Origin of the sequence: Planococcus wigleyi, from assembly GCF_014836985.1 — a bacterium.
Classification (GTDB): domain Bacteria; phylum Bacillota; class Bacilli; order Bacillales_A; family Planococcaceae; genus Planococcus; species Planococcus notacanthi.
Genome location: NZ_JACSPU010000010.1, coordinates 1 through 51,783, shown reverse-complemented (window position 1 = coordinate 51,783; position 51,783 = coordinate 1). Strand labels below are relative to the sequence as shown.

Genomic DNA, 51,783 nt, shown 5'->3' with positions numbered 1-51,783 from the left:
GGGCCGCGTTCAACGGCCGTTGCTGTATGTTGACGTTTTGCTGTTCAGTTTTCAAGGTTCAAGTTGTTTGCCGCGCTTATTGGCGACTTTTCAATATTATCAGCTTCCTAACAGGAAGTCAATAACTTTTTTACTTTATTTTCTTCCGCGTTATTTATTATGAAAAACGCGACAAGAAATAGTATAGCATCGTTTTAAAATAGAAACAAGTCTTTTTTTAAAAAAAGCCGATTTAAAGCTTTTTCACTTTAAACCGGCTATTCCTAAAGGCTTCTTATTCTTTCGGCCGCATTTGCGGGAACAATAAAACATCTCTAATAGAAGAAGAATTCGTCAACAACATGATTAAGCGGTCAATGCCTATTCCTAATCCACCCGTTGGCGGTAATCCGTATTCCAAAGCTTCTATGAAGTCCTCATCCATTTCATGGGCTTCATCATTTCCTTCAGCCTTTTCGATCAACTGCGCTTCAAAACGTTGGCGCTGATCAATCGGGTCGTTCAACTCAGTAAAGGCATTGGCATGCTCACGGCGAACGATGAACAATTCAAAACGGTCAGTAAACCGCTCATCCTCAGGATTCTTTTTAGCCAAAGGCGATATCTCAACTGGGTGTCCGTAAACGAAAGTAGGTTGAACTAATTGCTCTTCCACTTTCTGCTCAAAGAATTCATTTAAAATATGTCCCACTTCCATAGTAGGCTTCACATCGATCTGATGTTCTTTCGCCAAAGCGTGCGCTTCTTCTTTTGTCATCGGCTTCCAAAAATCAACACCTGTATATTCTTTTACGGCATCAGCCATATGTAGTCGTTTCCAACCTACAGCTAAATCAATCTCATCTTCCCCGTATTGGACAGTAGTAGTCCCCAAAACTTCCTGAGCAATATGGGCAACCAAGTTTTCAGTAAGCGCCATAATATCATTGAAGTCAGCGTATGCTTCATAAAGCTCCAGCATCGTAAATTCCGGATTGTGGCGTGTGGATATTCCCTCGTTGCGGAAGACGCGGCCAATTTCGTAAACTTTTTCAAGACCACCGACGATCAAACGCTTCAAGTGAAGTTCAATCGCAATGCGGATATATAATTCCATGTCCAACGCATTGTGGTGTGTAATGAATGGTTTGGCAGCTGCTCCCCCTGCAATTGAATGCAGCATCGGAGTTTCCACTTCCAGGAATCCTTCGTTATCCAAGTAGCGGCGCATCGATTGGATGATTCGGCTGCGCAGAATGAAAGTCTCTTTGCTGCTTTCGCTTGTCAGCAAATCCAAATAGCGCTGGCGGTAACGTTGTTCTACATCTTTTAAACCGTGGAACTTTTCCGGTAAAGGACGCAACGCTTTTGTAAGGAACGTTACTTCTTTCGCTTTTACCGATAGTTCCCCTACGTTTGTTTTAAATACAGTCCCTTTAACGCCTAAGATATCCCCCAAGTCGACTGTGTTGTAAAATTCATAAGCTTCTTCGCCAATTGCATCTTTGCGGACGTAAATTTGAATCTGTCCTTTAAGATCCTGAATATGCGCAAAGCCCGCTTTTCCTTTTCCACGTTTTGTCATAACCCGTCCAGCAATGACGACTTCGTGCGGCGTTTCTTCAAGCTCTTCTTTAGAAAGCTCTCCGTATTGTTCGATAATTTCCTGCGACAAGTGAGTCCGCTCAAAGCGGCCGCCGAAAGGATCCATTCCGTGATCACGGAATGCTTGCATTTTTTCGCGTCTCACCAATAATTGGTCATTTAATTCTTCTGACATGTCCTACACTCCTTTATCTATATAAAGCCAATCTCATTCATGTATTTCTCTATTGTACACAATTTCTTACCATACTACATAAAAAAGCTGCCACAAATTTGTGGCAGTCTCTGCATACACGCGAATCTTTGCTGCCCACATCTCCGCGCCCCACCTATTTAATACAGTTGTTAATGCACATCCTGCAGAAACGCCGCGAAGCTATTATAGGATTTCCATAAACGCACGCCACCAGTTTCTAGAGTTCCTGCCACTTCAAGACCAGGATCTATTTCCAATAAAGGGATGAGAACAAAAGCCCGCTCATTCATTCTCGGGTGCGGAACGGTAAGCCTAGCTGTTTCTATCCGGTCCTGATTGTATAGAAGAATATCAAGGTCAATTGTGCGCGGCCCCCATCTGACGAGACGCTTGCGGTTCAAGTTTTGCTCAATCATCTGGCAAACATCCAACAATGCCATCGCCGTCAATTCCGTTTCGAGCTGGACAACCATATTAAGGAACGGTTCCTGATCTGTGTAACCGACAGGATCTGTTTCATAGAGTGAAGAAATTTGGGTAACGGTAACAGCAGGCTGTTCCGCCAGCTGCGCAACAGCCTGCCTCAACATTTCAAAACGGTCGCCCATATTGGAGCCGAGTGATAAATAACTTAGGTTCATGAGAATTTCCCTCGCGTCAATTCGATGGCAACTGATTTATAATGGCCAGGAATCGGCGGATCCGGCTTGATGAGCTGGACACGGATGCCTTGCACCAATGGAAATTCCGAAAGAATACGGCTGGCAATACTTTCCGCTACAGCCTCCACTAATTTTTTCGGTTCGCCTTCTACAATTGAACGGCAAGCTTCATAAACTTCTCCATAATGCACTGTATGTTCCAATGCATCCGTTTCTCCCGCCTTCTGCAAATCTACCGCCAATGAAACCGTCAAGCGAAATCGTTGGCCGAGTTTCGTTTCTTCAGGGAACACCCCGTGGTAACCATAGAATTCCATATCATTCACGTGAATAAAATCCATCAGTCTTCCTCCTTGTACGGCCGTTTGCCGCTCAGTGCATCCATCATCTTCACCGCACGTACTGTTTCCTTCACATCATGGACTCTTACAATATGACAGCCTTGATTGACACCATAGCAAACAGTAGCCAACGATCCTTCCAATCGCTTATCAACAGGAACATCCAAAATCTTTCCAATAAACGATTTCCTTGAAGTGCCGAGAAGAATCGGATAACCCAAGTTCGCAAGCTGGCCGATCATTTGCATCGCTTCAAGATTTTGCGCCACTGATTTTACAAATCCGACGCCAGGGTCAAGCCAGATATTTTCCTGGCTCACGCCAGCCTTTAAAGAGATTTCTATACTTTCGTTCAAATCCTCCATAAAATCCTTTTGGAAATCCGTATATAACGTATCGTTACGGTTGTGCATAAGGATAATAGGCACATTCCATTTTGCCGCTATGCCTGCAATTGCAGGATCGTACTTAGCTCCCCAAATATCGTTGATGATGTGTGCACCAGCAGCAATCGCTGCATCGGCCACCTTCGATTTATAGGTATCAATGGAAATCAACACGTCAAACTGCCGGCGCAGTTCTTCGATAACAGGAACGATCCGTCCAATTTCTTCTTCATCTGAGATCCGCACATAGCCAGGACGCGTTGACTCGCCTCCCACATCAATGATGTCTGCACCATCTGCAATCATTTGCCGGGCATGCACTATCGCCTGTTCCACCCCATTGTATTTGCCTCCATCAGAAAAAGAATCCGGAGTGACATTCAGGATGCCCATAACGAGCGTTTTCTCATCGAAATTAATTTTCATGCAGATTCACCGTCCAAACTTTAAATATGTATCAATTTCCTGGGAAATAAAAGCGCGCCTTCATCTTACCTTAATTGACTGGTTTTTTTCCACAAAAAAAGAGCGGCCATTAAAGCGCACTCTTTCTGTATTTTAGTTGGATTCATCGAATTGGTAAAGCGGAGTACTTAAGTAGCGTTCTCCGTTGGATGGGATGATCGCCAACACTTTCTTGCCTTTGCCCAATCGTTTAGCCACCTGAAGAGCCGCGTAAATGGCAGCACCTGAAGATACGCCTCCAAGGATACCTTCTTCACGAGCCGCTTGGCGTGCCGTTTCATAGGACTGGTCGTTTGTGACTTGGATAATCTCGCTATAGATTTCAGTGTTCAATACAGCAGGAACAAACCCTGCTCCAATCCCCTGAATTTTATGCGGTCCCGGCTTGCCGCCAGACAATACTGGAGAATCCGTAGGTTCCACGGCCACGATTTGGATATCAGGATACTTCTCTTTCAACACTTGTCCCGCACCCGTAATCGTACCGCCCGTGCCGATCCCTGAAATAAAGGCATCCAATTGGTCGCCCATTGTTTCAACAATTTCCGGTCCTGTCGTCAAACGATGCACTTCAGGGTTTGCTTCATTGTTAAATTGCTGTGGCATGAACCAGCCGTTTTCAGCCGCTTTTTTCTCAGCAGTTTTGATGGCGCCATTCGGGCCATTCATTCCGTCTGCTCCTGGCGTCAAGATTAACTCCGCTCCGTAAGCACGCAATAGATTGCGGCGTTCCATACTCATTGTTTCGGGCATAACCAAAACAGATTTATAGCCTTTTGCCGCTGCGATCATCGCTAAGCCAATTCCTGTGTTGCCGCTAGTCGGTTCAATGATGGTATCGCCTTCTTTTAGATCTCCGGACTTTTCAGCCGCCTCAATCATGGCCAGGGCGATACGGTCTTTCACACTGCTGCCTGGGTTGAAGTATTCCAATTTCAAATAAACTTCCGCATCTTCCGGGCCTGTTAACCGGTTTAATTTCACAATCGGGGTTTGCCCAATCAATTCAGTAATTGAATTTCCTACACGCGCCATTCTTCAACACTCCTAATCCCTAGTAATTTTGTCGACTTTAATAAAGCTAATAGTATCAATAAAATAGACCGTTTGTCAAATTGTATGAATTCATAAAAAATAGACGTTTCGTTGCCGAAACGTCCAGAATTTATTCTCCGTAAAACCATTCCGCGTCAAATTCCTGCCAGAATGCTTCCGGAGTGACCGATTGCGGCAATTGTTCCAATGCCAGCTCACGATTGATGTGGCCTTCTACATCTTCAAACGAAAATGTCTGACCATCAACTTTTTCCGTTACAGAAATGATGGCGGTTTTGCCATTTTCAAGTGCCAAAGGAGATGACCAGGCGCCAACATCCACTTTCGCCACGTTCTTTGCGATATTAGCGTCTACGCCTGGCTCCCCACTTGAAATATAGCCGATGTCGCCACCTAAATTACCGGTTGCGCTGTCGACCGAACGTTCACGGGCAGTCGCTTCGAAAGAAGAGCCTTTCTCCAGCTCTGCAATGGTTTCTTCCGCCTCTGCTACTGAGTTCAACATAATCATACGCGTTCGGTAAGAGTCTTTCACATCGTAAAGCGATTGATTGTCATCGTAAAAAGCTTTGATTTCGCTGTCTTCAATGACAATATCTTTCGTCAACACTTTTTCCAGAATCAATTGGGCTGCAACTTTCTCGCGTTGGCGTGTTTCATCCGCTGCGTAAAGAGCCGTCTCTGTACCGTCCTGCGAAGAGCGGAGAAGCGCCAGTTCCAAATCAATTTCTTTATCACTTACTTTAATTCCATAATCTTTCGCTGCAGTTGCCATTACTTTTTCGTTGACCAGTTCAAGCAATGCTTCGCGGCCATGCTGCTCTTCCATAGCAGCCAGCCACTCTTCCCGTGTAATCTCATCACCGCTGACAGAAGCGACTTTTTCCGCATTGCCGGTATCGTTGGGTATCAGCCATGCAATAAACCACAGGAAGTTGGCCAGCAGCAAAATGCCGATGACCAGCAGCACCGGTTTGGTCTTCAGATGTCTTTTCGGCTTTCCCGTGCCTGCCGGTGGCACAGGTCGCCGGTTATTATGACTGGAGTTCATTGATAAACGACTCAAGTTCCTCTTTAGAATAATGATACGTTTCCAGACAGAAATGGCATTGTGCTTCTGCCATGCCGTCTTCATCGATCATGTCTTGAATTTCTTTTTTCCCAAGCCCCAGAATAGCTGTAGCAAAACGGTCTTTAGAACAATTGCAGTCAAAATGTACCGGCATTTTATCAAGAATTTGAATATTTCCTTCTCCAAGCACTGCTTCAAGAATTTCTTCAGGTGATAATCCACGCTGAATCATTTTGGAAACAGGTTCGATTGCGGCTAATTGTTCTTCTAATTTCGTAATGGTTTCATCATCTGTATTCGGCATCAATTGAATGACAAAACCGCCAGCCGCCAATACCGAGTTGTCTGTATCCACCAGAACACCAAGTCCGACCGAGGAAGGAACCTGTTCGGATGATGCGAAATAATAAGTGAAGTCTTCAGCAATTTCACCCGATACAATCGGTGTCTGCCCTGTGAAATTGTCACGCATGCCAAGATCTTTGACAACGGACATCATGCCGTTCGTCCCAACTGCACGGCTGACATCCAATTTCCCTTTTTCGTTCAAGTCAAAATGCGTTTGAGGATTAGAAACATACCCACGGACGCCGCCTTTTGCGTTGCTGTCAACCAGCAATGCACCGATGGGTCCGCCACCCTCAAATTTAATCGTTACTTTGTCGTCGCCTTTCAGCATAGCGCCAAGCATGACGCCTCCTGTCATGGCGCGCCCCAAAGCCGCTGAAGCTGTCGGCCACATCATGTGGCGGCGCTGTGCTTCTCCCACTGTTTTCGTACTGTCTACCGCAAATGCACGGACACTCCCATTAAATGCAAGGCCGCGTACTAAATAATCTGACACATTTATCGTTCCTTTCTTTACGCTTGGTTGCGTTTATAAATTAAATACAGTCCTTTTAATGTCAATAAAGGATCTACATAATCAATGATGGTCGACTCGCCGGCAATCAAAGAAGCCATTCCTCCAGTTGCAATGACAGTCGGTTTTTCCTTGCTTTGCTTTTTCATACGGGCCACAATGCCTTCTGCCTGGCCCACATAGCCAAAGACGATCCCAGCCTGCATGGCCGAAATTGTGTTTTTCCCAACGACTTGGTCAGGCGTGGAAATATCAATCCGCGGCAATTTGGAAGCACGGGCATACAGTGCTTCTGTTGAAATATTGATGCCGGGAGCGATTGCGCCTCCCATGTATTGCTGCTTTTCATCAATGTAACAGAAGGTATTGGCAGTACCAAAGTCCACAATGATCAGCGGGCTGCCGTATTCATGAATAGCTGCGACTGCATTGACGATACGGTCCGCACCCACTTCTTTAGGATTATCATACTTGATGTTCAATCCCGTTTTTACACCCGGACCCACAATAAGGGCCTTTACGTGAAAATACTTTTGGCACATGCGCTCAAGCGCCGACATGATCGGCGGCACTACAGAAGACATAATAATGCCATCAATCGATGAAAATCCGAGTCCTGCATCGTTCAAAAAAGCTTTGATCTGCATGCCGTATTCATCTTCCGTTTTGTGGCGAAGGGTTTCCATTCGCCAATGATGTATTAACTGATCCTGGCTGTAGACACCCAGGACAATATTCGTGTTTCCTGCGTCCAATACTAGAATCATGATTTGCCCTCGCTTATTGACGAATTTCCAACACATCATACCATAATTTCAGGAAAGCAAAAAGCTGGTTGCCTCTCCCCTTCAAAGGGAACGGGCAACCAGCTCATCGTTTATCTTATTTGCGTTTTTCTGGAATCGGCTCTCCTACTGAAGTTGCTTCGCCTTCTTCTGATGGCAGGTCTCCAGCTGAAGGGTCGGATGACGCTCCTACTGCATCTGGGACATCGCTATCTTTTTTCAAATCAGGCGTGCTTTCATCCCCAAAGTCACCATTAAGTGACTCATACGAGCGTTCAGGAAGCGTTCCATGATCTTTCAAGTGAAGGATCTGGGCAGCATCCAGGGTTTCAACTTCAAGCAATGTATTCGCGATCAGTTTCAGAAGATCTTCGTTTTCAGTCAGAATCTCTTTCGTGCGGATATACTGCTCTTTGATGATGCGTTGAACTTCCTGATCGATTTCAAAAGCAATCGCATCAGAATAATTTTGTTCTGAGTTAAAGTCACGGCCCAGGAAGACATTCCCGCCTTGTGCCGTACCGAATTGGACAGGTCCAATCTTGTCACTCATCCCATATTCCGTAACCATGCTGCGGGCAATAGCCGTTGCACGTTGGAAATCGTTATGGGCGCCGGTTGATACTTCGCCGAATGAAAGATCTTCAGCCACACGGCCACCAAGCAATCCGGCAATCTTATCAAGCAATTCCGGTTTCGTCATAAAGTAACGGTCTTCTCTTGGAAGCATAACAGCATAGCCGCCAGCTTGTCCGCGAGGAACGATGGTTACCTTATGGACGATATCTGCGTCATCCAATATTAAACCGATGACAGTATGTCCAGATTCGTGGAATGCCACGATATTGCGTTCTTTTTTCGAAATAACGCGATTTTTCTTAGCAGGGCCTGCAATAACGCGGTCAGATGCTTCATCAAGATCGGACATATCGATTTTAAGCTTACTGCGACGGGCTGCAACAAGTGCCGCTTCGTTCAATAAGTTCTCCAAATCGGCACCCGAGAATCCAGGTGTACGCTGAGCGATCGCTTTCAAATCAACATTTTCGTCAAGCGGTTTGTTGCGTGCGTGTACTTTAAGCACTTCTTCACGGCCTTTTACGTCTGGACGGCCTACAGTAATCTGACGGTCAAAACGTCCTGGACGCAGCAACGCCGGATCCAGAATATCTGGACGGTTAGTTGCGGCAATAATGATGACGCCTTCGTTTGCACCGAAACCATCCATCTCTACCAATAGTTGGTTCAATGTCTGCTCACGTTCATCGTGCCCACCGCCAAGACCGGCGCCACGTTGGCGTCCGACTGCATCAATTTCATCGATGAAAATGATACACGGTGCGTTTTTCTTAGCGTTTTCAAACAAATCACGAACTCGGGAAGCCCCGACACCGACAAACATCTCAACAAAATCAGAACCACTGATGGAGAAGAAAGGAACCCCAGCTTCTCCGGCAACAGCACGCGCCAATAGAGTTTTACCAGTACCCGGAGGTCCAACAAGCAAAATCCCTTTTGGAATGCGGGCACCGATGTCTGCGAATCTGCGCGGATCTTTCAGGAAATCAACAACTTCTACAAGTTCCTGTTTCTCTTCATCTGCACCAGCTACATCGTTAAAGCGAACTTTATGCTTTTGATCATCATATAGCTTCGCTTTACTTTTGCCAAAGTTCATCACACGGCCGCCTCCGCCGCCTTGTGATTGATTAAGCAAGAAGAAGAAAAGGATAAAGATGATGATGAAAGGAATGATGCCAGTGAAAAATGAAACCCAACCACTTGTTTGTGGAGCTTTCAAATATTCAATTTCAACACCATCTTGTGCTTTGGCAACTGCATCGATTTCAGCAGTCAACGCCTCGTTCTCCAAAGGAATATTGGTAACGAAAGATTGCCCTTCTTCATAACCGGTCATTTTCCCGGTTACTTCGTAAACCATAGCATCCGGCTGGATCGTCACTTCTTCAATCTGCCCATTTTCCAATGCTTCCAAAAATTCGTTATATCCTATATTTTCAGTCGGCTGGTTACTGTTGTTAAAGGTACCCAGAATCCCGATAATAACTAGGAAAATCAGTAAATAAAATATGGTGTATCGAAATATCCGATTCATCCCGCGCCTCCTCATAAAGTTTCCCTAAAACTATACTAAATACTACCATAGGAACATTTAAGCATACAACGAAAAGGCCTTATTCCCGCTGTTAAATAAACAGACTGTGAACGAACATTGTCTATCCTTCTTCTCCACTATAAACTGCAGGCTTCAAGATTCCGATATAAGGCAGATTCCGATATCTTTCTGCATAGTCCAACCCGTAACCTACAACGAATGCATCAGGCACTACAAAGCCGACATAATCCGCTTTCAAGTCTACTTTCCGTCCTGTTGGCTTGTCCAGCAAGGTAACGATCTTGATTGATTTCGCTTTCCGGTATTTGAACAGGTCAACTAGATAACTGAGTGTTAATCCACTGTCAATGATGTCTTCGATGATCAGGAGATCACGCCCTTCGACACTGGCGTTCAAGTCTTTGATGATTTTAACTTCTCCAGAAGAAACGGTAGCGTTGCCGTAGCTTGAGACATCCATGAAATCCATTTCGACGTAACCGTCAATGCGTTTCATCAAATCGCCCATGAAAGGCATTGCACCTTTTAAGACGCCGATAGCCAACGGATATTTGTCTTTGTAGTCCTCTGTCAACACCGCTCCTAATTCACGGGCTTTTTCCTGTAACCGTTCTTCACTGATCAATACTTCTTTAATGTCATTCTGCAAAATGGTGGACCTCCTAGTATTCCTTGTTTTACATTCTATTAAATTGTTCAATTAGTACCCAATTGTCTCCGTCACATCTTTGCTGGCTGACCTTGGCGGATGGGCGTATGCCTGGCACTAATAAAAGTTCGTTTTTGTCAGTCGCAATGACAGGCCAACTTTCTCTCATAGGCACAGGGATTTTTTCATCAATCATCAAGCGGGCCAATTTTTTCGGTTGATCCATTCCAGCAAGCAGAATCCGGTCTCCCGGTTTTCTGTTCCTTACAAAGAATCGCGAATCTTCCGGTGCGCAAAAATGCCAGACCGCAGCATCTTCCGCTTGTTCAAATTGGGTGAACGGCAGCACTCTGTATCGGCAGCCACAATAAACTTGCGACCAATCCCCGGTAAGGCGTACAGGGTCTGTTCCGGCCACTTTTCCCAACGATTGGCGATTGAGGAAAACCGTGTCGTATTGGCGGGTCGCTACATAATTTTGCGGCAAATGTAAAAAAACAGTGCCCGCTGAGCTCTGCATCATCTCCTGCATTTGCTCAACCAGCTGTCTTGTTACGGGAACTTGCTTCCGATTATATAGATAGTTTAATAGTAGTAGAACCATTCTTTTTTGTAAAGCATACGCTTCAAGTCTGAAACTTTTGGCAGACAAACTGATTTCATCTTCTTTGACCTGGATCAACTGCTGTAATTTCTCTTGGGCCAAATCCTGGAGAAACTGCTGATCCTGCTGCATATCTTCAGCCAACTCCACGAAATTTTGGGAGACTTGGCTGTTTTCTTCTTTAAGGAGCGGCAAAATCCGCTGGCGCAGACGATTCCGTGTATAGACTGCTTCTTGGTTGCTGGAATCTTCCCGATAAGAGACTTTATGCTGTGCAGCGTACGCGGCAACCTGTTCCTTTGTCACTGCCAATTGAGGCCGTATCAAAAAGCCCGGACCAAACGGCCGACTGGCCTGCATTCCAAATGAGCCGTCCTGAAGGCTTCCTCGCACGCCTGACATAAGAATCGTTTCGAGCTGATCGTCGGCATGGTGTGCGGTTGCAAACTTAGCGGCACCGGTCTGTTCCATGACTTCCTGAAAATAATGATATCTTTCCGAACGGCATACCTGCTGTTTGTTGCCGCCTTGTTCTTTCCATATGGCCGGAATTGGAACCGCCCGGCTAAAGCATCCGATTTCCCATTCAGTCGCTGTCGCTTCCGTGAACAACCGATCCTGATGGGATTCCTCGCCTCTCAACATATGGTCGACATGCACTGCAGCCAGCGAAATGCCAAGCTCCTCTTTTTTTGAATTCAGGAAATGGAGCAATACCATGGAATCAATCCCACCTGAACAGCCTACCAACACCAGATCGCCTGGTTCAAATAATTGGTGTTTGTGGATATGCTGCATCATCCGCTCTTGAAAACTCTTCATTTCCTCACCTCACTTGCCTAAGCCTTCTTTCTTCAAATACCGGAGAAGGTTAGGTTAAAAAAATTTCAATTTGCAATTGACATGTCCAACATTCAATAGTATGCTATTAAATGTTCGTTTAAACAAGGCGGCGTAGCTCAGCTGGCTAGAGCGTACGGTTCATACCCGTGAGGTCGGGGGTTCGATCCCCTCTGCCGCCATCATTTTTCAATTGAATACCTTAATACCAAGCAGCGCCTTTATAAAGGCGCTGCTTTTTTTCATGGAAACCTTCGCCAAACTTTCGGAATGTGCTAAAAAAAACGCTTCCCAAAGTGAGAAGCGTTTCAATATTAAATTCCAGCTGAGTTGAAGCATTTCCCTATACTATTAAAACAGCTAGCAAGTTAGCCTCTTTTTGCCCCTCTGCCGCCACGTTTTGATTCAGTAGCGCGTTTTAAGGTCGTCATGTTTTCTTCGCTGTCTTTCAAGAACTTCGCCATTTTAGTTTCAAAGTTCTCTTTTGGAGCGCGATCAAATGAACGATTGCTTGGGCGTGGTCGTTGTGGTCGTTCTGTTCCGCCTGCTGGCTGTGGCTTCGCTTTACGAATGGAAAGACCGATTTTACCGTCTGCTTCTACATTCATGACTTTCACTTCTACCATTTCGCCAACTTTAAGATGATCGTTGATATCTTTGACATAATTGTCGGCGACTTCACTTATATGCACGAGGCCTGTTGCACCAGTTGGAAGCTGAACAAATGCTCCAAAGTTTGTAATACCTGTGACTTTACCTTCTAACTTGCTGCCTACTTCAATCGACATAAAAAAAATGCTCCTCCTTAAAAATTAAGATGACTCCAAAAAGCTGGGCCACACTGTCATTTTGCGGGACTTGTCCCACTTTTTATTATAACCATCAAAAAAAGAGTGTCAACCGACTACTCTTCTTCTGATGGTTTTTCTTCATCTTTTTTTTCAGTATTAGGTGTAGTGAAAATGATTTCTCCTTCATCTGATAGGAAATAATCTTTACGCGCTAATTTCGCTAAATATTCTTCATCATTCAGTAGTAGAATTTGCTCTTCCAGTTGGCTCTGCTGTTTTTCAACCTCTTCAAGCTGCTGCAAAGCTTGTATACGAAGCTCTTCTTTTTCAGAAATCGTCTGTGTTTGTGCATAAATGGTGGAGCCTACCCAAATGGTGGCCATCAGGACCAGCAGGCCAAAGACGGTCAATCGTCTGAACAACCGGACTCGATGCGCTTTTTTGCGTTCCCCTTCCATTTCTACTGAACGGACATAGTCATTGCGAATTGAGGTGACTTCGCGCGTTTCCGCCTTTTGATCTCTCTTCAAACTCATGACCCGCTCCCCTTCCCTACTAACTTTGTCATTATTATACATGAAAACCCTTGATATTATAAGCTTTTTCTATAATTTTCCCTATTTTCACTGCATTTCTCGGCGTTATATTCTTCTCAATTTTATTTTTATTAATAAAAATACTATTGACTTAATTTTTATACAGTCTTATAATACTAATCATTATCTTTATATGAACATTCATAAGCTTTTTACACATAAAAAATAAAATCACACTAATAAATATACAAAATTAATGAATAAAATTGGAGTGAAGTGTATGACCGGATTGTTAACATTATCGAATGGACAAACATTTAAAGGCCATTGGCACGGCAAATCTTCTGCCATTCAAGGAGAAGTTGTATTTTTTACAGGCATGACCGGTTATGAAGAAGTTCTGACAGATCCCTCTTATAAAGGCCAGATCATTGTGTTTTCCTATCCGCTGATTGGTCAATATGGCATCCAATCCCTTTATGCGCAGTCTGATTCCATTCAAGTAGCCGGCATCATTGTTGCCGGCTTGTATGATGGGCCTTTGAGCAAAGATTCCATTCCACTCGCCGAATTTGCCATAAACCACGGCATTCCGATTTTGAGTGGTGTAGATACACGGTCGGTCATCCAAAATGTCCGCGAGTCTGGAACCATGCAATCCCAACTAATCCATACTTCTTTGCCGGAATTGGCCTGGGAACCCGTACAGACCTATTTTTTCCCGGCCACCACAACCACAGACAAAATCCAGACCGTCGGATCGGGTTCTGCCCACATCGGTTTGATTGATTTCCATTATAAATCCTCCATTTTAAATGAACTGCTCGAATTGGATTGCCGAGTCAGCATCATTCCATATGCAACTGCTACAGAAACGCTCGATTCGCTCCAACTGGACGGGCTGCTTTTTTCAAATGGCCCTGGAGATCCGGCAGCACTTCAGCATTTATTTCCTACATATCGAGATTGGGCTGAACGCTACCCAAGCTTTGGCATCTGCCTTGGACACCAGGTACTGGCTTCTGCCTTTGGCGCAAAAACGACAAAACTGGCATATGGACATCGGGGAGCCAATCATCCTGTGATGAACCTGCAGACTAAACGGGTCAGCATGAGTTCACAAAACCACAGTTACGTGGTCGAAAAAAACAGTTTGCAGGACACCCCGTTTTCTGTCCTTTACGAAAACGTCAACGACGGCAGTGTCGAGGGCCTAGTCCACGACACCTTGCCATTGAAGACCGTCCAATTCCATCCAGAAGCAGCGCCGGGACCAACTGACCACCTCGAATTATTCCATCAGTTTCTGGCGGCGGCACAACAGAAAGAGAGTGTGAAAATGCATGCCTAAGCAACAGCAAATCAAAAAAGTATTGGTCATCGGTTCTGGCGCCATTGTCATTGGACAAGCTGCAGAATTCGATTATTCCGGCACACAGGCATGCTTGGCTTTGAAAGAAGAAGGCATCCATGTAATCCTGATCAATAATAACCCAGCGACGATCATGACTGATAAATCCGTTTCCGATCAAGTGTATTTTGAACCGATGACCTTGGAAAGCGCTACGGCCATCATCGAGAAAGAGCGCCCAGATGGTTTACTCGCAACAGTCGGCGGACAAACTGGCCTGAACTTGGCGATGGCTTTATCCGATTCCGGCATTTTGGCGCAATACGGCGTCACCTTGCTTGGCACTGATATGAAAGCCATCAAACAAGCTGAAGACCGCGAGCAATTCCGTTCCTTGATGAATGAGTTAAGCGAGCCGGTCCCGGACAGCAACATCATCTACTCGATTGAAGGCGCTTTGGAGTTTGCTGCTTCAGCCGGCTACCCCCTCATCGTGCGCCCCGCTTATACACTCGGCGGCTTTGGCGGCGGAATTGCCGAAGATGAGGAAACTTACATCAAGCTGGTAAAACAAGGATTAAGCGCAAGCCCCATCCAACAATGCCTGGTAGAAATCAGCATCGCCGGCTACAAGGAAATCGAATATGAAGTCATGCGTGACGCAGATGGCACCTGCATCACCATTTGCAATATGGAAAACCTGGATCCTGTCGGCGTACATACCGGCGACTCGATTGTGGTGGCACCAAGCCAAACTCTGAACGACAAAGATTTCCATATGCTGCGGAGCGCTTCCATCCATATCATCGAAGCACTTGGCATCATCGGCGCATGCAATGTCCAGTTCGCACTGCATCCCGAAACTTCTGCTTATTATCTGATAGAAGTCAATCCGCGTGTCAGCCGTTCTTCGGCACTCGCTTCAAAAGCAACAGGCTATCCAATCGCTAAGATTGCCGCTAAATTGGCAATCGGCTACACATTGGCAGAATTGAAAAACCCAGTGACCGGTACAACATTCGCCAGCTTCGAACCTGCACTGGATTATGTAGCGGTAAAAATTCCGCGCTGGCCGTTTGACCAGTTTCCGCAGGCGGAACGCAGACTCGGCACACAAATGAAAGCGACCGGCGAAGTCATGGCCATCGAACGGCGCATGGAAGCTGCGCTGCAAAAAGCAATCCGCTCACTGGAACTGCCGATTGATGGCTTCCGTCTGGCGGCACTTGCTGATTTTCCTACTGATAGCTTATGCCAATTGGCGATCGAAGCCGATGACCGCCGGCTGTTTGTTCTTTTTGAACTGCTGGTGCGTGGACAGAGCATTGAATTTCTTCACAACATCACGGGGATCACCCCTTACTTCCTGTCGGTGATGGCCAATATCGTGAACGAATGGCAGGAACTGCAGCAATTGGATTGGAACAGCATGACACGTTCCCGCCTCCTGCAAGCCAAAACGCTCGGATTCAGCGATCAGCAGTTGGCTGACCTTTGGAATGTCTCTTGCCCCGAAATCTGGGGGCAGCGCCGCATTTGGCAAGTGACGCCCGCTTACCGCATGATCGATACATGCGCCGCTGAATTCCGCTCAGATACCAATTATTTTTATTCGACCTGGCAAGGTTCTTCCGATGTCGATCGCTCTCACCACAAGAAAAAAGTGGCGGTTGTTGGATCAGGGCCAATCCGCATCGGACAAGGCATCGAATTCGACTATTGCTGCGTACACAGTGTCATGGCCGCACAGAAACTTGGTTACGAAGCGATCATGATCAACAATAATCCTGAAACCGTCAGTACCGATTATGAAGTGGCAGACGCGCTGTATTTTGAACCGATGACGCCGGAAGATATTCTCAATGTCCTGGATTTTGAAGGCATCAACCAAGTCATCCTCCAGTTCGGCGGCCAAACCTCCTTGAATGTGGCAGCTGCCCTGCAGGATGCCGGCATCACCGTTCTTGGGTCTACTGTGGATCTGCTGGATCAAATGGAGGACCGTGACCGGTTCTATGCCTTTCTGGAGTCAATCGGCTTGCCGACCATTCCAGGCAAAACAGCTCTCGAAGCTACTGCTGTCATCCCGGCAGCCCGCTCACTCGGTTTCCCGGTGCTTCTTCGCCCTTCTTACGTCATCGGCGGACGCGGCATGATCGTGTTGCAGAATGAAACGGAGCTGAGCGAATGGCTTCAGCAGACAACCATGGAATTCCCTGTACTGGTCGATCATTTTGTCACCGGCAAAGAAGTCGAAGCCGATATCCTGACCGATGGCGAAAACGTCTGGGTTTCCGCTATTTTCGAACACGTTGAAGGAACCGGCGTCCATTCCGGCGACAGCATTTCCATCACGCCGCCCGTTTCCTTATCGCAACAGGCCATTGTGGAGCTTACTGAAACAGCGAAGCACATTGCCACCAACATGGATTATACTGGCTTGTTCAATATCCAGTTCGTATATGAAGGCGATCAATTATTCGTTATGGAAATCAACCCGCGCGCTTCGCGGACAGCGCCGATCAGCTCGAAAGTGACGGATGTGCCGCTCGTTCAGCACGCTACGGCTTTATTGCTGGGAGTGCCGTTTGAAGAGCTCCATATTGAAGAAAGCTATAATGGACAGCCGGAATATACCGTGAAAGCGCCGGTGTTCTCCCATATCAAACTTCCTGGATTATCGCCTGTCCTGTCTCCTGAAATGATGTCGACAGGTGAAGTAATCGGTTCAAGCCCTGACCTCGATACCGCATTGGCGAAAGCGCTGACCGGTGCCTCTGTCCAATTGGCCAATTTGGCCGACGGCGGGACAGTGTTTGCCGAGGACAGTTCAATTGACCAAGTGGACAACGCTTCATGGGAAGCACTCGGGTTCAGGATTGTCACAGAAGCGACTATGCCTTTCGAGGAATGGCTGAAAACAGAAACGAAGAAAGTTTATATCGACTTTGCCCCTGACCCGGAAAGCACCAACGCGAAGCAAGCTGCCATTCACCGTCTCCACGTATGGACACGCCCTGAAACCGCAGCAGCCTTCAACGGAACGTATTCATCCATTACCGCATTAGCGAAAGGAGTGCTTGCAAAATGACAATGGCGATCCCGTTTGCTCCATCGATTGTCCAAGAGGACTTCTTGTCCCTGAAAGATTACAGCACAGACGAAATCATGGATTTGCTGAACCTGGCAATTGAACTGAAAAAACCTGAGAACAAATACCTGCCGCTGTTGAAAGGCAAAGTGCTGGGCATGATTTTCGAAAAATCATCCACCCGCACACGTGTTTCCTTCGAAGCCGGAATGCTCCAACTGGGCGGCAACGCCATGTTCCTGAGCTCACAGGACACGCAAATCGGCCGAGGAGAAACCATTCCCGATACCGGGCGCGTACTGTCCGGTTACTTGGACGGATTAATGATCCGTACGTTCCATCAATCTGTAGTCCAGGAACTGGCAGACTTTAGTTCCATTCCCGTCATCAACGGCTTGACGGATGATTTCCATCCGTGCCAGGTGCTGGCGGACTTGATGACCGTTCTCGAACATTTCGGCACTTTGAAAGGCAAGAAAATGGCCTATATCGGAGACGGCAACAACATGGCCAACTCGTTGATGATCGGCGCTGCCAAAGTCGGCATGGACATCAGCGTCGCTTCGCCTGCCGCTTATGCACCTACTGCAAAGATGGTAGCGTTGGCTAAAGACATTGCCCAATATACCGGCTCGAAAATCGAAATTACGGAAAGCCCTGAACAAGCGGTTGCCGGAAGCGACGTGGTCTATACAGACGTCTGGGCAAGCATGGGGCAAGAGCAGGAAACCATCGAACGCCTGCAGCACTTCCAAGGCTTCCAGGTCAATGAAGAACTCGTTAAGCATGCCAATGAAGATTACATTTTCATGCACTGCCTGCCCGCACACCGTGAAGAAGAAGTGACGACAGCTATTTTGGAAGGTCCGCATTCGGTGATTTTCCAGGAAGCTGAAAACCGCCTGCATGCTCAAAAAGCGGTTCTTGTTGCCTTGATGGGCGACAAATAACCCACAGCAAACAGAAACACCTCAGGAATCCATGGATTCCTGAGGTGTTTTTTGTCTACTTGCCGTTAACTTTCAAGTACTCTTCCAGAGTCTTGCCGCTGTTCTTCACTTGCCCGGCCAATTCAGATCCCAGATAGCGGTAATGCCACGGTTCATACAGATAGCCTGTAATTTTTTCTTTGCCTTTCGGATACCGGAGAATAAAGCCATAACGATGGGCATTGGCTGCCAGCCATTTCCCTTCTTTTGTGGCGGCGAACGATTCTTTCAGCCATTGGGATTGATCGCTTCCGCCAAAGTCGAATGCCAATCCAGTCTGATGCTCGCTATAGCCGGGCTTGGCGCTGAAGCGGTTGGCTTCCGCTGCCCCATGCTTGCTGACGTAACTGTTGTACAACTCTTTTTGATACGCATAAGAACGGAAGCCACTGAACGATGTCAGCTGGATTCCTTGTTTTTTCGCCTCACCGGTCATGGCGTCCAACGCTTTTTGAGCCAGTTTGCTGACGCCCGGATTGTAGCTGGACGGCAGGCCGTATTTTTTATTGACGATCAGCACACCTGATGCATAAGTTCCCGGCGTTTCAGTGGAAGGTGCCGGATAAACTGCCGCTTTGCCTGGCGTTTCGTTGCTCAAGTAAGCTGAATTGACCCAGCCGGTTTTTTGGCCGTACTTCACTTTATACCAATTGGCGTCTTTTCCAAGATACTCGACCATTTTCCCTTTAGGTATCGAACCCACAATCGGATTGCTGGCACCCGGCTTGGAGCGCATGTTCAATTGGTCAAGGGTGACGTATGTGACGGGTTTGCCAGGCTGCGCTTTGGCGATCGGGAACAGCTCCGGAGCCAACAGCCGTGCCATGAATCCAGCAAAATGCTGGCGTTGCAAAGGCTCTGCCGGCTTGAATGCCCCTCCCGGAAAACCATTGGTGATGCCGGCCGTCGCCAACCGGCTTATGTATGCATTCGCCCAATGAGCAGAACTGACATCTGAGAAGACAACACCTTTATCGGCAGTTAAGCGATAGGCTCTCGTGAGAATTTTAGCCATCTCCGCACGGGTCAAAGCTCCTTTGGCATCAAAGTACCTGATGCCCTCCCCTGTTTCTTTGCCTCCAATAAAACCAAGTTCAACAGCCTTGGCAACTTCTTCATATCCGGCAATACCTGGTTTCAAGTCTGCAAAGCCCGGATCCGGAGCAGTGGTTTTCTTAGGTTTCATTTCACGCAGAATCATACGCACCGCATCCAGGCGGGTAATGGTGGCTGCCGGTTGGAAACTGCCGTCTGGAAAGCCGTTAATGATCCCCTGTCCTGCCAGGAAATCAACCTCCTTTTTGAACGTGGTGACGTCTTTGAAAGAACTTGCGGCGCTGGCCTGGCTCATGCCGATTTGTGAAGTTTGTTGCGGAGGAACCACCGAAACAGCAATCATCAAGGCAGCGGCCGATAATCCGATTTTTTTAGCCATCGTTTTTTTTGGCAATGCCATCATTTCCTTTCACCAGATCCCTTGCGGCGAATCTGTCTGTTTTCTATTTTCCATGGTATAGAAAATGAGAGGCCTTTTCCATGGTGCATTTTAATCAGAAAAAAAGCCTGCACTGGGCAGGCTTCGGCAAATGCTTATGCTTCGTCATCAATAAATTCAGGTTCGATCTTTTCCAACTTTTCTTCTTTAAGGATAGTGTACATATTGGCTGCTTCTTCTTTTTTCGCCACTTCTTTCAGTCCATCGATGCGCACCGTAACCACTTTTTGGCCGAAACGGATTTGCAGTTCGTCGTTTTCTTTAATGACCGAACTGGCTTTGGCTTTATTGCCATTTACCGTGATGCGGCCTTGGTCAGCCACTTGCTTTGCCAAGGTCCGGCGTTTGATCAAACGGGACACTTTCAAAAATTTATCGAGTCGCATGGTCAGTCTTCCTTTCTTGCCAACAGTTTGGCTTGGTTCCAAAATTCATCCAGCTGCTCCAATGTGTAGTCGCTGAAGTTTCCGGTTCCTTCTTCTACTTGCTGTTCCACGTAGCGGAAACGTGTTTGGAATTTACGGTTCGCCTGCATCATCGCTTCTTCCGGTGACAAATCGAAGAACCGGGCAAGGTTCACCAAGGTAAACAATAAATCGCCGAGTTCGTCCAATTGGCGGGCTTTGGAACCTTTCGCCACTTCCTGTTGGAACTCCTGCAATTCTTCATGGAATTTATCCCATGCACCTGCAGCATTCGGCCAGCTGAAACCGACTTTCGCCGCTTTTTTCTGGTAATTGAACGATGTGGTCAAGGAAGAACTGAAGCGGTCCTGCCCTGCCAATAAAGAATCTGCAGCCGGTTTTTCCTGTGCTTTGATTTCCTGCCAATTAGCGACAACCTGATCAGAGTCTTCAGCCGTCACATCACCAAAGACATGTGGATGGCGGCGGATCATTTTGGCGCTGATGGATTCGAGCACATCCTCCAATTGGAAGTAGCCGTTGTCCTGCCCGATTTGTGCGTGCAGGAACACTTGCAGCAACACATCCCCCAATTCATCGGCAATCGCATCATCGTCACCTTCCCGAATCGCCTGAAGCAACTCATGGGCTTCTTCGATCAAATATGGGCTCAGTGACTCATGCGTTTGCTCACGGTCCCACGGACAGCCTTCAGGACTTCTCAGCTTCGCAATGATGCTGCGGAAAGTCTGCCATTCTTTCAGACGCTGCGTTTGTTCCTCTGCGGGTGGCACGTAGACGGTCGTCAAGTTGTTGACTTCTGTCGAGCGGTCCAATTCATGAAGCGGTACGGTACGCAGCACTTCGTCTGCAGATCCGGCCGCTGTCACGATGGTCACCGGATAATCATCGGGGTATTTTTCCATCAACGTCAATTTGACTTCCGATGCGCTGAAGCTGTCATAAACCTGGGCAATCAGCAGATGCTGTGTCATGTTCACCTGATCGCTGGTCATCTCCGTACCGTCCATCAATTGGAAACCTTCGATCGGATCGATGCGAAGCGCACCGAATAGCGAATCCAGGAAACTGTGCCCACCTTCGATGGCTAATTGGCAACGTCCTTGCTTTTCAGCTTCGATCAAATTTTGCACTGTCTGTTCCGCCACTAATGGATGGCCCGGCACTGCATAGATCACTGCGGCCTGTTGGGACAGGCCGATCAGGGTTTCCGCAATTTCTTCATAGACCGGGCTGAAGCTATCGTGTTTTTCATAAACGGCATCAAAGCTCTGGAATGTTACGCCTTCTTCCCCAAGCTCTGTCAATACCGGGTGATCTGCGGTCCTTACGTATAAATTTTCTGCAGCTTTCAGCTTTTTATAGACACCCAGCGGCAATTGATCTAAATCTCCGGCACCGAGGCCGATTATGTGAATGGTGTTCATCGCTTCTCACCTTTTTTCTTTGAATTTATTGCTAATTGCAGTCCGGCCAGTTTGCGGCCGAACGGAATGATATACCATTCCTTTTCTGTAATGATGCGGCTTCTTGCAATTAGGGCCATGAATACCCCAGCACCTAGCGGAATGGCCGTTGCCGTAGTCAGAGCAGCGCCTAAGCGGCTTGATAAGCCATCAAACAGATAGCTGTCCGCCAAAAACGACCAGCCCAGCACGACTGCAGACATCGCCGCAGCGGCGCCAAAAAGCCAAGCATAATAGGTCCACGGTGCAAACTGCAGCGGCCAGACTTTTTTGAAATAAAACAGCAAGCCAGCGACAATCACAGCAAGGCCGATATTTCCTGCAACCGCCGCTCCAGCTACTCCCCATACTGGAAGCAGCAGCCAATTGGCGACGACTTTCACCGCTAACCCCATGATCAGCAGCAGAGCCGGAACCCTCACCTTACCGAAGCCATGCAGCATTGCCGTCATAATCAGCAGCAAGGACATCCAGACAATCTGCCAGCTGAAGATGATTAAAGCACCCGATTGTTCGCGTGTCTGGAACAGCATTTCATTAACATAAGGCATGACGAAAGTCAGCCCCACTGCAGCAGCGAATGCAAACAGGAACGATACACGGAAAGCTAACCTGGCGTACATTTCAGCTGGCCTGCCGCTGTGTTTTCGGGAAGTCCGCGCCACTAAAGGCACAATCGCCAAAGTCAGCGAAGTGGCAATCAAAATACCGAATTGCACCAATGGCTGGCCCCGGTCATAAATGCCTTTCTGCTCCATGGCTGCAAGCCGCGACATGCCGCTTGCTTCCAATAGACGGAAAACGGTAAACGAATCCACCAGCTGGAACAGCAACAGGATCAAGGAACTCATGCTGACGCTTATGCTGACGGCAGTCATTTCCTTGATGATTGGCCAAGTACGGATTGCGGAAGTATTCCTCAACATCTTTGAATGTCCGCGGAAATAGAGCAGCAGCAGAATCACGGCCCCAAGTCCTCCGGCAACCGCGCCCAGCATCGCCATCTGCCCTGCAGCATACAGTGAAAAACCGCTTGAAACAACAACCCACGTACCGAGTAAAATGACGGATACGCGCAGCCCTTGCTCCACCACTTGGGCGTAAGCAACCGGTGCCATATCATTGCGCGACTGGAAATGGCCTTTCAGCACGGCGAGCGGCGCCATCAGTAAGACTGAAAACGAACCGACTTTCAACAATTGATCCAATTGCCTGTCGCCCATCCATCCCGCCAGCAGTTCCGCACCCAAAAACAACAGCAGGAAAACGGTAAAGGAAATGATGGCTACATACATGAAAGCGACACGCAGAATGGCACCGTGGTCTTGCCTGCTGTTATCCGCCAACAATTTGGAAACTGCTACCGCAAAGCCGTAGGAAGTCCAGATGCCGAAAATAGCGACAAACGGATAGACCTGCTGGTAGATATAGAAGCCCTGGTCTCCGACGAGGTTTTGGAAAGGCACCCGGTAGACCGCGCTCAGCAGCTTCACGATAAATCCAGCAATCGTCAGCAGCACAGCGCCTTTCATAAATGATTTCATTGTGCCTTCATTGTTCACCGGATCCACTCATCTCTTACTTATAGTGACTTTATGTGTTGGGAAAAAGGATTTTACCATTATACACCCTTTAACTTAACTAACCGACTTCTCTTCACGGAGCGATTCCGGCAATAGTTTGATCATGCCTTCCAATACATCGAACGGATGCAGTTTCTTGGTTTTATTTTCATCAATAGACATGACCAGCTGCTGGCCCGCCATGCTGAACCCGACTGCGCGGCCATAGGCGGCAGATTCCTCCACCACTTTGCCGCCATTGATGCTGGCTGTGCCTTTTTCAGTCAAACGGATGGTTACGACTTTGCCATGTTGCTTGATCGATTCCACTCCTACTTGGCGCGCCCATACTTTCATGCGGGCAATGCGCAGCAAGCGGTCGGTTTCATTCGGCATATCGCCGAAACGGTCGATCAATTCATCCTGCAGCTCGATCATTTCTTCTTCCGTCTCTATGCCTTTGACACGTTTGTACATCTGAATCTTCTGGTAGCCATCGCTGATATAGGAATCCGGAATATAAGCATCGATGTCCAACGCAATTTCAATTTCCGGCACCACTTCTTTTTTGACTCCTGACTGGCGTTCCTCAATGGCTTCCTGCAGCATCTGTGAGTACAGGTCAAAGCCGACAGAATCAATAAAGCCATGCTGCTGCGAACCGAGCAGATTTCCCGCTCCACGGATTGTTAAATCACGCATAGCGATTTTGAAACCGGAGCCGAGCTCTGTGAATTCCTTGATTGCCATTAAGCGTTTTTCCGCCACATCCGTCAGCACTTTGTCGCGCTGGTACATAAAGTAAGCGTAGGCAACACGGCTCGAACGCCCGACACGTCCGCGCAATTGGTAGAGCTGCGACAAGCCCATGCGGTCGGCATTGTAGACGATCAGCGTATTGACGTTTGGAATATCAATACCGGTTTCGATAATAGTGGTCGTCACCAGGACATCATAATCGCCGTCCAGGAATCCGAGAATGACGGATTCCAGTTCGGTCTCACTCATTTGCCCATGGGCATAACCGACGCGGGCTTCCGGAACCAGTTGTTGAATTTCTTCTACTTTCCGCGTCATATCATCTACACGGTTGTACAAATAAAATACTTGTCCGCCGCGTGCCATTTCACGTTCGATGGCTTCGCGCACAAGAGCGCCGTTATGCTCCATGACGTAGCTTTGCACAGGGAACCGGTTGGCCGGCGGCGTTTCAATAACTGATAAGTCGCGCACACCGATCATCGACATATGAAGCGTCCGTGGAATCGGCGTTGCAGTCAGCGTCAGGACGTCCACATTGGTCTTCATTTGTTTGATCTTTTCCTTATGGGTGACGCCAAATCGCTGCTCTTCATCAATGATCAATAATCCTAAGTCTTTATACTGCATATCCTTCGACAAAATCCGGTGCGTACCAACAACAACATCCACCGAGCCATTCTTCAAGCCTTTAACGGTTTCGGTCTGTTGTTTTTTGGAGCGGAAACGGCTCATCAAACCAACGGTGATCGGATAATCTTTGAATCGTTCACTCATTGTTTCAAAATGCTGTTGGGCCAATATCGTTGTGGGCACCAGGAACGCCACTTGTTTGCCGTCCAATACCGCTTTGAAAGCCGCACGGATGGCCACTTCAGTTTTTCCGTAGCCCACATCCCCGCAAATCAGGCGGTCCATAGGCCGTTCATTTTCCATGTCACGTTTTACTTCATTTATGGAGCGCAATTGATCGACGGTTTCCTCGTAGGGGAATTCCGCTTCGAATTGGCGCTGCATATCCTGCTCTTCAGAAAAGGCAAACCCTCTTAACGCTTCCCGTTCTGCGTAAAGTTTGATCAGGTCATCCGCAATATCCTGTACGGCTGCTGACACTTTCGTCCGGGTCTTCTTCCATTCGGCGCCGCCCATTTTATGCAGTTTCGGTTCTTTTTCTTCAGACGCGATGTATTTTTGAATCAAATCGATTTTATCGACCGGCACAAATAATTTGTCGTCCGCTTTATAGACAATATGAAGGTAATCTTTGTGGACTCCTCCGCTTTCCAGCGTTTCGATGCCTACAAAACGGCCAATGCCGTGATGGATGTGAACGATGTAATCGCCCGGTTTGATTTCAGAATAACTCTTGATGCGTTCCGCATTCGTCAGCTTTTGCGCGCGTGTTTTCTTTTTCGGCTGCTGCTTGAACAATTCCGAATCGGTAATAACGGTCAAGCGCTGCAGCGGCATTTCAAATCCGGTCGACAATTCACCATCGACCAAATAGATTTTGCCGCCTTGGATTTCTGTTGAAGGCGAGGCAATTTCAGCTTCCATATCGTAATCCGCCAAAACGTCTCGTACTTTCTGCAGGCGATCGTCTCCCTGCGCCACGATAAAGATCTGGAACTTCCCTAAAGTCCAACGCTCCATTTCTGCTTTCAGCAAATGCATTTGGCCATGGAAGGATTGCATCGGCTTACAGGAAAAGGCAATCGACTTCTTAACCGAAACCATAGGAAATGTCCGTACGAATAAAGACAGGAACGTTACTTGCTGTTGAAGCTTCGACATGATTTCGCGGAATGTATACGTTAACGAAACGTCATGAAGAAACTTGCCTTCTTCCAGCAACGAAACGATCCAATCGCCTTCTTCACGTTCCAGCGTATCTGTCATTTCCTGAATCCGACCCAGTTCATCAAAAAAGACCAGTCCATTTCCCGGGAAATAATCACCTAGAAAGGCCGTTTGGGTATCAATCAACGAAGCATATTTGGCTAACTGCTCGGGAGTTTCACCTTGCTTCAATAAATCAATGTCATGTTGGACATGCTGAAGCATCAATGTTTTCGTATCGTCAGCTTTTATCTTCTTCAAGCTTGTTGCCAGTTTTGCTTCCAGTTTCCCTGCCAGGGTGATGCGTTGGTCTTTCGACAGCACCAATTCGCTGGCTGGCAAAATGCACAATGACTGGACTTTTTCGAGAGAACGTTGGTCTTCAGCTGAAAATAGCCGCAATGAATCCACTTCGGTATCGAATAATTCAATACGCACCGGATGTTCCAGGTTAAGCGGATAAATATCCAAAATTCCGCCTCGGAGTGCGAATTCACCAGGGGTGGTCACCATTGGCGTCCGGGAATAGCCCATCGCCACTAATTTCAACAACCATTCGTCTGTATCCAGTTCTTCACCTTCTGAAATCCGAAGTGTAGCGTAATCCCATTGTTCTTTCGTTGGCAAGAGCTTACGCATTCCCGCAACCGGTGTGATGTACACGCCTTTACCTACACTCTTCATGTGATCCAGCGTATCAATTCGGTGGGCCCGTAGTTCAGGACCCGAGAAAGACACTTCTGCGGCAATCAACTCTTCCGCTGGGTAAAGGTGAACCTGCTCCTCCCCGATCAAACGCACCAAATCATCGTATACGCGCTGCGCATGCAATAAATTAGGCGTCACAATCAATAACGGGTTTTCCGTTTCAGACCAGATGGTTTGGTAGAAAATCGGCCGTGCACTGCCCGATAAACCGGAAATCAGTTGATGGTCCTGCCCTTTTTTCAAATCGGTTATAAATTTCTGTGTATGGGTATCCTCCGAAAAGGTTTGTAAAATGTGGTTCATTCAACTTCCTCCTTCCAAAACATATAAGAAACAGAAAAAAGCTCTGAACGCCCAATGCGTCAAAGCGGTTATGCTCCATTAAATTGATTCATTACTTCTACATACGGTTTTGACAACCATGTCTCACAGGCTGCCGCGCTTTTCTTAATAGCGTCATCCACTTCCGGCCTTTCCTCTTTCGAGAATCGCTGCAGCACATAATCCGGCACTTTCATACCTGCAGGCGGACGGCTGATGCCAATGCGCAACCGGTTGAATTCTTGGCTGCCTAAATGCTGAATCAATGATTTGATGCCATTATGTCCACCAGCGCTGCCTTTTTGGCGCAAACGCAACTGCCCGGTCGGCAAATCAAGATCATCGTAAATGACAATGATGTCTTTTAGAGCGACATCGTAATATTCCATTAACGCACTGACGCTTTCCCCGGACAAATTCATATAAGTCAATGGCTTCAAGAGTATCACTTTGCCCTCAGGCCTATGGGTCACGGAATACATGCCCTTGAATTTGGATTGCGTCAATGGTGCGTTCCATTGAGCAGCCAAATAGTCAATAACTTTAAAGCCAATGTTATGGCGTGTATCTTCATATGCTTTACCTGGATTTCCCAGGCCAATAATCAGTTTCATACCCATCTTCCTTTGCTTTTTCACTGCCTTCTATTTTACTATAACCAATCTTGAAACAAAAAAATAGGGACTGTCTCTCGACAGCCCCTTATTTCTTGTTCGTATTTACGCTTCTTTGTTTTCTTCAGAATCTTCGCTGCCAACCACTTCTGGTTCTGCATCTTCGTCAGATACAGTTTCAAGCTCGTCCAATTCTTCTTGAGTACGAGGAGCTGTTACAGAAACAAGGATAAAGTCATCTTCGTCCAAGATTTCGTAAGATACAGTTCCACGGATATCGCCCACTGTGATTGTTTCGCCAATCGCCAGTTCAGTGGTATCCACTTCCACAGCATCCGGAATATCAGAAGGTTTCACACGAACATTTACTTCACGGTTCGGTTGTGTGATAAAGCCGCCTTCTTTTTCGCCTACAGATTCGCCAGTCAAGTGAACAGCTACTGCCACTTCAAGCTCATCGGACATATTGATTGCCAAAAAGTCGACATGCTTAAAGCTTCCTTTTAGGGCGTCCATTTGATAATCGCTCAAGACAACATTTATAGTCTTGCCGTCGATTTCCAGGTTGATTACGCCATTACGTCCAGATTCACGCAAAGTTTTAATTAAGTCAATTTCAGAAACAGTTACAGGTGTTGTTTCGGTTTGGAAACCGTAGACGACGCCCGGTACATTTCCTTTCGAACGAAGTTCGGTCAAAGCAGAATTCTTATTGCTGCTTTCTCTTTTTTGTGCGGTCATTTTTACAGTCATTACTTTCAGCCTCCAGTTATATTAAAAGTACATAATCACGATAGGTACATAATATGTATATACCCGTTCTTTGTATTTATGAAACATGGAGCATAGAAAGAAATTGTTGATGATCAATCAAAAAGAGTGCTGACTGATTTTTGTTCGTGTACACGGACGATTGTTTCAGCCAATAGACGTGCTACGGACAACTGTTTGATTTTAGGAGATTTCTTTTCTTCAGGCAATGCAATCGAGTTGGTGATGATCAATTCTTTGATAACTGAATCATTGATGCGTTGTACGGCAGGTCCAGAAAGTACTGGATGTGTACAGCACGCATAAACTTCTTTCGCTCCACTTTCAATTAACGCGCTGGCAGCAATTGAGATCGTACCGGCCGTGTCAATGATGTCATCGATGATGATGGCCGTTTTGCCTTCTACATTACCGACGATGTTCATGACTTCCGCAACATTCGGACGTGGGCGTCGTTTATCAATGATTGCAATTGGTGCTTTCAGACGGTCTGCCATTTTGCGTGCGCGTGTTACCCCGCCGTGATCCGGCGAAACGATGATGACATTTTCCAAATCAATGCCGCTCTCGTTAAGGAAGTAATCAGACAGCAATGGGACAGCCACCAAATGGTCAATCAAAATATCAAAGAATCCTTGAATTTGAGGAGCATGGAGGTCCAAAACAATAACGCGTGTAGCTCCAGCAGTTTCCAATAAGTTTGCTACCAATTTCGCTGTAATCGGTTCACGTGAACGGGCTTTACGATCCTGGCGTGCGTAGCCGTAGTATGGAATTACAACATTGACCGTACGGGCAGAAGCACGTTTGACGGCATCGATCATGATCAGCAGTTCCATCAAGTTCTCATTGACAGGCTGAGATGTCGATTGCACGATAAATACATCGTAACCGCGAATACTTTCTTCGATATTAATCTGGATTTCCCCATCGCTGAAATGTGTAACTGAACTTTTCCCAAGCGGAATGCCTGCGTGTTCAGAAATTTCTTCAGCCAGCTCCTGGTTCGAATTCAATGAAAAGATTTTCAATTTTGAGTTTGCATTTTGATAGCCCATTAGGTGTGAACCCTCCTATTTTTTACCGTTCAGTTTGTTTGCATAGCCTTCTTTATTTTCCTGGCGCGCGCGAGCAATCGCCAATGAATCCTCAGGTACATCTTTGGAAATGGTTGAGCCTGCAGCTACATAAGATCCTTTGCCTACAGTGACCGGTGCAATCAGATTCGAGTTGCAGCCGATAAAGGTATCATCTTCAATAACGGTCTGAAACTTATTTTTCCCGTCGTAATTCACTGTGATGGTCCCACAGCCGATATTCACGCCAGTGCCAACTTGAGCATCGCCAATATAGCTCAAGTGGGAAACTTTGCTGTCGTTCCCGACTTCTGATTTTTTGACCTCGACAAAATTGCCGATTTTCACGTCATTGCCCAAAACAGTCTGTGGACGAATGTGTGCAAATGGCCCTACAGCTGTATCCGTGCCGATGCTGCTGTCATGGATTTCAGAACTGCGGATTATTGTACGGTCGCCGATGACACTGTTGACAATATGGGTATTGGAAGAAATGATGCAGTCTTCTCCAATTTTCGAATTGCCGTCAATCGTGACATTCGGATGGATAATGGTGTCTGCTCCAATTTCAGCTTGTGCACTGATGTAAGCAGTCGCAGGATCGATAATGGACACTCCGGCTCTCATGTGCTTTTCAGCAATCCTTTTGCGCATGATGCCTTCAGCCTGGCTCAACGCTACACGGTCATTTACACCCAATGTTTCATCAAAGCTGTCTGTCGCATAAGCCGCAACGATTTCACCTTGTTTTTGAAGGATCTCAATTACGTCAGGCAAATAATATTCACCTTGAACGTTATCGTTGGAAACCAATTTCAATGCTTCAAATAATGCTTTATTGTCAAAGCAATAAGTACCCGTATTGATTTCTTTTACTTGCTGCTCTTCTGGGGATGCATCTTTCTGCTCGACAATCTTTTCAACAATGCCTGCACTGTTGCGAAGAATGCGTCCGTATCCAGTGGGATTCTCGGCAATCGCCGTCAAAATTGTTGCTTTCGCCTGCGTTTCCGCATGTTGGTCAAGCAAAGCCTGCATTGTTTCCGGACGGATCAAGGGCGTATCGCCACAAACAACCAATGTCGTTCCTTCCAGTCCTTCAATCAATGAAGCTGTCTGTTGTACGGCGTGTGCCGTACCCAATTGTTCCGCCTGTAAGGCATATTCACTTTTATCGCCCAGTTGCTGCTGCACTTTTTCAGCGCCATGTCCGACAACCGTGACAATTTTTTCAACGCCGAGCTGTTCGACGTTTCCTGTTACATGCTCGACCATCGGCATGCCGCAAACCGGATGAAGTACTTTATACAGTTTCGACTTCATTCGTGTGCCTTGGCCAGCCGCTAAAATTACTGCATATGTATTTGCCATTCCTTACCCCTCCTTTTAATCCGATAGAATTCCTTTTTCACAATCCTATCCAGTCATTTCTTCTATTGCTTGATAGATCCAGTTTTCAGCTGGCTATGTCAATTAAAAAATTCGCTTTTCCTTATTGACTATAGCGGAAAAACCTTGATTTTTCAAGGTTTCAGAGCATGACAATACCATGACAAAAAAAGTCAAACAAAAAAAGAGCCCTTATTATGAAAGAAGGCCCTTTGATTCAGCTCTATTAAACGCTGGCATTTTCCAATACCGCTTCGTTTTCACTTTGCTCATATGCAGTTAAGACAGCTTCTTGAAGCTTGGTACGCGCGCTCGAGTTGATCGGGTGTGCAATATCCCGAAATTCTCCATCCGGAGTTCTTTTGCTCGGCATTGCGACAAACAAGCCGTCATTTCCATCAATCACTCGAATGTCATGGATGACGAATTCGTTGTCTAGCGTGATAGAAGCGATTGCTCTCATTCGGCCATCGGTTTGTACACGTCGTAATCTCACATCTGTTACTTCCATTCTCTTCATCACCCCTTATCTCAGCTGCTATTTTTCATTCCTAATTATGGGTATTCGCCATAAAGGACTAATCTCCTTCATAATTTACAAAACTTATTAGAAAATTTGCTCAATGGAATAAAAAACCGGAAAGAAAGCTGAGTTCATCGGCAAAAAAAATACAGGCAAGCCCATAGTTCATGGGTTTGCCTGTATCCTTCAAAAAGAATTACTTAGCTGTTCACTTTTGCAATAACTTCGATTTCCACTTTTACGTCTTTTGGCAAACGCGCCACTTCGACAGTTGAACGCGCCGGCTTATGGTCTCCGAAATACGCGGCATAAATCTCATTCATTTCTGCAAAATCGTTCATATCTTTAATGAAGACAGTTGTCTTGATCACGTCACCAAGAGAAGAGCCCGCTTCCGCAAGAACCGCTTTCAGATTTGAAAATACCTGATGCGTCTGGTCAGCAATTGTGCCTTCAACCAATTCGCCGGATGCTGTTAATGGAATTTGACCTGAACTGTATAGAATTCCTCCTGAAACCACGCCTTGTGAATAAGGGCCAATCGCTGCTGCCGCTTTGTCTGTCGCTACGTAATTCATATTAAATTCCTCCATTTTCAAAGTAGTTTCCTTCTTCTAATGCAATGGTGCGTTCTTTTTCACTGACTTCATGCAATTTAACAAGAGACAGGTATTTTTCAACCAGCCGCTCATCCGAATGCTCCGCCTCTACAAGGACTGCAACACCCGCTAACGTGCATTCGAACTCTTCCAGCAGATTCTTCATGCCGTTCATCGTTCCGCCGACTTTCATGAAGTCATCGGTGATGAGTACACGTTGGCCGCTCTTCATGCTGCGTTTGGATAACACCATGGTCTGTATGCGGCGGGAAGATCCTGATACATAATTGATGCTGACTGTAGAGCCTTCCGTCACTTTGCTGTCTCTCCGGACAATGACTACCGGCACATTCAAATGGCGGGCAATTGCATGGGCAATCGGAATGCCCTTTGTAGCTACCGTCATGATGACGTCAATTTTTGCATCAGCAAATGCCGTCGCAAATACTTTTCCGACACGGTTCATCATTTCGGGATTGCCCAGTACATCCGTCATGTATAAATAGCCGCCCGGCAACAATCTGTCGGAATGGCTCAGCTCTTCCATCAAGTCTGCCATAACGGCTTTGATGTCTTTAGCCTGCAACCTGGGAATATACTTAACACCGCCCGCTGCCCCTGGAACCGTCATCAATAAACCCGTTCCTTTTTCTTCGAATGTTTCTTTGACAATGCCCAAATCTTCACTGATGGAAGACTTAGCGGATTGGTACAGATCCGAAAAATACGTCAGCGGAATCAATTTATGCGGGTGTTCCAATAAAAATTGTGTCATATCAACAAGCCGTTCACTGCGCTTCCACTTCAAAACTACCCTCTCCTAAACACGAATGATTTATAGAAAACTTACCATAAATGTACGTATTTAAGCAAGCAGCTCCCGTTCGCCGATCAAGCGTACTGCATATACTTCCGAACAAAAGCCCCGTAAGCCATTATAAATCCGCGGAATGCGCGCTTCTTGATGGACCAGGCCAAAAACTGTAGGCCCGCTGCCGCTCATCAAGACAGCATCTGCTCCAAATTTTTTCATCTGTTCTTTTATCTGTTCCACTTCCGGATACAATTTCAACGTAACACTTTCCAACGCATTGCCTAAATTGGCACACATCGCTTCATAATCGCCTTCATTGAGTGCCCGAATCATCCCTTCTGTATCTGGATGCTGTGCAGATTGGACATCAAATGCACCATAGACATCAGCTGTAGAAACGCCAATTGTCGGTTTTGCCAAGATAACCCAGCAATTCGGTGGAGTCGGCAATTCCTGGATGATCTCACCACGGCCTCTGGCTAATGCGGTACCGCCATAAACGCAGAAAGAAACATCCGATCCAATTTTGGCACCCAGTTCCGCCAGCTCATCAAGCGACAGGTTCAATTGCCAAAGTTTGTTCAGGCCTTTTAATGTTGCAGCTGCGTCACTGCTGCCGCCGGCTAATCCTGCTGCTACCGGGATTTTCTTATCCAGGGAAATAATGACGCCGGTCTTTATATTGAACGTATCTTTAATCAATTGTGCCGCTTGGTAGGCCAGGTTGCGGGAGTCATTCGGCACAAAACGGTCTGCAGACTGAATATGTATCCCTTTTGCTGTTCCCATCAATCCAATGCGGTCCGATAAATCCACAGTTGTCATGATCATTTCAATTTCATGGTAATTATCCGGACGTTTATGTAAAACATCAAGTGTTAGGTTAATCTTGGCAGGTGCTTTCACGTAGAGCATCTCACTGCCTCCTTTATATTCTGATGAAGACTATTTTAACATACCGCGAGGCAATGGAAAGCAAAGTGCTGGCAGAAACAAAAAAACTCGCCTTCCGCTTGATTAAGCAGTAGCAAGTTTTGAAGAATCTTATAAAATGTAGTTCAATTATTTCACGACAAGTGCATCTTCTGTTCCTTCGTACACAGTAATTTCTACCGCTTCAGTTAAGATGTCTGCGTAGCTGTAAGACACGCGTTCAAATGCATGCTCTTCTTGATCAAGCTCAATCACAAACACAGAGTGATATGTTTCGCGCAGGATTCCAGCACGTTCGACCGTTTTCTTGCGACCTCCGTTTGCCTTTAAAAGCAATCGTTTTCCTAAATGCAGATCCAACGATTTTTTAATATCCGCCAAAGTTTTGGGCATTTTGTCTACACCTCACTATAGACAAAATTCTACCATAATTTATTGAAATAGTCAAGCAAATTCCTAATTTTATCAGCGTCTATCCGTTTATGTCAATATTTTTTTATTCGAAATATCTTTATCCCGAAATAAGTTGTGCCGATATTGTAACAGAATGCTGATATTAGTGGAAATAAGCGTATAATTTGTCGGCCAATAAGCCAAATTCTTTAATGGTCAAGGTCTCTCCGCGCCGTGCCGGATCGATTTCCGCTTCTTCCAACGCTTTTAAAATCAGTTCTTTCTTTTCTTTGCCAAGCGGCATCGCAACTTGAAGGTTGTTTAAAATAGTTTTTCTTCGTTGAACAAACGACCCTCTCGTTACGCTAAAGAAGAAGTCTTCATCAATCACTTCCACTTCCGGCACTTCCCGTTTAGTCATGCTGATGACAGCGGAATCTACATTCGGCTGCGGCAGGAAAACAGATTTGGGAACAGTCAACGCCATTTCAGCCTGTGTATAGTACTGGATAGCGATAGAAAGAGATCCGTATGCCTTTGTTCCAGGTTTGGCTGTAATGCGCTCAGCCACCTCTTTTTGAAGCATAACGACCATGCCTCGGATCGGCAGCTTTTCCAGCAATAGTTTTAAGATGATGGGTGTCGTAACGTAATAAGGCAGATTGGCTACAACGACAATGTCGTCATACCCTGCCAATTCGTTGTCGATGGCTGCCTGTACATCCGTTTTTAGAATATCGGCATGAACGATAGAAATATTGTCGTAAGGAGAGAGTGTGTCGTCAAGAACCGGCAGCAGACGCTGATCGATTTCAAAAGCCAGTACTTTCCCTGCTTCTCTTGCCAAGTGCTCCGTCAAAGCACCAATACCCGGACCGATTTCAATGGCAGCAGACTGTTTTGTCAGTTTCGCCTGTCCAACGATTTTACGTAAAATATTGGGGTCGATCAGAAAGTTCTGCCCCAGACTTTTCTTCACTTTTAAATTGTATTTTGCCATAATCTGCTGTGTCCGGATGGGTGTAGCAATATCTTTAGTCATTGGTTTTCCTCCTGAATTAACGCTTGTACCGCTTTGATGAACTGGTCTTTCGAGATACCGAACATGTGAAGCCGCTTTTGGAGCTGCTTGCCGTTCGTATAGCCGATTTGCAGAGTGTTGCCGAGTTGTATACGGCGCTGCTTCGCTTTCGGATGGGCGACAAGTCCGGCATCGATCAAGTCTTCCATTGTAATCTCTACAGGACGCTCTTCCTGAAGCGGCGTATAGACGGCCTGCAAGGCTTCTCGGATGTCTTCATCGCGAGCATGCTCGATCCCTAAACCTTTGCCGTTTTTAGCAATCGTTTTTTCCTTCGCCAAAAATGCATGTTTCGCCTGAGGCACATGTTCTTCAATAATAGCACGGATCCGCCGCCCGGGATAATCAGGATCTGTAAAAACAATGACCCCTCTCTTTTGTTGGGCATGAGCAATGCGCTGCAGCGTTTCTGCTGAAATCGCCGAACCATTTGTTTCTATTGTATCTGCAATGACCGCTCGTTTGATTGCTACCGTATCGTCTTTTCCTTCAACTACTATAATTTCGTTTATTTTCATTTATTCTGTTCCTCTTTTCAAGCTTCTTGTTTTATTCTACACGTTGGCGGGTAGACATGTAAAAAGCTTTCCCGGGAAATATCCCAGGAAAGCCTGTAGTGGAATGGTTTGTAGATTAGTTAAGTACTCTCACTTTTACTTGTTTGCGCCCGAATGACAATGCATCGGATTTATTGGCCATGAACAAATCGATTTTATTGCCTTTGATTGCTCCGCCTGTATCGCCTGCGATTGCGTTGCCGTAACCTTCAACCCATACTTTAGAGCCTAGCGGAATAACGCTAGGATCTACTGCAATTACTTTAAGGCCTGGATTGGCATGCAGGTTGATGCCTGTCGCTGTAATGCCCGAGCATCCCGTGCAGCTTGCTGTATAAGCTGTAGCTGACACGTAGAATTCTTTACCGCCTGCTGGCTCTTCAGCTGGTTGGGCTTTTGCCGGTTCAGCTTTTGCTGGTGCTGGCGTTGCTGCTTTTTCAACAGAAGCCGTTTTCACTGCTGCTTTCTCCTGCTTTTTCTCTTGTGCAGGAGCTGCCTGTGTTGCAGGTGTTGCTTTTGCTGCTGGTGCCGCTTTTGTTTGAGCCCCACGTGAGACGCTGGCTACAACTGTCTTCGTACCGACTGCCGTTACTTGCTTGGTTGGTTCTTTTACAACTTTTTCGTTTTTAAGATCACGTTTTACTTCTTTACCGTTTTCTTTGATTACTTCATACGTTTTTTTAACTACACCATTTGCGCCTTTTTGAACGACTTTTTCGTTGCCTTTAAGCAATGAATCGTCTTTTTTTGTCTCTACTGCATATTTCACAGTATCTTCGACTACATCGGTGACCTTTTCAACACGAACCACTTTGACTTTTGAATTTGGAAGAACCAGTTCGTCCATTTCTTTTTCCACTCGGTCAAGTTTGCCTAAAGAAACTTTATGTTGTTTTAAAAAGTCAGCGACCGTAGTCGAAGTAGACCATACTTTCTTTTCATTAAGACCGTCTTGAATAGTAACTTCATAGGCTTTTTCAACTGAAATGGTTGTTTCTTCATCTACTTGTTCATCCAAAGCAGGTGATACCTTGTCATGTTTTGTAAGTTCAACATCCGCTTTAGCTAAAATTTCGGACACTGTATTTTCAGTTGTCCATGCAGAAGTAGCTTTTCCATCAACTGTTACGTTATATTGTTCTGCTGCATCCCACTCGAGTGCCAGATCTTCATTGATCGGCGTTTCCTTTGAATGGCTTAAGAAATCATGTTCTCCAGCTTCGATTTCCTGTTCCTCCAAAAATGCTCCAACTGTTTCTGCATGTGTTCTTACTTCTTCCTGTTCACCATTCGCTGTTACGGTAACCGTATTTTTTGTACCTTCATATATAGCAAAAGTTAAAACCGCTGCGAACAACAATACAGTTGCGATTGTGACCGTCAATGATTTACCTTTGAATATTTTTGATGAATTGGTATTATTTGCTTCATTTGACAAAAATAACTCCTCCTTCTTCACCTGAGTGATTATATGGGCTCATTTCCAATGTGTCAATCAATACGAATTTCTCAATTTCACTTTATTTGAGAAAGCTTATAAAACTTTTCTGCGTTTTGTGTTGTCGCTTTGGCGACCTCTTCTACTGAAATTCCTTTCAATCGCGCAATTTCTTCCGCAACCAATGGCACATAAGATGGTTCGTTTCTTTTTCCCCGGTAGGGATGGGGAGCTAGATATGGAGCATCTGTCTCAATCATCAAGTGATCAAGTGAAATCAACTCGGCCACTTCTTTCGGCTTTTTGGCATTTTTGAATGTTACGGGTCCGCCAAGCGAAATCATGAAGTTCATTTCTATACTTTCACGGGCCGTCTCCACACTGCCACTAAAGCAATGCATGACACCGCCGATTTCTTTTGCGTTTTCTTCTCGAAGAATTGTCAGCACATCTTCTGTAGCTTCCCGGTTATGGATGATAATCGGCAATTTGACTTTTTTCGCCAACCGGATTTGCTTCCGGAAAATTTCCTGCTGTACTTCTTTTGGTGATTTGTCCCAGTAGTAATCCAATCCGGTCTCCCCGATTCCCACTACTTTTGGATGAGCAGCAAGCTCTTCAATCCATTTCAGATCTTCTTCAGTACAATCGATTGCATCAACTGGATGCCAACCAACTACCGCGAAGATGAATTCATAAGTTTCGGCCAAATCGATGGCCCGTTCGATCGTTTTTCGGTCGAAGCCGATGACTACCATTTTCTCCACGTGATTTTCTCTTGCGCGCTCAATGACTTGTACAAGGTCCTCATCATATTGGTCTGCATTTAAATGTACATGGGTATCGATAAACATCAATCATTCTCCTCACATTAAGCTTTATTCTAATGGTTCTACCTGTATCTTTCTTCACAACAACATTACAATTAGGTAACAAAACATGTTAGTTCAATGTCAAAAGCGCTTTTTTCTCTGTAATACTGGGCATTAAAACCCACACAAACAAAAAAAGACCCACTGATAACAGTGGGTCAAAACAGGTCTTTTCCAGTAATCTTATTTAATTTTCGAGCCGTTCGGGAGCTTTTCAGCGACCGATGCCAAAGTCAGATACCCGTCTTTTTCACCAGCCAGGATCATTCCTTGCGAGAGTTCGCCCCGCAATTTCACCGGTTTCAAGTTCGCTACGACGACTACTTTTTTGCCGACCAGGTCAGCTGGTTTGTAATGTTCCGCAATACCGGACACCACTTGCCGCTGCTCGTAGCCCATGTCCAACTGAAGTTTCAGCAGTTTGGACGTTTTCGGCACAGCTTCACAATCTGTCACTGTCGCTACACGCAAATCCACTTTCGCAAAATCCTCAATCGCAATTTCCGGTACGTCCGGAACTTCCACGACCGCCGGTTCTTCTGCAGCAGGCGATTCAGTACCGCGCATTTGATCACGGATATATGCTACTTCCGGTTCCAGCTCAAGGCGCGGGAAGATTGGCGTTCCTTTTGACACGACTTGAGTGCCTCCAGGAATTTGGCCGAAGCTTTGAAGCGTATCCCAGCCAAGAGCTTCTTCTGTCAATCCAAGCTGCTCGATGATTTGTTTCGGTGCATTCGGTAAGAATGGCTGCAACATAACCGCAGTCATGCGAAGGCTTTCTGCCAAGTGCGCCATAACAGATGCCAATTGCTCTTTGGCAGCTTCATCTTTCGCCAATACCCATGGCTGTGTTTCATCAATGTATTTATTGGTCCGTGAAATCAATGCCCACACTTCACTTAAGACGATGCTGAATTGCATTCTTTCCATATGTTGCTCATAGACTTTTACCGTCTGCGCGGCTACACGTTGAAGTGGCCCGTCGAATTCGGTTTGCAGTCCGTTAATTTCAGGTATGGCTCCATCAAAGTATTTATTGATCATCGAGACTGTACGGTTCAATAAATTCCCCAAGTCATTAGCCAAATCAAAATTGGTGCGTTCCACAAACGACTCCGGTGAAAAGACGCCGTCAGAACCAAATGGCAGTTCACGCAATAGGAAATAACGCGTCGCATCCAAGCCATAGCGTTCTACGAGCATTTCCGGATAAACGACATTGCCTTTGGATTTCGACATTTTGCCGTCTTTCATCATGATAAAGCCATGGGCGAAAACTTTCTTCGGCAAGGGCAGATCCAAAGCCATCAAGAAAATCGGCCAATAGATTGTGTGGAAACGGACGATGTCTTTGCCGACTACATGGACATCAGCCGGCCAGTATTTATTGAACAAGCTATCGTCTTCTGAGCCGTAGCCAAGAGACGTGATGTAGTTGGACAGCGCGTCAACCCATACATAAATGACATGTTTCGGGTCTCCAGGAACCGGAATTCCCCAATCAAAGGAAGTCCGTGAAACCGACAGATCCTCTAATCCCGGTTTGATGAAATTATTGATCATTTCATTTTTGCGTGATTCAGGCTCAATAAACTCTACGTTATTTTCGTAGTATTCTAAAAGACGGCCAGCGTATTTTTTCATGTTGAAGAAATACGATTCCTCTTTTACTTTATGGACTGGGCGGCCGCAGTCTGGGCAGTTGCCGTTATCCAATTGATTTTCCGTGAAGAACGATTCACAAGGTGTACAATACCAGCCTTCATATTCGCCTTTATAAATATCGCCATTGTCGAGGAACGTTTTGAAAATCCGCTCGACGCCTTCTTTATGGCGGTTCTCCGTAGTCCGGATGAAATCATCGTACGTAATATCCATAGTCGACCAAACTTTTTTAGCAGCCTCGGCCATGTCATCTACAAATTCCTGTGGCTCTTTGCCAGCTTCTTTTGCTTTTTCTTCAATTTTTTGGCCGTGTTCATCCATTCCGGTCAAAAACCGGACATCAAATCCACGCAAACGCTTATAGCGCACCATCGCATCAGAAGCGACTGTCGTATAAGCCGTTCCAATGTGGAATTTTCCGCTTGGGTAATAAATCGGTGTAGTTAAATAAAAGGTGTCTTTGTTAGCAGTCACGAAAAATTCCTCCAGTTTTTTAGTATAATCCTTATTTTAACGAAGTCCCCTATTTTGTACAATCTTTCAATTCGACAAAGCCATTTTCCAGTGAAATTCGACATTTATCAGCTAATGCTGCGTCGGTTTTTTAGGGCTTTCTATACAACTATGTCAAAATTATGACTTCAAAACTCATGAATATCAAAAATATGATACAACTTATAAAATTTCATTATAAATTCGATAGTTTTTTATTGACCTAATTGCCAGTAGTTGGTATGATTTATGACAGGAAGTGGTAAATGTCGAATTTTGACGAATACACCCGATAAAATAAAAGGAGGACTATCATTATGAAATCAACAGGTATCGTTCGGAAAGTTGACGAATTAGGGCGTGTAGTTATTCCAATCGAATTGCGTCGTACTTTGGGAATCGCAGAAAAAGACGCTTTGGAAATTTACGTAGATGACGACAAAATTATCTTGAAAAAGTATTTACCAAACATGACTTGTGCAGTTACAGGCGAAGTATCAGACGACAACATGCAATTGGTTGGCGGCAAATTGATCTTAAGCACTGAAGGCGCAGAAATGCTGGTAAAAGAGATCCAAAACAACTTAAAGAAGTAAGATAAAAAAAACCAGGAAGCTAATGCATCCTGGTTTTTTTGATGCTTGCAAAGACAGAGTAGCTATTTTCAGTACCTAGCTTCAGCGTAGAGACTGCTTCAGCTTTTCTAGGTATGATAAGCCTGATAGACTTCTCGCTTAGACAGCTGGCGTTCGATGGCCGCTTCTTTGATGGCCTCTTTGGATGTCAGGTTCTTGGTTTCCATCAACTGGTCTACGTGTTCTTCGATAGATAAACTTTCCCACCACTTTACGCTTTCCAAAGGCTCCGGATCTGCATTGCCTTCCAGCACCAAACAAAATTCTCCGCGAATTTCATTTTCTTCTGCCCATATTACCGCTTCTTCAACAGTGCCTCTCAGAAACTCTTCGAATTTCTTGGTCAATTCCCGGGCCAAGGTGATTTTCCGTTCATTGCCGACCGCTTTTTGCATACTCTTCAAGCTTTCTTTCAGCCGGTGAGGTGCTTCGTAAAAGATCAGGGTCTCTTCTTTTTGGCTGAGTATGTCCAACTCTGCCTGCCGCTCTTTTTTATTGCGCGATAAGAATCCGTAGAACAAAAAAGGCTGCGGCGAAATCCCTGAAGCAATCAGTGCACTAAGGGCTGCATTGGCTCCAGGAATCGGCACAACAGGAAATCCTTCGGCAACCGCCCGTTTGACGATGTCTTCTCCTGGATCGGAAATACACGGCATGCCGGCATCGCTGACCAAAGCTACTGACTTGCCTTCTTCCAGGTACGAGAGGATTTTGAAGCCTCCGCTTTCCTGGTTGTGTTCATGGTAGCTGACCAATTTGGTCTGGATGTCAAAATAATTGCAGAGGTTTTTCGTGTTGCGCGTATCTTCCGCTGCAATGATGTCCACTTCTTTTAAAATACGCAATGCACGGATTGTCATGTCTTCCAGGTTGCCGATTGGAGTGGCCACCAAATACAAGGTGGATTGTTGATGCTGGAAACTTTTTTGGGATTTCATTTACCGTTCTCCTTTCCTTCAGCAATATAATGGATTTTCTGTGCCTTCGTTAACTGCTTGAAGGCATATTCCGCTTTCATTGCTGCCGGTTTCGTGTCGTAGCATTCGTGATGGATCAGCTTGGACGGCCCTTTGGCGCGTGTGTATTTCGCACCTTTTCCAGCGTTATGCGCCGCCAGCCGCTTTTCAAGGTTGTTGGTATAGCCAGCATAATACGACCCATCGGCACATTCCAGCACATAAAAATAATGATCACTGGCTGCCATATAACAATTCCCGCACATCTTCGGTATACTCGCCGTCGTCTCCGTAGACAATCAAAGGAGGCAAAATCTTTAAATCTGGTTTGCCGTCTTTAATGCCTTCAATCAACAAAGTATTGGCTTCCTTGCCCGCTTTCGGATATACAAGGCGGATCCGTTTCGGTTCTAAGCGATTCGCACGCATTGACGCAATCAAATCGATCAGACGGCCTGAACGATGGACAAATGCCGCTTTACCCCCTTGCTTCAACAATTGGCTCGCCGACAATACCGCCTCATCCAAGGTTAAGTGCAGCTCATGCCGCGCAATAGCCATGTGTTCACTGATATTTTTATCGCTCATTTCATGTGCTGGAAAATAGGGCGGGTTGCAGGTGACTACATCATATTTTTCAAACCCAAGCTGCGCGGGCATATTTTTGACGTCGCCTTCAACAATTTCAATTTGCTGTTCCAAACCGTTGTATTCCACGCTGCGGCGCGCCATATGCGCAAGCCGTTCCTGCAATTCTACGCCAATGATCCTTGATTCTGTACGGGCACTCAGAAATAACGGAATCGCTCCGTTCCCTGTGCACAGATCTACAATGGTGCCGCGCTTCAATGGAACATACGCAAAACGCGCCAATAATACCGCATCCAAAGAAAAGGAAAACACCGACGGACTTTGAATGATCCGCAGGTCTTCCGCCAATAAATAATCCAATCTTTCATCATCCACTAACATCTTTTCAACTCCTAGCATAACAAAAGGCTGCCGCCACACGAAGTGTCGGAAGCCTTTCTCTTTATTATCTTACAGACAGCTTTCTTCTGCCTTTATGTTCAGTTCTGTTTATTCAGGAACGATAAACAGAACAGGCAATCGTCGCCTTTTCGGGAACTGCCGAAATGTACATTGCAGACATGGTAGCCTTCATGATACAAGCGGGCTAAGTTATCATAGCCTTCACCAATATCCATAACAGCTTTTTTCAATTTCACCGGATCTACAGCAGCTACTTCCGGCACTGCTTGATGAAACTCATCCAACCGCGCGCGCAAATGATGATTCTCCAATTGCAGCGCATGATGTTCTTCCATCGTCCGAGCTACCACTGCTTTTAATTCGCTGAATTGTTCTTGCATGGATTGGAGTTGCTGTTCAAACTCCATTACCGTGTCCAAAAAATTCTTTTCCTTCACCTAAAACCACCTCACGCTCTCGTTCCTTGGCCCATTATCTCATCTAATGTGTATTCAAGTGTCTGTTCCTGCTCAGTCAATCGGATTTTCAACACCCGCTCTAAAATATTCATGCCTACAACACGGCCTTCGCCATCCGGTGTTGTTACTCGTGTACCGACATCCGGCATTTCTTTTTTCGCTGTTTCATACTCGTCATTCTCGTATTTTAAGCAGCACATTAAACGGCCGCATAAACCAGAGATTTTCGAAGGGTTCAGCGATAGGTTTTGATCTTTCGCCATTTTGATGGAAACCGGCTCAAAATCTCCTAAAAATGTTGAACAGCAAAGCATCCGCCCGCAAGGACCGATACCGCCAAGCATTTTCGCTTCATCTCGAACGCCGATTTGGCGAAGTTCGATGCGTGTACGGAAAATGGAAGCCAAGTCTTTCACCAAGTTCCGGAAATCCACACGGCCTTCCGCCGTAAAGTAAAAAATGACTTTATTGCGGTCGAAAGTGTATTCGACATCTACCAATTTCATATCCAAGCGATGCTCTTCAATTTTGTCGGTTCCCAGTTCGAAGGCACGGCTTGCTTCCAAACGATTTTCTTCCACCTGGTGGCGATCGCGGTCAGTTGCCACTCTTACCACTTGTTTCAAAGGCAGAACTACATCGTTTTCTCCAACAGTTTTCGTTGGTACAACCACTTTTCCATACTCTACGCCTCGTGCTGTTTCCACAATGACGTAATCGTCTTTTTCAATCCCTAATGCACCTGGATCAAAATAATATATTTTACCCGCTTTCTTAAAGCGGACACCTATGACATTATACAATTGCTACCCCTCCTGCAGATTCAGCATTAACTGCTCCATCAACAGCGTCCGGTTCATATTGCGCGGCAATTGTTGTTTGGCCTGTAAAACGGCCTGCAACTGCTTCGACAATACCGTAAAAGAACGCTGGAGAGCCATCTGCTTCCAAGTTTCTTCCATGTCTGGATATGTTCGTGCAGTTTCAAGACCTGCTTTTACCGAAGCAATGTCCCGATATGCAAATAATAACATGTCCAGACCTCTTTCGGCATCTTCTTTTTCTTTAAATAATGGCAGCCATTCTGCTTGAAGCATCAAAAGAGCCTCATGAACATTGCTGCCAGCCACTTCCACCAGTTTCAACACGGTTTTTCTGGCCTGGGCAAATTGTTCATCTTGAGCCAACAAGACAGCTTCTTCTTCGCTTTGCGTCAGCATGCTGACAGTTGCAGCCATTGATCCAGTCATTCCATCTGCTATCAGTTTTTCCATAAGCTTGGGACGCGACAGCGGACGAAAAGAAACCAGTTGGCATCTGGAACGGATTGTGCTCATCAATGCATTGAGCCTCTCAGTCAATAGAATGGCTGTCACATTAAACTCAGGCTCTTCCAAAAACTTCAGCAAAGCATTGGCAGAAGAATTGTTCATGCGGTCTGCCTGTTCAATCACGTATATTTTACGGCCTGTATTCAAACCGGTTTTATTCAATTTGAAGATTAACTCACGGATTTGGTCAATTTTTATGTTTTGGCCATCCGGTTCGATGAAAAGAACGTTGGTGTGGTTGCCGGAATTATAGAGCTGACAACTTCGACATGTTTCACATGGAACATTTTCCACAGGCGATTCACACAGCAGCAGCTTGACGAAAAAATGCGTAATTTCCGTTTTGCCAGAACCAGCCGGACCTTCAAACAGATAAGCGTGCGCTAACCGGTCTTTTGCATAAGCACCTTGGAGCCGCTTCATCACCACTGGCTGCATTTCCAAAAATTCATCAATTGTTTTTTGCACAAACTTCACCTTCAGACTTTGTAAAAAATCCCGTGTTCCGGTTGGAGCACGGGTTTTCTTTTATCGTACTGGCTGCCGGGCAGCCGCCTTTATTTAAAAGTGGTGGAATTGTTCAATCGGCAAGACGAAAATAGTTGCTCCGCCCACTTCAACTTCCACAGGATAAGGAATATACGAGTCAGCATTTCCACCCATCGGCGATACAGGTGCTACCATCTGTTCACGAGACCGGCAGTTTTCACGAATCAAATCCAGCAACTTCGGTACCAGGTCATCTTCTACACCGATTAAAAAGGTTGTATTCCCTGAGCGCAAAAACCCCCCTGTACTGGCAAGCTTGGTAGCCCGGAAATCATTTTTCGTTAACGCGTTGGATAATCGGTTACTGTCTTGGTCCTGTACAACTGCTACTACGAGTTTCATCAGCACTCACTCCTTTTTGTCTTTCTTCTATATAAGTATAACATGAACAAAGATATACGCTGCATATCTTTCCAGCTCTTTGCCAAAAAAACGGTCTTATCAAAAAGACAGCTGACCCTAAGAAGGATCAACTGCCGCTTGCCGTTCTTCTATAAATCGTACAGCTGTTTCCAATGCATCAGCATAAACGATGTCCAGTTCATTTTCTGCATTGATCAAGCGAATTCGTTCGGGATTCTGGCTCAACAGCAAGAGGTATCCTTCTCTTACTTTGTAATGGAATTTCATTGATTCTACATCCAAGCGGTTGATCTCACGGTCTGAATCTTTTTCGATCCGTGCCAGACCCACTTTCGGATTGACATCAAAATAAAGCGTCAGATCCGGCATGTATTCATCGATGGCAAACTTGTTGATGGCGAAGATCTCTTCCATTCCAAGACCCCGTGCATAGCCCTGATAAGCTAGACTCGAATCAATGTAACGATCACATAAAACGATGCTTCCCGCTTCGAGTGCTGGAATAATTTTTTCGACCAAATGCTGCCTTCTCGCTGCTGCATATAATAAAGCTTCTGTTCGCGCGTCCATTGCGGTGTTGTTCCGGTCCAAGATCACTTGACGAATTTGTTCAGCTATGTCGATGCCGCCTGGCTCACGCGTGCAAACCACAGAAAATCCTTTTTCCTCCAACGCAGTTGCCAGCATTTTCAGGACCGTTGACTTTCCCGATCCTTCTCCACCTTCTAGGTTGATTAAATAACTCATTTTCCAGCTCACCTTATTCCATGAAGTTAATCATTTTCTACTGTTTCAAACTCTTTTTACTATACACGAAATGGCTTCGATTTTATAGTGACCAGCAGAAAACCAACTATTCTTCATCTTCTGCCACTTGATATGCCCGGCGGAACAACTCCATTTGGCTGTCTATCACTGGCTCATCGTCCTTGCGCGGCACATAATGGTAAACCCCGTCCGCATCCTGCTGTCTGGCTTTGACATTATCGGCAAGCCCCAATTCCAGTATGTTTTTCACTTGCTGTTTAATGGTTTCGTCAACAATCGGAAATAAAATTTCAATGCGGTTATTTAAATTCCGCGTCATCATATCCGCTGAAGATAAGAAGGTCCGTCCTTTGCCGTTATGGTTAAAGTAATAGACACGGCTATGCTCCAACAAGCTGCCCACGATGCTCCGAACCTGAATGTTCTCACTGACCCCTGGGATTCCTGGACGCAGGCAGCAGATCCCTCTGACAATCAAATCCACTTTCACACCTGCATTGGACGCTTCATACAACTTCATAATAATGAGCTTATCCGTCAGTGAGTTCATCTTCGCAATGATGCGGCCATTGCCATGCTTTTTCTGGAAACGAATTTCCGTATCGATCAAGTCGATGATATCGGTCCGAATTGTAAAAGGCGCTACCGATAAATAATGGAACTCCGGCTTCTCAGTATAGCCGCTTAAATAATTGAAGAAGTTGGTAGCATCAATTCCGAACTGCCTTTTCGAGGTGAACAAGCTCATATCTGTGTAGATTTTTGCCGTCTGATCGTTGTAATTGCCGGTTCCTAAATGCACGAAACGCTCAATTTTATCGTCTTTTTTCCGCACGACCAAGGTGATTTTGCTATGGGTTTTCAAATGCGTCATGCCATAAATAACGTGGCATCCCGCCTTTTCCAACTCTTTTGCCCATTGGACATTATTTTCCTCGTCAAAGCGGGCCTTTAATTCAACCAGCACGGTTACTTGTTTGCCATTCTCAGCAGCTCTTTTCAGAGCCTTGATTACCGGAGAATCACCGCTCACCCGGTAAAGGGTCTGCTTGATGGCCAGGACATCGGGATCATCAGCGGCTTCTGAAATAAATTGAACGACCGGTTCAAATGATTCATACGGATGATGAAGAAAAACATCCTGCTCACTGACCTTTTGAAAAATCTGCTTGCCTGTTTCCATCCCTGCCGGCAGCTGCGACACTTTGCCTTCAAAGACCAAATGCTCCCAAACTGGTGCCATTTTTTTATAAAAGCTGAAAAACACCGTCAAATCCAAAAATCCTTCAATAGCATAGACATCTTTTTTATGGACTTCCAGTTCATTGGTCAAGTATTCCAAAATGGCCGGATCAAATCCTGGCTGCTGAATCTCCAGCCGGACAGCCGCTCCCCATTTGCGTTTCCGGAGCTCTTCTTCAATTTCCTTCAGCAAATCACGTGCGCCTTCTTCATGGATCGTCATGTCGGCATTGCGGGTAATCCGGAATACCGACGTTGAAATCACCTTAAAACCATGAAAAAGTTTGCGAATGAAGAAACTGATGACATCTTCCAGTAAAATCAGTTTGTAGCTGCCCTTTTTCGATTCCAGGCGGACAAACCGATCCAGTACAGAAGGCACCTGGACAATGGCGATTTTTTGCCCTTCTTCCGCCTGGTCTTCTACGTCTTCCAGCACCACCGCCAAATTGATGCTTTTGTTGAGCAACATGGGAAATGGACGGTAAGCATCGATGGCCATTGGCGTCAGTACCGGAAAAATATGATCCTCAAAATGCCGTTCCATTATATCCAATTGGTCTGCACTTAAATCCGCCATTTTGACGAATTCTACGTGCTCTTTTTGAAGCTTTGGCAACAATGTTTTTTGCAGCGTTTCATATTGCAGATCCACCAATTGATGGGTCTTCATCGCAATTTCATTTAATTGTTGCTTTGGCGTCATTCCCGCTTTATTCTCGGGTTTCGTAAACCCGACTTTCACCTGATCCTGCAGCCCTGCTACACGGACCATAAAAAATTCATCCAGGTTGGAGCTGAAAATCGCCAGAAATTTAAATCGTTCCAATAACGGGTTCCGTTTATCAAGGGCTTCCTGCAGGACCCGTTCATTAAAAGCCAGCCAGCTCAGTTCGCGGTTATTGTAATAAGAAGGATCCCTGAGTTCCACGCTTTTCTTTTTTAAAGTCTCCAATTTTGACTCCACCTTTTACTTATAATCCATTTATCTATCCTATCACCATCTGCCTGTCAGCAATACGAGATATGTCACTTGAAATGTTAATTATTTGTAAAATTTAAAATCAATCGTTTTCTTTAACTGCTTCTCTAAATGCTTTTTCTGTTTTTCCACCTGGTATTGTTCCGGCTTCCAATCTTCTCGGCATTGCACAGAAAAAACAAGTTTGTCCTCGTTTTCTTCCAGCTCAATCGTTTCCACAATATCACGTTTAGTTGCATTCAAACTGTACGCCAGCTTGATGATAGCGCCAAGCAGGCTGTATTTCGCCAACTCTTCTTTATTGAACCATTCCTCATACACATTAACGTTCCGTTTAAAGACCTCTTTATTTTTAAATGAAGCCATCAAAGCAATGACGATTCGGTCTTTGTGCAGCAAACCATCGATGGTGCGGTTGCCCAATAAGTAAAAAGTATGCTGATGGCTGGATTCCGAATCGATGTAGCTCCCTAAATTATAGAGTGCACTGCTGAGCTTCAAACGCTTATAGTCCAACTCTTCCAATGACAGCAAGCCCAACTCTTCCAATTCCTTTGAAATCAGCAAAGCACTATTGGCAACATGGAATGCATGGGTCAAATTGATGCCATAATCGATAGCCAGCTCGTGAAAACTTTCTTCCACAACATTCGGAAATACCGACAAATCGAAATCCTTGGTCGTCTCTTCATAAAACACACCATCCCTTAAGCCTTTTCTGCTGAGGGCAAACTGTTTGGTGTCGATCAATTCCATTAAATAGCGGAACACTTCAACAGCCGGGATGATGATATCCGCCCGGTCCTTCGACAGCCCTTCCAAGCGCTGCAGCTCTGAAAAATCCACTGACTTCAATAAATCACTGACTTCTTCTACGTCATCTCTGCTCATCATGTATTGATGAACACCAGACAGCGGATATTCAATATGCTCCTGATGGATCTGAGCCATGTTCCGCGCACTTCCCCCAATGCCGATCAACGGCAAACGCTTATCAGCCAGCCATTCCAATTGATCAAACTGCTCTTTTAAAAACGACCGCAACTCGCGCAATTCGCCTTTGGTCGGTGTGTTTCCTTCAACAAATTGCTGTTTCAATGATAAAGCACCAAACGGAAAACTGTAGAAAAAAATCAGCTGGCGATTATGGAAATAGGTAACTTCTGTACTGCCACCACCAATATCAACCGTAATGCCGCTGGCGAATGGTGTGGAATTGACGACGGCCAGGTAACCGTAGTTCGCCTCTTCAAATTCCGAGAGGATACGCATCGTAAAATCTGTTTCTTTTTCCACTGCTGCCAGAATGCTGTCTTGATTTACAGCTTGGCGCACAGCCGCCGTAGCCACACATTTGATGTCTTTCAATTGATGATGGCGGGTCACTTCCTGAAAACTTTTTAAAGTCTTGATCAGTACATCGATGCCTTCCTGTTTCAACACATTGTCTTCATTTAAATAATTACGGAGACGAGCAACGGCTTTCACGTTCTCACTCTCTGTAAAACGTCCGCTTTTATCCCGCGTGTAAATGACGAGCCTGATGGTATTCGAGCCGATATCAATGATTGCATACTTTTCCTGTTCCATGAAAATCCCCCACATTCTGTACCAAGTAAATGATGTTACAGTATACCCTCTTTAAGCATTTCTTATGCTCGGGATGTTTCTTGCTGAAGCACAGACAATTCTTTAGATGCGAGCCTGTGGTCTCCCTGTATCTGTGCATCAGAAGCCAGGTAATTCATGAGTTCCTCGACTTTGGCCAATGTCCATTTCTCGCCCGCCACCACCAGCGGAATACCCGGTGGATATGGAATCACCATACCCGCTGCAATACGGCCGATAACTTGTGTATAAGGCACCCATTCCTGATCCGTCAAATCAATTTCTTCAAAAGACAATTCGGGAACTGTTACTTGGGATACTGTTTTCACTTGGACTCTCATGTCTTTTCTCGCTTCGCCTTCCAACAGCTGTACCGCTTCTTTTAAACGGCTGCGAATTTCGGCAAATGGATAGGCATGCCATTGTTTCATTAAAGGCAAGATCAACAAGACCTGATAAAGGTCTGCCAGCTCAACATGAACCCCCGTTTTCTCCAGCATCTGTTTGAACTGGTAGCCGCTGTGATGGGCAACCCTCAGCATGATTTTCAGTGGATCATCAGACTCTACCACCGCCAAATGCGGAATCATCCGCAGGCTGCTGAGAAAACGCTCCCTCTTTTCATTGAACATCCGCATATCAGGCTGCGAATAATTTTGAAGATAAGAACGTGCATCATCCAATGAGGCAAGGATCAGATACGAAGGACTGCTTGATTGAAACATCCGTAAGTATTTTTGGATTCTTTTCACATTTACACGTTCGCTTCCAATATGTAAAAAAGAGCCCATCGTCATAGCAGGCAATGTTTTATGGGCTGACTGTACGACTACATCTGCACCAAGAGACAACGATGAGACCGGAAACGGGGCGCCTGCCTGAAAGTGGGCACCATGGGCTTCATCCACCAGAACGGCAATTCCATGTTCATGGCATAAAGAAATAATGGCAGTAAGTTCGTAGGAAACCATTCCATAATAATTGGGATAGGTCAGTACAATGGCCTTGGCTTCCGGATAGGCCTTTATCGCTTCTTCTACTGCCTTTAGAGGCACTGCAGCCGCTGTCATGGATTCCTCATCCCATTGCGGTGAAACGTAAACGGGCCGCACATGTGCAAGCTCCAACGCATGGAAGATCGACTTATGGGAATTGCGCTGAACAATGACCACATCCCCTTCTCTGCAAGCGGCGTGAATCATCGCCAGATTTCCGACAGTTGAACCGTTGACCAACAAAAAGCTGCGTTTCGCACCATAAGCTTCCGCTAATAAAAGCTGTGCCTCGTTGATCGCCTCTTCCGGATAATGAAGATCATCCAGACCCGCCAGTTCTGTCACATCGTACTGAAGAGCTGACTGAATTTCTTGCGGCAGTCCCGACAGGATGCCATGTTTATGTCCTGGTACATGAAAAGAAATGGGTTGTTTGTTTTGAAATTCGATTAATGCATCCACAATTGGGCGTCGCTGCGTCATGATTTTCCATCCTCACATTGATTGATTTACTTCATTATAACAATTTCAGCTGAGATCCGCGGTTCGGAAAACAGTCGGTTGGATGTTTTCAATTGCTGTAACTGATTTTCTCCAAACAAAAAAGCCGTTACCGGAATCGGTAACGACTTTTTTCATGTGCCCAGCGACGTCTTACTCTCACAGGGGGAGACCCCCAACTACCATCAGCGCAAAAGAGCTTAACTTCCG

Annotated in this window: 47 protein-coding genes, 1 tRNA gene and 1 rRNA gene; 5 read left to right on the top strand and 44 right to left on the bottom strand. The window is 45.8% G+C overall.

The window, feature by feature from the left end:
• Window positions 1-274 precede the first annotated feature (274 nt).
• From lysS to tilS, 11 genes are all read right to left on the bottom strand, one after another.
• Entirely contained in the window at window positions 275-1,759 is a 1,485-nt protein-coding gene (gene lysS, locus H9630_RS18440; protein WP_191716937.1) for a lysine--tRNA ligase, read from the bottom strand.
• 170 nt (window positions 1,760-1,929) lie between these two features.
• Complete coding sequence (gene folK / locus H9630_RS18435) at window positions 1,930-2,421, bottom strand: 2-amino-4-hydroxy-6-hydroxymethyldihydropteridine diphosphokinase (RefSeq protein WP_191716936.1); 492 nt, start codon at window positions 2,419-2,421, stop codon at window positions 1,930-1,932.
• On the bottom strand, window positions 2,418-2,783 hold the full coding sequence (gene folB / locus H9630_RS18430; RefSeq protein WP_191716935.1) for a dihydroneopterin aldolase: 366 nt from the start codon (window positions 2,781-2,783) through the stop codon (window positions 2,418-2,420). The genes folK and folB overlap by 4 nt, the downstream gene beginning before the upstream one ends.
• Window positions 2,783-3,595 carry a dihydropteroate synthase gene (folP, locus tag H9630_RS18425; protein ID WP_191716934.1) on the bottom strand — a complete coding sequence of 271 codons (813 nt, stop codon included), beginning with the start codon at window positions 3,593-3,595 and terminating at the stop codon, window positions 2,783-2,785. The genes folB and folP overlap by 1 nt, the downstream gene beginning before the upstream one ends.
• A 132-nt stretch (window positions 3,596-3,727) precedes the next feature.
• Window positions 3,728-4,669: a cysteine synthase A gene (cysK, locus tag H9630_RS18420; RefSeq protein ID WP_191716933.1), complete on the bottom strand. Its 942-nt coding sequence runs from the start codon at window positions 4,667-4,669 to the stop codon at window positions 3,728-3,730.
• A 130-nt stretch (window positions 4,670-4,799) separates the two neighbouring features.
• Complete coding sequence (locus H9630_RS18415; protein ID WP_191716932.1) at window positions 4,800-5,741, bottom strand: peptidyl-prolyl cis-trans isomerase; 942 nt, start codon at window positions 5,739-5,741, stop codon at window positions 4,800-4,802.
• The gene (gene hslO / locus H9630_RS18410; RefSeq protein ID WP_191716931.1) at window positions 5,725-6,606 is read right to left on the bottom strand and encodes an Hsp33 family molecular chaperone HslO; all 882 of its coding nucleotides are present in this window, start codon (window positions 6,604-6,606) and stop codon (window positions 5,725-5,727) included. The genes H9630_RS18415 and hslO overlap by 17 nt, the downstream gene beginning before the upstream one ends.
• 17 nt (window positions 6,607-6,623) lie before the next feature.
• The gene (locus H9630_RS18405; RefSeq protein ID WP_191716930.1) at window positions 6,624-7,391 is read right to left on the bottom strand and encodes a type III pantothenate kinase; all 768 of its coding nucleotides are present in this window, start codon (window positions 7,389-7,391) and stop codon (window positions 6,624-6,626) included.
• Between the two features lie 115 nt (window positions 7,392-7,506).
• Window positions 7,507-9,525: an ATP-dependent zinc metalloprotease FtsH gene (ftsH, locus tag H9630_RS18400; RefSeq protein WP_191716929.1), complete on the bottom strand. Its 2,019-nt coding sequence runs from the start codon at window positions 9,523-9,525 to the stop codon at window positions 7,507-7,509.
• Window positions 9,526-9,646: 121 nt separating this feature from the next.
• On the bottom strand, window positions 9,647-10,198 hold the full coding sequence (gene hpt, locus H9630_RS18395) for a hypoxanthine phosphoribosyltransferase (protein ID WP_191716939.1): 552 nt from the start codon (window positions 10,196-10,198) through the stop codon (window positions 9,647-9,649).
• Between the two features lie 25 nt (window positions 10,199-10,223).
• The gene (gene tilS, locus H9630_RS18390; RefSeq protein ID WP_191716928.1) at window positions 10,224-11,621 is read right to left on the bottom strand and encodes a tRNA lysidine(34) synthetase TilS; all 1,398 of its coding nucleotides are present in this window, start codon (window positions 11,619-11,621) and stop codon (window positions 10,224-10,226) included.
• A gap of 126 nt (window positions 11,622-11,747) precedes the next feature.
• Here tilS and H9630_RS18385 point away from each other — a divergent pair.
• A tRNA-Met gene (locus H9630_RS18385) sits at window positions 11,748-11,821 on the top strand.
• 186 nt (window positions 11,822-12,007) lie between these two features.
• Here the strand turns inward: H9630_RS18385 and H9630_RS18380 are convergent.
• Complete coding sequence (locus tag H9630_RS18380) at window positions 12,008-12,427, bottom strand: S1 domain-containing RNA-binding protein (RefSeq protein WP_191716927.1); 420 nt, start codon at window positions 12,425-12,427, stop codon at window positions 12,008-12,010.
• A gap of 116 nt (window positions 12,428-12,543) precedes the next feature.
• The gene (locus tag H9630_RS18375; RefSeq protein WP_191716926.1) at window positions 12,544-12,966 is read right to left on the bottom strand and encodes an FtsB family cell division protein; all 423 of its coding nucleotides are present in this window, start codon (window positions 12,964-12,966) and stop codon (window positions 12,544-12,546) included.
• 280 nt (window positions 12,967-13,246) lie between these two features.
• Between H9630_RS18375 and H9630_RS18370 the strand changes: the two genes are divergently transcribed.
• Genes H9630_RS18370 through argF form a run of 3 tightly spaced genes read left to right on the top strand, consistent with a single transcriptional unit; the run spans window position 13,247 to window position 18,358 of the window.
• The gene (locus H9630_RS18370) at window positions 13,247-14,317 is read left to right on the top strand and encodes a carbamoyl phosphate synthase small subunit (protein WP_191716925.1); all 1,071 of its coding nucleotides are present in this window, start codon (window positions 13,247-13,249) and stop codon (window positions 14,315-14,317) included.
• On the top strand, window positions 14,310-17,408 hold the full coding sequence (locus tag H9630_RS18365; RefSeq protein ID WP_191716924.1) for a carbamoyl phosphate synthase large subunit: 3,099 nt from the start codon (window positions 14,310-14,312) through the stop codon (window positions 17,406-17,408). Before H9630_RS18370 ends, H9630_RS18365 begins: the two co-directional genes overlap by 8 nt.
• A complete protein-coding gene (gene argF / locus H9630_RS18360; RefSeq protein WP_191716923.1) occupies window positions 17,405-18,358 on the top strand; it encodes an ornithine carbamoyltransferase in 954 nt (317 codons plus the stop codon). The genes H9630_RS18365 and argF overlap by 4 nt, the downstream gene beginning before the upstream one ends.
• Before the next feature lie 55 nt (window positions 18,359-18,413).
• On the opposite strand, the gene H9630_RS18355 is transcribed toward argF, so the two are convergent.
• The 19 genes from H9630_RS18355 to metG all read right to left on the bottom strand — a co-directional run bounded on the left by H9630_RS18355 (window position 18,414) and on the right by metG (window position 40,174).
• Complete coding sequence (locus H9630_RS18355) at window positions 18,414-19,856, bottom strand: D-alanyl-D-alanine carboxypeptidase family protein (protein WP_225218648.1); 1,443 nt, start codon at window positions 19,854-19,856, stop codon at window positions 18,414-18,416.
• Window positions 19,857-19,987: 131 nt separating this feature from the next.
• Window positions 19,988-20,278, bottom strand: coding sequence for an RNA-binding S4 domain-containing protein (locus tag H9630_RS18350; RefSeq protein WP_146559535.1), 291 nt, complete (start codon window positions 20,276-20,278; stop codon window positions 19,988-19,990).
• 2 nt (window positions 20,279-20,280) lie between these two features.
• On the bottom strand, window positions 20,281-21,744 hold the full coding sequence (locus tag H9630_RS18345; RefSeq protein ID WP_191716922.1) for a bifunctional methyltransferase/pyrophosphohydrolase YabN: 1,464 nt from the start codon (window positions 21,742-21,744) through the stop codon (window positions 20,281-20,283).
• On the bottom strand, window positions 21,741-23,345 hold the full coding sequence (locus tag H9630_RS18340; RefSeq protein ID WP_191716921.1) for a putative polysaccharide biosynthesis protein: 1,605 nt from the start codon (window positions 23,343-23,345) through the stop codon (window positions 21,741-21,743). Before H9630_RS18340 ends, H9630_RS18345 begins: the two co-directional genes overlap by 4 nt.
• 75 nt (window positions 23,346-23,420) lie before the next feature.
• Window positions 23,421-26,954 (bottom strand): transcription-repair coupling factor, encoded by a 3,534-nt coding sequence (gene mfd, locus H9630_RS18335; RefSeq protein WP_191716920.1) that lies wholly within the window; start codon window positions 26,952-26,954, stop codon window positions 23,421-23,423.
• 68 nt (window positions 26,955-27,022) lie between these two features.
• Window positions 27,023-27,586: an aminoacyl-tRNA hydrolase gene (gene pth, locus H9630_RS18330; RefSeq protein WP_191716919.1), complete on the bottom strand. Its 564-nt coding sequence runs from the start codon at window positions 27,584-27,586 to the stop codon at window positions 27,023-27,025.
• Between the two features lie 105 nt (window positions 27,587-27,691).
• A complete protein-coding gene (locus tag H9630_RS18325) occupies window positions 27,692-28,339 on the bottom strand; it encodes a 50S ribosomal protein L25/general stress protein Ctc (protein ID WP_191716918.1) in 648 nt (215 codons plus the stop codon).
• Between the two features lie 113 nt (window positions 28,340-28,452).
• On the bottom strand, window positions 28,453-29,415 hold the full coding sequence (locus H9630_RS18320) for a ribose-phosphate diphosphokinase (RefSeq protein WP_006830759.1): 963 nt from the start codon (window positions 29,413-29,415) through the stop codon (window positions 28,453-28,455).
• A gap of 15 nt (window positions 29,416-29,430) precedes the next feature.
• Window positions 29,431-30,804: a bifunctional UDP-N-acetylglucosamine diphosphorylase/glucosamine-1-phosphate N-acetyltransferase GlmU gene (gene glmU, locus H9630_RS18315; protein WP_191716917.1), complete on the bottom strand. Its 1,374-nt coding sequence runs from the start codon at window positions 30,802-30,804 to the stop codon at window positions 29,431-29,433.
• 244 nt (window positions 30,805-31,048) lie between these two features.
• Window positions 31,049-31,333, bottom strand: a complete 285-nt coding sequence (gene spoVG / locus H9630_RS18310; RefSeq protein ID WP_191716916.1) for a septation regulator SpoVG — start codon at window positions 31,331-31,333, stop codon at window positions 31,049-31,051.
• Between the two features lie 212 nt (window positions 31,334-31,545).
• Window positions 31,546-31,923: a RidA family protein gene (locus H9630_RS18305; protein WP_191716915.1), complete on the bottom strand. Its 378-nt coding sequence runs from the start codon at window positions 31,921-31,923 to the stop codon at window positions 31,546-31,548.
• Window position 31,924: 1 nt separating this feature from the next.
• Entirely contained in the window at window positions 31,925-32,752 is an 828-nt protein-coding gene (gene purR / locus H9630_RS18300; protein ID WP_191716914.1) for a pur operon repressor, read from the bottom strand.
• 57 nt (window positions 32,753-32,809) lie between these two features.
• The gene (gene ispE / locus H9630_RS18295) at window positions 32,810-33,673 is read right to left on the bottom strand and encodes a 4-(cytidine 5'-diphospho)-2-C-methyl-D-erythritol kinase (RefSeq protein ID WP_191716913.1); all 864 of its coding nucleotides are present in this window, start codon (window positions 33,671-33,673) and stop codon (window positions 32,810-32,812) included.
• Between the two features lie 147 nt (window positions 33,674-33,820).
• Window positions 33,821-34,084, bottom strand: a complete 264-nt coding sequence (veg, locus tag H9630_RS18290) for a biofilm formation stimulator Veg (RefSeq protein WP_006830753.1) — start codon at window positions 34,082-34,084, stop codon at window positions 33,821-33,823.
• A 163-nt stretch (window positions 34,085-34,247) separates the two neighbouring features.
• Complete coding sequence (gene rsmA, locus H9630_RS18285; protein WP_191716912.1) at window positions 34,248-35,126, bottom strand: 16S rRNA (adenine(1518)-N(6)/adenine(1519)-N(6))-dimethyltransferase RsmA; 879 nt, start codon at window positions 35,124-35,126, stop codon at window positions 34,248-34,250.
• Complete coding sequence (gene rnmV / locus H9630_RS18280; protein ID WP_191716911.1) at window positions 35,123-35,683, bottom strand: ribonuclease M5; 561 nt, start codon at window positions 35,681-35,683, stop codon at window positions 35,123-35,125. Before rnmV ends, rsmA begins: the two co-directional genes overlap by 4 nt.
• Window positions 35,684-35,798: 115 nt before the next feature.
• A complete protein-coding gene (locus tag H9630_RS18275; protein WP_191716910.1) occupies window positions 35,799-37,160 on the bottom strand; it encodes a G5 and 3D domain-containing protein in 1,362 nt (453 codons plus the stop codon).
• Window positions 37,161-37,237: 77 nt separating this feature from the next.
• Entirely contained in the window at window positions 37,238-38,014 is a 777-nt protein-coding gene (locus H9630_RS18270; RefSeq protein ID WP_191716909.1) for a TatD family hydrolase, read from the bottom strand.
• Between the two features lie 201 nt (window positions 38,015-38,215).
• On the bottom strand, window positions 38,216-40,174 hold the full coding sequence (gene metG / locus H9630_RS18265; RefSeq protein WP_191716908.1) for a methionine--tRNA ligase: 1,959 nt from the start codon (window positions 40,172-40,174) through the stop codon (window positions 38,216-38,218).
• Between the two features lie 335 nt (window positions 40,175-40,509).
• Here metG and H9630_RS18260 point away from each other — a divergent pair, with 335 nt between their 5' ends.
• Window positions 40,510-40,788, top strand: coding sequence for an AbrB/MazE/SpoVT family DNA-binding domain-containing protein (locus H9630_RS18260; RefSeq protein ID WP_006830747.1), 279 nt, complete (start codon window positions 40,510-40,512; stop codon window positions 40,786-40,788).
• A gap of 107 nt (window positions 40,789-40,895) precedes the next feature.
• On the opposite strand, the gene rsmI is transcribed toward H9630_RS18260, so the two are convergent.
• The 12 genes from rsmI to rrf form a co-directional block, all read right to left on the bottom strand.
• Window positions 40,896-41,765, bottom strand: coding sequence for a 16S rRNA (cytidine(1402)-2'-O)-methyltransferase (rsmI, locus tag H9630_RS18255; protein ID WP_191716907.1), 870 nt, complete (start codon window positions 41,763-41,765; stop codon window positions 40,896-40,898).
• The gene (locus tag H9630_RS18250; protein ID WP_191716906.1) at window positions 41,762-42,031 is read right to left on the bottom strand and encodes a GIY-YIG nuclease family protein; all 270 of its coding nucleotides are present in this window, start codon (window positions 42,029-42,031) and stop codon (window positions 41,762-41,764) included. The genes rsmI and H9630_RS18250 overlap by 4 nt, the downstream gene beginning before the upstream one ends.
• Window positions 42,018-42,755 (bottom strand): tRNA1(Val) (adenine(37)-N6)-methyltransferase, encoded by a 738-nt coding sequence (locus H9630_RS18245; protein ID WP_191716905.1) that lies wholly within the window; start codon window positions 42,753-42,755, stop codon window positions 42,018-42,020. Before H9630_RS18245 ends, H9630_RS18250 begins: the two co-directional genes overlap by 14 nt.
• 98 nt (window positions 42,756-42,853) lie before the next feature.
• Window positions 42,854-43,213: a DNA replication initiation control protein YabA gene (gene yabA / locus H9630_RS18240; protein WP_191716904.1), complete on the bottom strand. Its 360-nt coding sequence runs from the start codon at window positions 43,211-43,213 to the stop codon at window positions 42,854-42,856.
• 11 nt (window positions 43,214-43,224) lie between these two features.
• On the bottom strand, window positions 43,225-44,037 hold the full coding sequence (locus H9630_RS18235) for a PSP1 domain-containing protein (protein ID WP_191716903.1): 813 nt from the start codon (window positions 44,035-44,037) through the stop codon (window positions 43,225-43,227).
• Window positions 44,038-44,040: 3 nt separating this feature from the next.
• Window positions 44,041-45,033, bottom strand: coding sequence for a DNA polymerase III subunit delta' (gene holB, locus H9630_RS18230; RefSeq protein WP_191716902.1), 993 nt, complete (start codon window positions 45,031-45,033; stop codon window positions 44,041-44,043).
• A gap of 93 nt (window positions 45,034-45,126) precedes the next feature.
• A complete protein-coding gene (locus H9630_RS18225; RefSeq protein ID WP_191716901.1) occupies window positions 45,127-45,456 on the bottom strand; it encodes a cyclic-di-AMP receptor in 330 nt (109 codons plus the stop codon).
• Window positions 45,457-45,573: 117 nt separating this feature from the next.
• Entirely contained in the window at window positions 45,574-46,224 is a 651-nt protein-coding gene (gene tmk, locus H9630_RS18220; protein ID WP_191716900.1) for a dTMP kinase, read from the bottom strand.
• A gap of 106 nt (window positions 46,225-46,330) precedes the next feature.
• Window positions 46,331-48,442, bottom strand: coding sequence for an RNA degradosome polyphosphate kinase (locus H9630_RS18215; protein WP_191716899.1), 2,112 nt, complete (start codon window positions 48,440-48,442; stop codon window positions 46,331-46,333).
• Between the two features lie 90 nt (window positions 48,443-48,532).
• Window positions 48,533-50,059, bottom strand: a complete 1,527-nt coding sequence (ppx, locus tag H9630_RS18210; protein ID WP_191716898.1) for an exopolyphosphatase — start codon at window positions 50,057-50,059, stop codon at window positions 48,533-48,535.
• A gap of 62 nt (window positions 50,060-50,121) precedes the next feature.
• Entirely contained in the window at window positions 50,122-51,555 is a 1,434-nt protein-coding gene (locus H9630_RS18205) for an aminotransferase class I/II-fold pyridoxal phosphate-dependent enzyme (protein WP_191716897.1), read from the bottom strand.
• Window positions 51,556-51,713: 158 nt separating this feature from the next.
• Window positions 51,714-51,783, bottom strand: a 5S ribosomal RNA gene (gene rrf, locus H9630_RS18970); the annotation flags it as partial.

Bases quoted from the DNA above. Each gene is read 5' to 3' on its own strand.
- ppx (WP_191716898.1), bottom strand. From the start codon at position 50,059: ATGGAACAGGAAAAGTATGCAATCATTGATATCGGCTCGAATACCATC.
- rnmV (WP_191716911.1), bottom strand. From the start codon at position 35,683: ATGAAAATAAACGAAATTATAGTAGTTGAAGGAAAAGACGATACGGTA.
- H9630_RS18305 (WP_191716915.1), bottom strand. From the start codon at position 31,923: ATGAATTACGTAGCGACAGACAAAGCGGCAGCAGCGATTGGCCCTTAT.
- H9630_RS18225 (WP_191716901.1), bottom strand. From the start codon at position 45,456: ATGAAACTCGTAGTAGCAGTTGTACAGGACCAAGACAGTAACCGATTA.
- argF (WP_191716923.1), top strand. From the start codon at position 17,405: ATGACAATGGCGATCCCGTTTGCTCCATCGATTGTCCAAGAGGACTTC.
- H9630_RS18350 (WP_146559535.1), bottom strand. From the start codon at position 20,278: ATGCGACTCGATAAATTTTTGAAAGTGTCCCGTTTGATCAAACGCCGG.
- mfd (WP_191716920.1), bottom strand. From the start codon at position 26,954: ATGAACCACATTTTACAAACCTTTTCGGAGGATACCCATACACAGAAA.
- folK (WP_191716936.1), bottom strand. From the start codon at position 2,421: ATGAACCTAAGTTATTTATCACTCGGCTCCAATATGGGCGACCGTTTT.
- veg (WP_006830753.1), bottom strand. From the start codon at position 34,084: ATGCCCAAAACTTTGGCGGATATTAAAAAATCGTTGGATCTGCATTTA.
- H9630_RS18405 (WP_191716930.1), bottom strand. From the start codon at position 7,391: ATGATTCTAGTATTGGACGCAGGAAACACGAATATTGTCCTGGGTGTC.
- glmU (WP_191716917.1), bottom strand. From the start codon at position 30,804: ATGGCAAATACATATGCAGTAATTTTAGCGGCTGGCCAAGGCACACGA.
- H9630_RS18345 (WP_191716922.1), bottom strand. From the start codon at position 21,744: ATGAACACCATTCACATAATCGGCCTCGGTGCCGGAGATTTAGATCAA.
- lysS (WP_191716937.1), bottom strand. From the start codon at position 1,759: ATGTCAGAAGAATTAAATGACCAATTATTGGTGAGACGCGAAAAAATG.
- folB (WP_191716935.1), bottom strand. From the start codon at position 2,783: ATGGATTTTATTCACGTGAATGATATGGAATTCTATGGTTACCACGGG.
- H9630_RS18355 (WP_225218648.1), bottom strand. From the start codon at position 19,856: ATGATGGCATTGCCAAAAAAAACGATGGCTAAAAAAATCGGATTATCG.
- rsmA (WP_191716912.1), bottom strand. From the start codon at position 35,126: ATGACTAAAGATATTGCTACACCCATCCGGACACAGCAGATTATGGCA.
- cysK (WP_191716933.1), bottom strand. From the start codon at position 4,669: ATGGCGCGTGTAGGAAATTCAATTACTGAATTGATTGGGCAAACCCCG.
- H9630_RS18375 (WP_191716926.1), bottom strand. From the start codon at position 12,966: ATGAGTTTGAAGAGAGATCAAAAGGCGGAAACGCGCGAAGTCACCTCA.
- ispE (WP_191716913.1), bottom strand. From the start codon at position 33,673: ATGCTCTACGTGAAAGCACCTGCCAAGATTAACCTAACACTTGATGTT.
- H9630_RS18415 (WP_191716932.1), bottom strand. From the start codon at position 5,741: ATGAACTCCAGTCATAATAACCGGCGACCTGTGCCACCGGCAGGCACG.
- H9630_RS18205 (WP_191716897.1), bottom strand. From the start codon at position 51,555: ATGACGCAGCGACGCCCAATTGTGGATGCATTAATCGAATTTCAAAAC.
- H9630_RS18260 (WP_006830747.1), top strand. From the start codon at position 40,510: ATGAAATCAACAGGTATCGTTCGGAAAGTTGACGAATTAGGGCGTGTA.
- folP (WP_191716934.1), bottom strand. From the start codon at position 3,595: ATGAAAATTAATTTCGATGAGAAAACGCTCGTTATGGGCATCCTGAAT.
- H9630_RS18250 (WP_191716906.1), bottom strand. From the start codon at position 42,031: ATGGCAGCCAGTGATCATTATTTTTATGTGCTGGAATGTGCCGATGGG.
- H9630_RS18370 (WP_191716925.1), top strand. From the start codon at position 13,247: ATGACCGGATTGTTAACATTATCGAATGGACAAACATTTAAAGGCCAT.
- H9630_RS18320 (WP_006830759.1), bottom strand. From the start codon at position 29,415: ATGGGCTATCAAAATGCAAACTCAAAATTGAAAATCTTTTCATTGAAT.
- tilS (WP_191716928.1), bottom strand. From the start codon at position 11,621: ATGAAGAGTTTTCAAGAGCGGATGATGCAGCATATCCACAAACACCAA.
- tmk (WP_191716900.1), bottom strand. From the start codon at position 46,224: ATGAGTTATTTAATCAACCTAGAAGGTGGAGAAGGATCGGGAAAGTCA.
- spoVG (WP_191716916.1), bottom strand. From the start codon at position 31,333: ATGGAAGTAACAGATGTGAGATTACGACGTGTACAAACCGATGGCCGA.
- H9630_RS18245 (WP_191716905.1), bottom strand. From the start codon at position 42,755: ATGTTAGTGGATGATGAAAGATTGGATTATTTATTGGCGGAAGACCTG.
- H9630_RS18365 (WP_191716924.1), top strand. From the start codon at position 14,310: ATGCCTAAGCAACAGCAAATCAAAAAAGTATTGGTCATCGGTTCTGGC.
- H9630_RS18270 (WP_191716909.1), bottom strand. From the start codon at position 38,014: ATGTTTATCGATACCCATGTACATTTAAATGCAGACCAATATGATGAG.
- pth (WP_191716919.1), bottom strand. From the start codon at position 27,586: ATGAAACTGATTATTGGCCTGGGAAATCCAGGTAAAGCATATGAAGAT.
- ftsH (WP_191716929.1), bottom strand. From the start codon at position 9,525: ATGAATCGGATATTTCGATACACCATATTTTATTTACTGATTTTCCTA.
- rsmI (WP_191716907.1), bottom strand. From the start codon at position 41,765: ATGAAATCCCAAAAAAGTTTCCAGCATCAACAATCCACCTTGTATTTG.
- H9630_RS18380 (WP_191716927.1), bottom strand. From the start codon at position 12,427: ATGTCGATTGAAGTAGGCAGCAAGTTAGAAGGTAAAGTCACAGGTATT.
- H9630_RS18325 (WP_191716918.1), bottom strand. From the start codon at position 28,339: ATGACTGTAAAAATGACCGCACAAAAAAGAGAAAGCAGCAATAAGAAT.